The organism is Flavobacterium sp. NPDC079362 (assembly GCF_050267765.1).
Classification (GTDB): domain Bacteria; phylum Bacteroidota; class Bacteroidia; order Flavobacteriales; family Flavobacteriaceae; genus Flavobacterium; species Flavobacterium azizsancarii.
Genome location: NZ_JBNNFM010000012.1, coordinates 1 through 57,671 on the forward strand (window position 1 = coordinate 1; position 57,671 = coordinate 57,671).

49 protein-coding genes (1 of these 49 running past the window's edge) are annotated in these 57,671 nt (G+C 33.2%); 23 read left to right on the forward strand and 26 right to left on the reverse strand.

Going from position 1 to position 57,671, the window contains the following annotated elements; translation table 11 throughout:
* From ACQKCJ_RS12195 to rpsF, 5 genes are all read right to left on the reverse strand, one after another.
* The coding region (locus ACQKCJ_RS12195; RefSeq protein ID WP_427402094.1) for an immunoglobulin domain-containing protein at window positions 1–6,488 on the reverse strand (6,488 nt) is incomplete at its 3' end.
* A 1,268-nt stretch (window positions 6,489–7,756) separates the two neighbouring features.
* Complete coding sequence (locus ACQKCJ_RS12200; protein ID WP_271335396.1) at window positions 7,757–8,230, reverse strand: DUF6495 family protein; 474 nt, start codon at window positions 8,228–8,230, stop codon at window positions 7,757–7,759.
* Between the two features lie 144 nt (window positions 8,231–8,374).
* Window positions 8,375–8,815: a 50S ribosomal protein L9 gene (rplI, locus tag ACQKCJ_RS12205; RefSeq protein WP_271335395.1), complete on the reverse strand. Its 441-nt coding sequence runs from the start codon at window positions 8,813–8,815 to the stop codon at window positions 8,375–8,377.
* Window positions 8,816–8,881: 66 nt separating this feature from the next.
* Window positions 8,882–9,178, reverse strand: a complete 297-nt coding sequence (gene rpsR, locus ACQKCJ_RS12210; protein ID WP_002987043.1) for a 30S ribosomal protein S18 — start codon at window positions 9,176–9,178, stop codon at window positions 8,882–8,884.
* Between the two features lie 5 nt (window positions 9,179–9,183).
* Window positions 9,184–9,525 carry a 30S ribosomal protein S6 gene (gene rpsF, locus ACQKCJ_RS12215; protein WP_007810575.1) on the reverse strand — a complete coding sequence of 114 codons (342 nt, stop codon included), beginning with the start codon at window positions 9,523–9,525 and terminating at the stop codon, window positions 9,184–9,186.
* Window positions 9,526–9,702: 177 nt separating this feature from the next.
* Between rpsF and ACQKCJ_RS12220 the strand changes: the two genes are divergently transcribed.
* Window positions 9,703–10,401: a LytR/AlgR family response regulator transcription factor gene (locus ACQKCJ_RS12220; RefSeq protein WP_065449575.1), complete on the forward strand. Its 699-nt coding sequence runs from the start codon at window positions 9,703–9,705 to the stop codon at window positions 10,399–10,401.
* Window position 10,402: 1 nt separating this feature from the next.
* Here ACQKCJ_RS12220 and priA read toward each other — a convergent pair whose 3' ends face one another.
* The 7 genes from priA to nadC form a co-directional block, all read right to left on the reverse strand.
* Window positions 10,403–12,853 carry a replication restart helicase PriA gene (gene priA / locus ACQKCJ_RS12225; protein ID WP_427402095.1) on the reverse strand — a complete coding sequence of 817 codons (2,451 nt, stop codon included), beginning with the start codon at window positions 12,851–12,853 and terminating at the stop codon, window positions 10,403–10,405.
* Window positions 12,854–13,115: 262 nt separating this feature from the next.
* Entirely contained in the window at window positions 13,116–13,313 is a 198-nt protein-coding gene (locus ACQKCJ_RS12230) for a PIN domain-containing protein (RefSeq protein WP_427402096.1), read from the reverse strand.
* The gene (locus ACQKCJ_RS12235) at window positions 13,313–13,576 is read right to left on the reverse strand and encodes a hypothetical protein (RefSeq protein ID WP_427402097.1); all 264 of its coding nucleotides are present in this window, start codon (window positions 13,574–13,576) and stop codon (window positions 13,313–13,315) included. The genes ACQKCJ_RS12230 and ACQKCJ_RS12235 overlap by 1 nt, the downstream gene beginning before the upstream one ends.
* A gap of 58 nt (window positions 13,577–13,634) precedes the next feature.
* On the reverse strand, window positions 13,635–14,366 hold the full coding sequence (gene bla-B1-FLAV / locus ACQKCJ_RS12240) for a subclass B1 metallo-beta-lactamase (RefSeq protein WP_427402098.1): 732 nt from the start codon (window positions 14,364–14,366) through the stop codon (window positions 13,635–13,637).
* 15 nt (window positions 14,367–14,381) lie between these two features.
* Window positions 14,382–14,813, reverse strand: coding sequence for a DUF2147 domain-containing protein (locus ACQKCJ_RS12245; protein ID WP_271335390.1), 432 nt, complete (start codon window positions 14,811–14,813; stop codon window positions 14,382–14,384).
* 4 nt (window positions 14,814–14,817) lie between these two features.
* The gene (locus ACQKCJ_RS12250) at window positions 14,818–15,738 is read right to left on the reverse strand and encodes a YihY/virulence factor BrkB family protein (RefSeq protein WP_271335389.1); all 921 of its coding nucleotides are present in this window, start codon (window positions 15,736–15,738) and stop codon (window positions 14,818–14,820) included.
* Between the two features lie 87 nt (window positions 15,739–15,825).
* A complete protein-coding gene (gene nadC, locus ACQKCJ_RS12255; protein WP_427402099.1) occupies window positions 15,826–16,683 on the reverse strand; it encodes a carboxylating nicotinate-nucleotide diphosphorylase in 858 nt (285 codons plus the stop codon).
* A 349-nt stretch (window positions 16,684–17,032) separates the two neighbouring features.
* Between nadC and ACQKCJ_RS12260 the strand changes: the two genes are divergently transcribed.
* The 8 genes from ACQKCJ_RS12260 to rlmH all read left to right on the forward strand — a co-directional run bounded on the left by ACQKCJ_RS12260 (window position 17,033) and on the right by rlmH (window position 23,296).
* Window positions 17,033–18,133 (forward strand): DNA alkylation repair protein, encoded by a 1,101-nt coding sequence (locus tag ACQKCJ_RS12260; RefSeq protein ID WP_427402100.1) that lies wholly within the window; start codon window positions 17,033–17,035, stop codon window positions 18,131–18,133.
* 32 nt (window positions 18,134–18,165) lie between these two features.
* Window positions 18,166–18,921 carry a YwqG family protein gene (locus ACQKCJ_RS12265; protein WP_271335386.1) on the forward strand — a complete coding sequence of 252 codons (756 nt, stop codon included), beginning with the start codon at window positions 18,166–18,168 and terminating at the stop codon, window positions 18,919–18,921.
* A 241-nt stretch (window positions 18,922–19,162) separates the two neighbouring features.
* Window positions 19,163–20,044: a pirin family protein gene (locus ACQKCJ_RS12270; RefSeq protein WP_271335385.1), complete on the forward strand. Its 882-nt coding sequence runs from the start codon at window positions 19,163–19,165 to the stop codon at window positions 20,042–20,044.
* 3 nt (window positions 20,045–20,047) lie between these two features.
* The gene (locus ACQKCJ_RS12275) at window positions 20,048–20,443 is read left to right on the forward strand and encodes an OsmC family protein (RefSeq protein WP_271335384.1); all 396 of its coding nucleotides are present in this window, start codon (window positions 20,048–20,050) and stop codon (window positions 20,441–20,443) included.
* Between the two features lie 6 nt (window positions 20,444–20,449).
* The gene (locus tag ACQKCJ_RS12280; protein WP_271335383.1) at window positions 20,450–20,734 is read left to right on the forward strand and encodes a GNAT family N-acetyltransferase; all 285 of its coding nucleotides are present in this window, start codon (window positions 20,450–20,452) and stop codon (window positions 20,732–20,734) included.
* Window positions 20,735–20,962: 228 nt separating this feature from the next.
* Window positions 20,963–22,381 carry an adenosine deaminase gene (locus tag ACQKCJ_RS12285; RefSeq protein WP_271335382.1) on the forward strand — a complete coding sequence of 473 codons (1,419 nt, stop codon included), beginning with the start codon at window positions 20,963–20,965 and terminating at the stop codon, window positions 22,379–22,381.
* A gap of 51 nt (window positions 22,382–22,432) precedes the next feature.
* A complete protein-coding gene (locus ACQKCJ_RS12290) occupies window positions 22,433–22,735 on the forward strand; it encodes an antibiotic biosynthesis monooxygenase family protein (protein ID WP_271335381.1) in 303 nt (100 codons plus the stop codon).
* An 87-nt stretch (window positions 22,736–22,822) separates the two neighbouring features.
* Window positions 22,823–23,296 (forward strand): 23S rRNA (pseudouridine(1915)-N(3))-methyltransferase RlmH, encoded by a 474-nt coding sequence (gene rlmH, locus ACQKCJ_RS12295; RefSeq protein WP_035628752.1) that lies wholly within the window; start codon window positions 22,823–22,825, stop codon window positions 23,294–23,296.
* A 40-nt stretch (window positions 23,297–23,336) separates the two neighbouring features.
* Here the strand turns inward: rlmH and ACQKCJ_RS12300 are convergent, their stop codons facing one another.
* Window positions 23,337–23,960, reverse strand: a complete 624-nt coding sequence (locus ACQKCJ_RS12300; RefSeq protein ID WP_427402101.1) for a hypothetical protein — start codon at window positions 23,958–23,960, stop codon at window positions 23,337–23,339.
* A gap of 189 nt (window positions 23,961–24,149) precedes the next feature.
* On the reverse strand, window positions 24,150–24,974 hold the full coding sequence (gene folP, locus ACQKCJ_RS12305) for a dihydropteroate synthase (protein ID WP_271335379.1): 825 nt from the start codon (window positions 24,972–24,974) through the stop codon (window positions 24,150–24,152).
* A gap of 228 nt (window positions 24,975–25,202) precedes the next feature.
* On the opposite strand from folP, the gene ACQKCJ_RS12310 reads away from it, so the two are divergent.
* From ACQKCJ_RS12310 to tpiA, 4 genes are all read left to right on the forward strand, one after another.
* Complete coding sequence (locus ACQKCJ_RS12310) at window positions 25,203–25,742, forward strand: DUF1599 domain-containing protein (protein WP_271335378.1); 540 nt, start codon at window positions 25,203–25,205, stop codon at window positions 25,740–25,742.
* A 62-nt stretch (window positions 25,743–25,804) separates the two neighbouring features.
* Window positions 25,805–26,905, forward strand: a complete 1,101-nt coding sequence (locus ACQKCJ_RS12315; protein WP_427402102.1) for a BT_3928 family protein — start codon at window positions 25,805–25,807, stop codon at window positions 26,903–26,905.
* A gap of 525 nt (window positions 26,906–27,430) precedes the next feature.
* Complete coding sequence (locus ACQKCJ_RS12320) at window positions 27,431–27,925, forward strand: TlpA family protein disulfide reductase (protein WP_271335376.1); 495 nt, start codon at window positions 27,431–27,433, stop codon at window positions 27,923–27,925.
* Between the two features lie 112 nt (window positions 27,926–28,037).
* A complete protein-coding gene (tpiA, locus tag ACQKCJ_RS12325) occupies window positions 28,038–28,790 on the forward strand; it encodes a triose-phosphate isomerase (RefSeq protein ID WP_271335375.1) in 753 nt (250 codons plus the stop codon).
* A gap of 166 nt (window positions 28,791–28,956) precedes the next feature.
* On the opposite strand, the gene ACQKCJ_RS12330 is transcribed toward tpiA, so the two are convergent.
* Both ACQKCJ_RS12330 and ACQKCJ_RS12335 read right to left on the reverse strand, forming a co-directional pair.
* Window positions 28,957–31,296 (reverse strand): hypothetical protein, encoded by a 2,340-nt coding sequence (locus tag ACQKCJ_RS12330; RefSeq protein ID WP_427402103.1) that lies wholly within the window; start codon window positions 31,294–31,296, stop codon window positions 28,957–28,959.
* Window positions 31,256–32,392, reverse strand: coding sequence for a hypothetical protein (locus ACQKCJ_RS12335; protein ID WP_427402104.1), 1,137 nt, complete (start codon window positions 32,390–32,392; stop codon window positions 31,256–31,258). Before ACQKCJ_RS12335 ends, ACQKCJ_RS12330 begins: the two co-directional genes overlap by 41 nt.
* Before the next feature lie 113 nt (window positions 32,393–32,505).
* Between ACQKCJ_RS12335 and prmA the strand changes: the two genes are divergently transcribed.
* The 10 genes from prmA to ACQKCJ_RS12385 all read left to right on the forward strand — a co-directional run bounded on the left by prmA (window position 32,506) and on the right by ACQKCJ_RS12385 (window position 40,888).
* The gene (prmA, locus tag ACQKCJ_RS12340) at window positions 32,506–33,339 is read left to right on the forward strand and encodes a 50S ribosomal protein L11 methyltransferase (protein ID WP_271335372.1); all 834 of its coding nucleotides are present in this window, start codon (window positions 32,506–32,508) and stop codon (window positions 33,337–33,339) included.
* Between the two features lie 145 nt (window positions 33,340–33,484).
* Window positions 33,485–33,760 carry an ATP-dependent Clp protease adaptor ClpS gene (locus tag ACQKCJ_RS12345; RefSeq protein ID WP_041517785.1) on the forward strand — a complete coding sequence of 92 codons (276 nt, stop codon included), beginning with the start codon at window positions 33,485–33,487 and terminating at the stop codon, window positions 33,758–33,760.
* A 389-nt stretch (window positions 33,761–34,149) separates the two neighbouring features.
* Window positions 34,150–35,421 carry a sterol desaturase family protein gene (locus ACQKCJ_RS12350; protein ID WP_427402105.1) on the forward strand — a complete coding sequence of 424 codons (1,272 nt, stop codon included), beginning with the start codon at window positions 34,150–34,152 and terminating at the stop codon, window positions 35,419–35,421.
* Window positions 35,422–35,428: 7 nt separating this feature from the next.
* Window positions 35,429–36,118 carry a lysoplasmalogenase gene (locus ACQKCJ_RS12355; RefSeq protein WP_427402106.1) on the forward strand — a complete coding sequence of 230 codons (690 nt, stop codon included), beginning with the start codon at window positions 35,429–35,431 and terminating at the stop codon, window positions 36,116–36,118.
* A 104-nt stretch (window positions 36,119–36,222) separates the two neighbouring features.
* On the forward strand, window positions 36,223–36,675 hold the full coding sequence (locus tag ACQKCJ_RS12360) for a 2-dehydro-3-deoxyphosphooctonate aldolase (RefSeq protein ID WP_271335369.1): 453 nt from the start codon (window positions 36,223–36,225) through the stop codon (window positions 36,673–36,675).
* Between the two features lie 381 nt (window positions 36,676–37,056).
* The gene (locus ACQKCJ_RS12365; protein ID WP_271335368.1) at window positions 37,057–37,254 is read left to right on the forward strand and encodes a hypothetical protein; all 198 of its coding nucleotides are present in this window, start codon (window positions 37,057–37,059) and stop codon (window positions 37,252–37,254) included.
* 10 nt (window positions 37,255–37,264) lie between these two features.
* A complete protein-coding gene (locus tag ACQKCJ_RS12370; protein ID WP_271335367.1) occupies window positions 37,265–37,729 on the forward strand; it encodes a hypothetical protein in 465 nt (154 codons plus the stop codon).
* A gap of 512 nt (window positions 37,730–38,241) precedes the next feature.
* Window positions 38,242–39,060 (forward strand): 3-deoxy-8-phosphooctulonate synthase, encoded by an 819-nt coding sequence (kdsA, locus tag ACQKCJ_RS12375; protein ID WP_271335365.1) that lies wholly within the window; start codon window positions 38,242–38,244, stop codon window positions 39,058–39,060.
* Between the two features lie 19 nt (window positions 39,061–39,079).
* Complete coding sequence (locus ACQKCJ_RS12380) at window positions 39,080–39,985, forward strand: hypothetical protein (RefSeq protein WP_271335364.1); 906 nt, start codon at window positions 39,080–39,082, stop codon at window positions 39,983–39,985.
* A 219-nt stretch (window positions 39,986–40,204) separates the two neighbouring features.
* The gene (locus tag ACQKCJ_RS12385) at window positions 40,205–40,888 is read left to right on the forward strand and encodes a YiiX family permuted papain-like enzyme (RefSeq protein WP_271335363.1); all 684 of its coding nucleotides are present in this window, start codon (window positions 40,205–40,207) and stop codon (window positions 40,886–40,888) included.
* 110 nt (window positions 40,889–40,998) lie between these two features.
* On the opposite strand, the gene ACQKCJ_RS12390 is transcribed toward ACQKCJ_RS12385, so the two are convergent.
* The 10 genes from ACQKCJ_RS12390 to ACQKCJ_RS12435 form a co-directional block, all read right to left on the reverse strand.
* Window positions 40,999–41,523 carry a PsbP-related protein gene (locus ACQKCJ_RS12390; protein WP_271335362.1) on the reverse strand — a complete coding sequence of 175 codons (525 nt, stop codon included), beginning with the start codon at window positions 41,521–41,523 and terminating at the stop codon, window positions 40,999–41,001.
* Between the two features lie 7 nt (window positions 41,524–41,530).
* Entirely contained in the window at window positions 41,531–42,919 is a 1,389-nt protein-coding gene (locus ACQKCJ_RS12395) for a M20/M25/M40 family metallo-hydrolase (RefSeq protein ID WP_271335361.1), read from the reverse strand.
* 151 nt (window positions 42,920–43,070) lie between these two features.
* Window positions 43,071–44,993 (reverse strand): discoidin domain-containing protein, encoded by a 1,923-nt coding sequence (locus ACQKCJ_RS12400; protein ID WP_271335360.1) that lies wholly within the window; start codon window positions 44,991–44,993, stop codon window positions 43,071–43,073.
* Window positions 44,994–45,052: 59 nt separating this feature from the next.
* Window positions 45,053–45,838, reverse strand: coding sequence for a glycerophosphodiester phosphodiesterase family protein (locus ACQKCJ_RS12405; RefSeq protein WP_271335359.1), 786 nt, complete (start codon window positions 45,836–45,838; stop codon window positions 45,053–45,055).
* A 116-nt stretch (window positions 45,839–45,954) separates the two neighbouring features.
* The gene (gene bglX / locus ACQKCJ_RS12410; RefSeq protein WP_271335358.1) at window positions 45,955–48,255 is read right to left on the reverse strand and encodes a beta-glucosidase BglX; all 2,301 of its coding nucleotides are present in this window, start codon (window positions 48,253–48,255) and stop codon (window positions 45,955–45,957) included.
* A gap of 10 nt (window positions 48,256–48,265) precedes the next feature.
* Entirely contained in the window at window positions 48,266–48,979 is a 714-nt protein-coding gene (locus ACQKCJ_RS12415) for a prolyl oligopeptidase family serine peptidase (RefSeq protein WP_271335357.1), read from the reverse strand.
* Window positions 48,980–48,990: 11 nt separating this feature from the next.
* A complete protein-coding gene (locus tag ACQKCJ_RS12420) occupies window positions 48,991–50,364 on the reverse strand; it encodes a glucoamylase family protein (protein ID WP_271335356.1) in 1,374 nt (457 codons plus the stop codon).
* Between the two features lie 72 nt (window positions 50,365–50,436).
* Window positions 50,437–51,900 carry a RagB/SusD family nutrient uptake outer membrane protein gene (locus tag ACQKCJ_RS12425; protein WP_271335355.1) on the reverse strand — a complete coding sequence of 488 codons (1,464 nt, stop codon included), beginning with the start codon at window positions 51,898–51,900 and terminating at the stop codon, window positions 50,437–50,439.
* A gap of 4 nt (window positions 51,901–51,904) precedes the next feature.
* Window positions 51,905–54,904: a SusC/RagA family TonB-linked outer membrane protein gene (locus tag ACQKCJ_RS12430; RefSeq protein ID WP_271335354.1), complete on the reverse strand. Its 3,000-nt coding sequence runs from the start codon at window positions 54,902–54,904 to the stop codon at window positions 51,905–51,907.
* Between the two features lie 244 nt (window positions 54,905–55,148).
* Window positions 55,149–57,671: the 3' portion of a histidine kinase gene (locus tag ACQKCJ_RS12435; protein ID WP_271335353.1), read on the reverse strand. The gene runs 222 nt beyond the window's last position; 2,523 of the gene's 2,745 nt are visible here — the last part of the coding sequence; its start codon lies off the right edge, out of view; it ends in the stop codon at window positions 55,149–55,151.

Sequence of the window (57,671 nt, forward strand, 5' to 3'; positions counted from 1 at the left end):
CAGAAGTTTTGTGTTCCCGCAGTTACCAAACTTGGTGTTCCAGGATCTGTTACTATTACGGCAACTTCCAGTCTCAATGCACTCTCACAAAGTGAAGTTGCATCTTTTATCGCCGCATAATAAGTACCACTTGTTAAAGCTGTTGTACTTGGAATCAATGTTCCGCCATTTAAAGCAGTATACCAAACGATATTAGATTCGTTTAACTGAATACTTGCAAAAGTTGGCGCAGTGGACTGACAGAAATTCTGTGTTCCCGCAGTTACTAAACTTGGCGTTCCCGGATCGTTAATATTCACTGTTATTGCTGAACGAACAGAACTCTCACAACCTAATAAATCTTGTATGGCTCCGTGATAAATTGTTCCATTTATCAAAGCTGTTGTTGGATCTAGTGCAGTTCCCCCTGTAGAGGCAAGATACCAAACTACATTGGCTTCATTTGCCTGAAGATCTGCAACCGTTGGTACATTTATCAAACAGAAATCCTGAGGATTATTGGTCGATGTAGGAGTTGGCGGATCATTAACCATTACAGTAGCAACCTGAAGCTCTCCATTTTTATTCGGACATGTCGTATCGCTTGTAACAGCAACATAATAAGAAATAGGGCTCATAGCTGTTGTTATACCAGAAGCTTTTAAAACTCCTGTAACACTATCAACGGTATAAGTTATGCCATTAATTACTCCACTAAAAACAGGCTGAGTTTTATTGGAATCTAAATACCAAAGAAAAATTGGGCTTGTCAAAGTACTTGTTGGCGTTAACGTTGCAGTTGTACCAAGGCAAATAGAAGCATTATTTACCGTAATGTCTGTTGTCAGAGAAGCTGGTAAAATGGTAAATGTTACTTGTTTTCTATCTGCTGGCAAAGTTTCACAAAATTCATTAGAACTAACTCCAACATAATAAGTATAAGTTCCAGGAGCTAATCCTGGTATTATTAATGTAGCAGTTGTTGCACCAGCCACTAATTGGCTTGTAGTTCCGTCAAATTTATACCATTGATACACTGGATTAGTTAGTGCAGGTAATCCATTTAAAACTGCATTCAATGTTACAGTACCATCTTCAGTACAAACAATAGTTCCATTATTTCCGTTTATTGTTACGTTTTCGATTGCAGCTGCAGGAGTAGTTGCTCTAACAACAACCGTAACTTCTCCTCTTTCTAAGGCTGCACAACCGTAACGAATTGGCTGAACATAATATTTATAAGTACCCGCTGCCAAAGTAGCAGGAATTGTATAGGTTTGACCACTTACTAGTAGATTCCCTCCAATTGGCGAATCATACCAGGCGTAATTTGCACAAGATTTTGGCGGAACCGTGAGCGTAATAGGTGCTCCCGGACAAACCGTAACCTTATTATCAGTATCTTCTCCAATAACTGTAGTATTAGTTACACGATCGATAGTATGAACTCTAAGCTGATCCAAAAGAGTAACAGCACCGCCCAAAGTAATTACCACTCTATCATATGGCTGTGTCTGAGGTGAAACAATTGTCATAGCCACAGTGTCTCCGGAAAGCAGTTTCAAAGTCAACAAACCTGTATTATTATCGCCTTGTATTGGTCCTCCAACAGCAATATTTCCTGAATAAAGCTGAATACTTAATCTTGAAAGTAAACCAACGGTTAAAAGAGTTCCGGGCTTAGAAATTGTAATTCGTAAACTATCTCCCACCATAGATGGTGTTCTAAAAGTTGCTGTTAACTCGGCAGCTGCAAGCACTCCTACGCCATTAAACAGGGTAGCATAAGTAGCAACATCTCCGTCAGCTACATTCCATGGATTTGAAACACCTACAGTAGCTGTTAATGCCCCAAGACCAATAGCTTTTTTTACACCAGAGAAAATATCTTCGATATCTCCCTGTCCACAGGCAATTTGCGTCACTTCTTTTTTATAGTAAGCATCATAAACATTAATGTTTTGTGCCACACTTACAACAGATCCTAACTGCACTCTGATACCATCATAATCCTGAACTCCAGCTGTATTCGAAGGAACAAATGTATATTCGAACGAATTCTCACCTGGCAATAAATCTAATAATGATCCTGATACTGATTGCAATGTTCCAATATCAATTGGGTTTCCAAGTCCGTCACGTTTAGTTCCAATTACTGAAATACTTGCTCCTACCGCAAGTAAACTATTTTGTAAACCTAGTTTGACTGTTACCGGAGTTCCTTTAGTAATAGTAGTTGGCCACTGTAGATTTTGCCATGTAGTACCAATACCTAAAACCCCTAAGCCAATACTTATTGTTGAATATGTTGCCGGATCTTTATCTACTGCCAAAAGCTCGTTTGTTACCGTTCCGGTAATAACTGTTCCTTTTAATTGAGAATCAGCATACACTCTTTCTAGTAACGTATCGCAAGAAGCAGGGTCCAGAACACTAATTGTTACTGTCTGACTAGTGGTACAAGTTCCATTTGCATTGGTGGCGACCACTGTATAAGTAAAAATACCAACAGTGTTAAGTGGCCCAATACTACTTGAAGGTACAAAATTCCCTTGTGGATCATACCAGGTTATTGTTCCGTTTGATGATGCATTTAAAGTAACTGTAGCTCCTTTTAATACCGCTATCGAACTGCTTACACCTGTTAATGTTGGTAATGGATTTACGGTTACTGCTACCAGAAATTTTACAGATGGACAATCAACACCAGTTGTTTGAGCCTGAATAGAATAATTACCACTTACAGTAATATTTGCCGCAGCGACATCTGTAATTGTATTATCTGCCGAATCAAAGAAAGTATAAGTTGTATTTCCAGATGTGTCAAAATTTGTAATAGCATCACTTAAATTAGCTTTAGCACAACTAGCCAAATTAGGCATAACACTTAAAGCTGAGCCTGCAGGATAATTAACGACTACTGCTTTTAATGTCCCATTTACATTTTCGCAAGTTCCTCCGTTTAGAACAGATACGTAGTAAGTATAAGGTGCAGTAGCATTAAGTCCGCTAACTGTAAGTGCTCCCGTTGTAGCATTTTTAGAGAAAGTAACTCCAGGCTGAGAAACCACCGTAGATCCCGTTATAATTTCTTGCGTTTTATTTTGATCTGTATAATATTTAAAAGTCGCTCCCGATAAAGCAGATGTTGGAGTCAATACAATTCCTCCTGCACAAGAAGCTGTTAGAGGACTTGTAATTGCAATATCCGCAGCTGTTGGGATGGGCAATACATTTACTGTTACAGCTTGACGGTTACTATTTAAACATGGTGTACCACCACGACTTGCTTCCAAATAAAATATAGTAGTAGCATTTAATGCAGCAGTCGGACTAACCGCAACTATAGTTCCTCCAGTTGGGGCATCGTACCAGGTAAAATTTTGTGTTCCTATAGCAGATGCTGACAGTGTCGCAGTTTGTCCAGCACAAATTGGAGATGATACTCCATTTATTGTAGCATCTGGATATCTGTAAGAAGCTTCATAAATATTTAAGCCTGCCGCTAGAGAAACTAATCCGCTTAATCGAATCTGAACACTTGTAAATGGACCTGCCGCTGCAAAACTCGCTCTAAAGCGGTTTCCTCCTAATATCTGAACATTTAAAAGCGAACTAATAGCAATTTGGTCACTATTAGGAACACCTAAATTAAAACTTTGCAAAGTAATATTCGAAAGGGCACTAATATTAAGAAGCCCCACAGGAATTCCTAATTCGACATCTATAATATCACCTGTCTGACCTACTGTAGGAAAACTTAACGTTTGTTGCATATAATCCCCTAGTAACCCAATAGGTACCGAAAGATTAGCAGCAGTTGTATTGTTTCCATCTACTGAGGCTTCATCTGTAGTTGAACCACATAATAAACATCCCGTTGTTCCTCCTTTTGAAGTTACTTGCGAATTCGCCAATAAACAAGAATTAATAGAATTACTTATAGTAACATTTATCACAGTTCTTGTGTTACTGACACAATCCGTAGCAGTACTTCTGGCAGCTATATAAAAACTTGTATTCGCTATTAAAACTGGAGATGGCGTATATGAATTTGTACCAGATGACAGTAAGGCTCCATTAGTTGGAGCATCATACCAATCGTAAACTACGCCAACCACAGGATTTGAAACCTGTAGAGTAACATTTTGTCCAGATTGAATCGTTATATTTGACGATACCGGAACAGGAGCCAAAGGTCTAGGATTAACATTGACATCCACTCGTGTACGAGTTGTACTCACGCAAGTTCCAATTACAGCTTCTACATAATAAGGAGTAGTAACAATAAGGTTTGGCGTTGTGTAAGAAGTTCCCGTAAACAATAATGTCCCGCCATTAGCTAGGTCATACCAATTATAAGTTGTTCCTGCAACTGGCGAATTTACCGTTATCGTTGTCGATTGTCCACTACATAAATTTAAAGGAGTTGGGACAACCGTTGTTGGAGCTACAGGATTATTAACTGTAACCAAAACAGGAGTCCTTTCACTATTCACACAACCATTACGAGTAACCTCTACATAATAAGTTGTATTAGCAGTCAATGCAGGAGTTGTGTACGCCGCTGTACTAACCAATAAATTTCCTCCGGTTAATGCATCATACCATTTGATACTTTCCCCCAAAGCAGCATCCGACGTTAATGTTGTTGTTTGTCCACTACAAATTGTAGTATTACCGGTTATTGTTCTTGGTTTAAATGTATACGAGGCTCCATAAATGTTAAGACTAGTTAGTAATGTAGCCAATCCTCCCAGCCTAATCTCTACACGATCAAAAGCAGATCCTGCTTTAAGACTCGCTTTAAAACGATTACCAGTTAACAATTGGATATTTAAAAGAGAACTATTTACCGCTATTCGGTCATTATTATAAGTAGCACCGTTATAAGTAGCTAATGAAATATAACTTAAGGCGCTTATATCTAAAAGTCCGGTTGGAATTTCTAAATCAACCGTAATAACATCTCCGGCTTGACCTGGATTGTTAAATTGTAGTGTTTGCTGAATCCAACCGTTTATCAAACCAGCCGGAAGACTAAGTCTTGCTGCTGTACCACTATTTCCATCAACTGAATTATTCGGAGCTGTTACAGAACAAAGCAAACAAATTCCGTATTGCGTAGTTTGCTGACTATTAGCATCCAAACATCCTCCTGGTGAACTAGTTGAAACAGTTACCGTCACAGGAACTCTTGTTGCGCTTACACATCCTCCTGCAAGATTAACTGATTCAACATAATAAGTTTTTGTGGCTGTTAAAATAGGAGTCGTAAAAGTAGTAGAATTAGCTAATAATTTGGTTCCTCCTAAATCGGAATCATACCAATCTAAACTGACACCAGCTTCAGCTGTAGAAGCATTTAAAGTTGCATTTTGCCCGGAAAGTATGGTTACACTTGGCGTTAATATCGTCGCAAGCCCCGGAACCGGAGTAGAAGTAACCGTTACCGCAGTACGAGCAGACTTACAGGCTCCAATGGAAGCTTCTACATAAAAAGTAGAAATACCTACAGGCACAGTTGGCGAATAACTATCTCCCTTTCCCGTATTTAATGCTACTCCACCAATCGGCACATTATACCAGGAATAATTTGTTCCTAATACCGGATTTATCACTGATAATGCCGTTACCTGTGTTGGTCCTGCTGAACAGATTGAAGTTCCTGCAGCATTTACTGCGGGTTTTATAGGGTTCAATACATTAATTACAACTGGTACCCGCGCATCACTTTCGCAACCAGGGCTTCGTGAAGTGCTTACATAATAAGTAGTAGAAGCTGTTAAAGCTGGTGTCGTATAATTACCACTGGTAGAAAGTGCAGTAGTAGATGTTGGTGAATCATACCAGGCTACAGTTGTACCAGGAGCGGCAGTAGCCGAAAGTGCTATAGATTGCCCTGTACATACAGATTGCGTATTTCCTCCCGTAATTGTAGGGCTAGCAAATTGTAAGCGTACATCGTATATTCTTAAATTTGTTAACAAGCTAAGAAATCCACCAGTTTGTATTCTAATTTGGTCAGCATCGGTCGTAAGTGTGTACTTAAAAACACCCCTTGTATTTCCTGCCAATAATGCTACATTTAACAGTGGATTATTTAATCCAACCACGGGACCTTCAGTTACTGCAACTGAATTTTTTGCCTGAATACTAATGTTAGACAGTAAATCAACACTTAAAGGCGAATTGGAACCATAATAAACAACTATTTGATCCCCGGGTTTTGCCATTTGACCAAGAGTTAATGTTTCTTGTGCAATACAATTACCTACAGCAACCGCATTTGTTAATGAAGCATAAGTATCTAAATTTCCGTCAAATGCATCATTTGGATTAAGAACACTTGTTCCAAGACACAACAGACCGCCACCGGCGCTATTTGTCTGTCCAGTAGGTTTACAAAACGTCTGTGCATAATTTATATTGCAAAACAGCAATAGAACTAATAAAGCCAACAATCTCTTCTTAACGATGAGATCATAAAAAGTAAAATTTTTTTTCATAATTTGGAAGATTAGAAAATGGACAATAAAATACCTGTTGCGATAAGCACGTATGCTTAGGCAATGTTAAAAAACGTTAATAATCAACTAGTTAAAATGAAATTTAAATTCGTAGTATACTAAGAATCTAAACTGCATTTAAATAAAAAAATCATGTCGTATTGCGTATACCGAAGTATACAAAAGAGCAGTTTTTATTCCTGTAGAATAAAAAATGTCCAGAAAAATTTTGGGAATATTGATCTGAATCAATCTTCCAGAAGGAGTGATTTGTTTTAGGTTTAATTTTCATAAAAGAAAATTTAAGTTGAGTAGAACTGGGGAAATTCTTAATATATAAGATGATTCAATATTTAAAGAAAGTTGATTAGGCGATCTGTAAATTTTGCTGCATTAGAATTAATTCTAAAAATTGAATCATTAATTTTTTTATCAGGAGAATTATTGGTTTAAAAAAAATTAAACACGAAAATCCTCTTTATTAACAAAACCGCCGATTGGATTTTGAAAATAAAAAACTGTTTAAACTATTAAATTGTTGAAAAGGGCTTGCATTTGCAAAAAAATCAAATTTGGAAATAAACTTAATTACTTTCAAACAGATAAAAAATAAAGCTATAAGAATAGGACTAATTAATGCAAACTTAATAAAGAAAGTAAATGTCAATTCCATAAGCAACTAATTTTAGGTTATTATTCAAATTTTTAAAATTTCAATAAACACAAATACTATTATTTAATTTTGAAAAAATTAATAACTACAATTAGATTGCTTTTTAATGTGTGTTTTTGGAAACTATAATCTTAATTCCGAAAGCACAAAACTTACTTTGTTTAACTTTCGTATTCTAAAATTAAAAAAAAGCAAAATATAAAACAAACGTAAAATTCCTATTTTTTTAATTTTAAAAGAAATTTAAATTCATAAAAACAGTTAAAACATCAGAAAAACCAACGTTTTTTAAGTAAAAACAACTATTATAAATGTTTAAAAAAAATAATTCGTTTTATGTTAAATATTAAAAAAGTAATATTAAGATTACATATACAGTATAACAAGGGACTAAAACACAGTTTAAAAAGCTAATTTGAAAAGCAAAACCTACATTTAAAATTCAAAAGTAATTTTCTTTACGTTATTCTAAAAAAAGGAGTGGAAATACGGGGTAAAAAAAACAAAAAAGTTTAAACGAAAGTTAAAAAAATAAAAAAAAGGCAAATAATTAACAATCAATTATTTGCCCTTTTTTGAAGAGATCAAGAATAAATTACGACTCAATAATAGTATTAATCTGAGTGAATAATTGTCCATCACTTAAGAATGCCCCTTGTTGAATCAATTCAAAAATTGATGCATTTCTATCCTCAGTAAATACTTTTTTACCTACTTTCATTTCTATATTTTCGGTGAACATATTATCGCTCAACCATTGCAGACCTTCCTTAGTTAAAAAATCAGTTTCAGGCACCACAGATTTTAAAACAATAGATTGTACATCTTTTTCAAAACATTTAAATAAGAAGATATGATTTTTAGAAAAATGCTCTAAAAATTCTGCTCTTGACAAAACACCTTCCCAAATCAGATCTGAGAAAACATCAAGTTCCTGTTCTGCCACTTCCGGCTTATTAATTTTAAGAGAATCCCACTCTGCTTTATCAATTGTCTGTGTAGCTAAAAAATTAGCGAATTCTGCGTGCAATTCATCAAACTGCTCTTTTGTTAATCTTGCGTATTTCATTTTCTTTTCAGGCTTTATGCCTTACGCTATAAGCTTTTAAGCAAGATGCTTTGCGCAAATAACTTTAAGTCTAATTAATTATTATTTCTTTTAAACAAAAAAATCCCGATTCGCATCGGGATTTTTATATAGTATATAAAACGATTACTTTTCAGCAACAATTTCGTATGGTAATTCAATGATTACATCTCTGTGTAAACGCACATTTGCAGTGTATTTACCAGTACGTTTAACGATACCGCTAGTGATGAATTTTCTATCGATTACTTGTCCACCTTTAGCTAAAGCTTCAGCGATATCAATATTCGTGATTGAACCGAATAATTTTTCTCCACCTGCTTTTGCAAAAAGTTTAATTTCAATCGCTTTCAAAGTTTCAGCTAATGCTTTTGCATCACCAACAACTTTAGCTTCTTTGTGAGCTCTTTGTTTTAGGTTTTCAGCCAATACTTTTTTAGCAGAAGGAGTTGCTAATGCAGCAAAACCCTGAGGGATTAAAAAGTTACGACCGTAACCAGCTTTTACAGATACTACATCATCTTTAAATCCTAGATTCTGTACGTCTTGTTTTAAAATAAGTTCCATGTTGTTGTCCTTTATTTGAGAAGTTAGGTTCCATCTTACCGGAAACCAACAACTTTGTTTTTAATATTATTTTAATAAATCCGCCACGTATGGCATTAAAGCTAAGTGACGAGCTCTTTTTACAGCTACAGAAACTTTTCTTTGGTATTTTAATGAAGTTCCAGTTAAACGACGAGGAAGAATTTTTCCTTGCTCATTAACGAATTTCAATAAGAAATCAGCATCTTTATAATCGATATATTTGATTCCTGATTTTTTGAAACGACAGTACTTTTTAGTTTTGTTAGTTTCAATGTTTAAAGGCGTTAAATATCTGATATCTCCGTCTTTTTTTCCTTTTGCAGATTGCTCTATTGTAGACATAATAATTAAGCTTTAGTAGATTTTAATTTGGCTCTTCTTCTTTCAGCCCATGAAATAGCATGCTTGTCTAAACTTACAGTTAAGAAACGCATAACTCTTTCGTCACGTCTAAATTCAGTTTCAAAAGCAATTAGAACTTCTCCAGCTACTTTGAATTCGAATAAGTGATAAAAACCACTTTTTTTGTTTTGGATTTCGTAAGCCATTTTTTTCAGACCCCAATCCTCTTTTGACACCATTTCAGCTCCTCTACTAGTAAGAAATTCTTCAAATTTCGTTACTGTTTCCTTCACCTGAACCTCAGATAAAACGGGATTTAAAATGAAAACAGTTTCATAATGATTCATAAATACAATATTTATTTGTTAAAATTGGGTGCAAAAGTAACCATTAAATTTATATATACAACACTTTTTTGCTTTTATTCGTTATAAAGTAAAAAATGCAGGCTGATTTTAGTTTTTTTTACAAAATTATAATACATTTACTACTGCTATCCTGAATTTATTCTAAATCTTAATGTTATGAAACTAAACTGTGTTGTTGTAGATGATAGTTCTATACAAAGGACAATTATTGCAAAATTAGTTAATAATCACCCAGGTTTGCACTTAATCGGGGATTTTTCTAATGCAATCGAAGCAAAAAGCTGTATTTCTCTAAATAATATCGACTTAATATTTCTAGATATCGAAATGCCCGTTATTAATGGTTTTGACTTCCTTGACGGCTTAAAATCTAAGCCGCAAATTATTTTTATTACTTCTAAAGCTGAATATGCTTTAAAAGCTTTTGACTATGATGCTACTGATTATCTTCAGAAGCCCATTGCCGTAGATCGCTTTAATGCTTCTGTAAAAAGAGCAATTGATATGCATTTACTCAAAAAGGATGTCAAAGAAGAAGAAGGCGAACATATCTTCATCAAAAGCAACCTTAAGAAACTTAAAATCTTTACAGCAAAGATAAAATGGATTGAGGCTTTTGGGGATTATGTAAGAGTAGTAACTGAAGACGACAGTAATTTGGTGCTTTCGACAATGAAATCTTTTGAAAATGATTTATCAAAAGACAAGTTCATACGTGTACATAAATCGTATATTATTAATATCGATAAAGTAGAACGCTTTAATAGTAAATTTGCCGAAATTGGCATTACAAAGATTCCACTTAGTCGAAACAAAAAAGAAGACTTAGTAAAAGCATTGTCAACGTCGTCATAATTTAATAAAAATCGACATTGGCAATTACCTTTATGGCTCTGTACTGAGCAACAGCCTCAAAACTATTCAACATTTTCTGAATAGTTTTTTTTGTTGCTCCCAAAGGCATATTCTGTGGAATCTTAATGAGTATAGTTCTGATATACTCATTCCTGATTCTGCTAATTGCAGGTTCTTCAGGGCCTAAAACCGGAATACCTAAATTCTGACTCAAAACCTGATACAACCACATCGAACCTTCTTTTAATTTATCGAATTCACGATGTTTCAAAGTAAGCTTTATAATCCTGAAATAAGGAGGATATTTATAAATCATACGATCGTATAATTGCTCCTTATACATACCCATATAATTATGGGTTGTAACCTGCTGAATCGTATTGTGATTTGGATTATAGGTTTGAATAACTACTTTTCCCTGCTTTTCAGATCTTCCTGCTCTTCCCGCTACTTGTGTCATCATTTGAAAACTACGTTCAAAAGCCCTGAAATCAGGATGATGCAGCATATTATCCGCATTCATGATCCCAACTAGACTTACATTATCAAAATCTAAACCTTTGGCAAGCATTTGTGTTCCTACCAGAATATCAATTTCACGATTTTTAAAAGAATCGATTATCTTCTCAAAACCAAATTTTCCGCGAGTAGTATCCTGATCCATCCTGCCAGTTTTGGCCTTAGGAAAAAGTGACATTAATTCTTGTTCGATTTGTTCAGTTCCAAATCCTTTAGTCGTTAAATCAATACTTGAGCAGCTATGACAATGCGTAGGCTTTGCAATAGAGTAACCACAATAATGACAACGCAACTGATTTTTATGCTTATGAAAAGTCAGGCTCACATCGCACTGCTGGCAATGAGGCACGTGACCACAAGTAAGACATTCAATTATAGGCGAATATCCTCGTCTGTTTTGAAATAAAATCACCTGTTCGCCCAAAGACAAAGCTTCAGTAATTTCTTCGATTAAAAGATCACTAAAATGTCCCGTCATTCTTTTTCTAAAATGCTTGTCTTTTAAATCAACTAAAAGAATTTCAGGCATTCGAACATTATTATAACGTTCTGCGAGAGTCACTAAACCGTATTTATCACTTTGCGTATTAAAATAAGTCTCAATACTAGGCGTTGCAGATCCCAAAAGCACTTTGGCATTATGAAAATTAGCCAGAACAATAGCAGCGTCCCTGGCATGATAACGCGGTGCAGGATCCGTTTGCTTAAAGGTTTGCTCATGTTCCTCATCAACAATCAATAAACCTAGATTATTAAACGGTAAAAACAAAGCTGACCTCGCCCCTATCACAATTTGAGCTTTAGCTGAATTTTCGAGTGTTTGTTTCCAAACCTCCACCCTTTCATTATTACTGTATTTAGAATGAAAAACAGCCACCTTATCTCCAAAATGAAGTCGCAAGCGCGAAACTAATTGTGTGGTAAGTGCAATCTCCGGCAACAAATACAAAACCTGTTTTCCGGTAACTAAATATTCTTCAATTAATTTGATATAAATCTCTGTTTTTCCGCTTGACGTGACACCGTGCAATAAACAAACTTCTTTCTCTAAAAAACTTTCCTTAATCGCTGTAAAAGCCGTTTCCTGCGGTTCACTTAATAACAATTGTTTTTCAGTTGCCTGCCCTTCAAACGAAACCCTGTCCTGCTGTAAAAGATATTCTTCAAAAATTTCCTTATCAATCAAAGCCTTCACAATAGCCGAAGATGAATTTGAAACCTCAACAAGTTTTTTTACCGTAATAGGTTTCTTTTCAGAAGCCATCAATTGGAAATAAGACAAAACAATTTCCTTTTGTTTATTGGCACTTTTCAAAACTTCCAGCAATTCTCCTAAGCCATTATCTGATTCGTATTTAGCATGTAATTTTACATACCGAACCAATTTTGGTTTGTAACTTTCTTTTATTTCCTCTTCTAAAACAATAATATCTTTGGCTATCATTTTTTGAAGAATCGGAAAAATATTTTTCTTATTTAATATCGAAATAATCTCCTGAACTTTTAAAGCACTTTGTTGCTGCAATGCTTCATAAACCAAAAATTCATCATCAGAAAGTTCGTTCTCATTTACTTCAACATCTGCTTTATAAGAAATAATGGTTTCACTTTCCAGCAATAATCCACCTGGAAAAGCGCCACGATATACATCGCCAATACCACACATATAATAGGTCGCCACCCAAAGCCAGTGTTTGATCTGGATCTCGGTCGCAATAGGTTTTTCGTCTAATATTTGATGAATTTCCTTGGCATCATATAAGCTTGGCTCATTTTCATGAATATCAATTACCAGCGCCGTATATATTTTACTTTTACCAAAAGGCACTGCAACTCTCATTCCTTTTTTAATGAAATGAAATTCAGCCTCAGTAATACGATAAGTAAAGGTTTTAGCTAAGGAAAGCGGTAGAACAACTTCGACAAAAAACATGTAAATATTTTATAAGATTGAGAAAACTATCTGAAAAGGGATCAAAAAGGAAAAATTTAAACTCTTTCAAACCAATTCTCCATTTGAATTCCGTTTAGAAGTTTAAAATCTTTACTATTATCAGTAACGAGAATTAATTGATTTTCGATTGCAGTAACACCTATTAAAAGGTCAAATTCGTCATTTATTGGTTTTCCAATTTTCCTAAGCCGTACTTTTTCGGTTGCGTATCTTTTAATCGAACCGAAAATTGGAATAATAGTTAAACCTTTAAAAAAACATCTACTGCTTTATTAGACTTTATTGGATCATCACTATTTTCGGCACCAAAACGAAGTTCTGCAACTGTAATTTCAGAAATGTAACAATTCTCCAGTCCAACTTCTTTTACTATTTTATCAAGATTCAATCTTCCTCTTAAAAAGAAAACACAAATGCTTGTATCAAGTAAATATCCCATTAAAATTTAATTTCAGTTTTTTTAAATTTTCTGTTGGATTTAATTTCAGAAATAATTTCTTCTGCAGATTTTTCAGAAGCAAATCCCCCAAAAGACTTATAAAAATTATTCTCTTTGGATTTAGTAACTTTTAAAGATTTTGTAAGCCTTTCGATAAGTTCGAGTTTATTCGAAAAACTTAGCCCTTCAAATAAATCTGAATAACTTTCAAGTATATTTTTATCAGTTATAGTCATTTTCAATCCAATTAAATTAATTTTCAAATATAAGCAAAATTAAGCTATTTTAAATAATACGCATTAAAGAAACCATTCTCAATAATCAATGGACAGCATTATATTTCTGAACCAATTTTAAAGTATGATTTAAAGAATTTAGATCTTTCCAATCATCATGACCGGTAATAATGTATTTAGGATTTTTAAATTTCGCTTGTACTTTTTTAATAGATTTCTCCCATTCTTTTACATCAGCATCACCTAAATAGCCTAAATCTGTTGCTTCTGTACTTTTAATAAAACAACCTCCATAAAGTACTTTTTCTTTATTAAACCAAACCACAATATTGTCTTGCGCATGGCCTTTACCTGGATAATAAACCTCAAATGCATATTGTCCAACCTTAAATAAGGTATCATTTGGAATCACAAATTCAGCTCTTTTTTCCTTATTTTTTTCAAGGATCTCATCGGTTAATTTTATAGTATAAGTTTTAATTCCTTTTTGTCTGTAAAAATCTAAACCACCTGCCCTGTCTTCGTGAGAATGTGTGGCAAAATGCATCACAACTTCTTTATGATGCCTTGCTTTTATACTGTCTAATAAGGGCTGAAATTGCGTTTTATCCCAAGGCGCATCAAACAATACTACGCCTTTGTTAGTAACGAGATACATTGCATTTGCAGCAATCAGGTTTCCCTTATACTCATGAAACGTTTTATAAACATAAAAGTCACCTGTAAGATGACTTATTTGTAATGGCGAATTCTTAGATTGCCCAAAACTATTATATAGTATGGTTAAGAATAAAATTATCGATGCTAATTTTCGCATTTTATTTTTATGAAATTAATTCTTCACTCTTGTCCAGTATTGCGTTCTTCCCATGATAGAGATTCCTACATAACCGCGAAGTTTAAGTTTATCAGCAGATTCAAGGGTAATATAACATTTGTATTTTTTACCATTTGTAGGATCAAAAATAGTTCCTCCGCTATATTCATCGCCGTCTTTTTTAAGTCCGTTGATTATATTTAAACCTAAGATTGGTTTGTTTTTATCTGCACCTTCACATTTTACACAAACATCTTTTTTATGATCGGCGCGAAGTATCTCTACTACTTTACCATATACTTTTCCTGACTTTTCGTAAATCTCTACAATAGATTTTGCTTCGCCGGTTTCATCGTCAATTGTTTTCCATTTCCCAATAACACTTTGACTGTGAATTGTACCTAATGTTAGGAAGAAAACACCAATAGTTAATATCCAATTTTTCATAATATTATTTGTTTTTTTGTTTTAATTTTCTGATAGTGGCGTTCAATTCGAACCCCAAAAGCAGAATCATACAGTTTATCCAAATATAAAACATTAGAATTAATAATGTACCAATTGAACCATAAAGTTCGTTGTATTTTGAGAATTTTATAACCCAAATCCCAAAAAAGAACGAAGATATAACAATTAATATAGTTGTAAAAACAGATCCGATGCTAATAAAAGGCACTTTATTATACTGTTTCGTCCCATAACGCAATAATATTGAAGAAGTTATCAAAATCATTAAGATTACAAACAAATATCGTCCTAAAATAATCAGCGGAATACGATCACTCAAAACATCCTGAATGATTGTTTTTTGAATAAAGACCTCAAAAACTACAATTGTAGCCACTGTTACAAACAATATAATTGTCATAACAAGCGAAATTGCGAGTGCAACCAAATATTGACTAAAAAAGCCCCGTTTGTCAAAAACATGCTTAGAAGATTCGAAACCACTTAAAATTCCGTTAATACCATTTGCCATCAAAAAAATAGAAAGCAAAAATCCTGACGACAACAAACCTGAATGACTATTATTTAAGATATCACTGATGATTTTATTGATCGCGTCATAAGTATTAGGAGGAACACTTTGCTGTACGAACAGCAAAAAATCTGCCTGAAAATTTTCTATCGGTATAAAAGGAATTAAGTTTAAAATAAACAAGGCAAAAGGAAACAAGGCCATAAAAAAACTAAATGAAACAGCACTTGCATGATACGAAAATGCTCCTTCGATGATACCAATGGTATACATTTCGAGTAAATCATACAACGAAAGACCTTCTAACCAAGGCAATTTTATCCTCTTAAGAAATCGGGCAATATAGCGCACAACAGGAATCTTTTCAATCCGATCTTCTATCTCTTGAGACATATTTTTTTGATTTTAGTCCCGATGCCTCGGGATTGAGTTTAGATTTTTGATTCTCTAAAACTCATAAATTCACAACTTATAACTTCCTTAAAAAGCCTTTAAACTCAAATCCATATTATAAACTGAATGCGTTAAAGCACCTGATGAAATATAATTCACTCCACATAACCCATATTCACGAATCGTTTTTTCGTTGATATTTCCTGAAGATTCCGTCTGGCATTTTTTACCAATTAGCTTTACCGCCGTTTTAGTATCTTCATAGTTAAAGTTATCAATCAAAATTCTGTGAACTCCGTCACTTAATAAAATTTCACGGATTTCGTCAAGGTTTCTGGCTTCTACAATAATTTTCAAATCTAAATTATTCGCTTTCAAATATTCCTTTGTTTTTTTGATCGCTAAAGTAATTCCGCCTGCAAAATCAATGTGATTGTCTTTCAACATAACCATATCATATAGTGCAAAACGGTGATTTTCTCCACCTCCAATTTTTACGGCCCATTTTTCTGCAGCTCTGAAGTTTGGAGTTGTTTTACGGGTATCTAAAATTTTAGCTCCGGTTCCTTCTAAAAGCTGAACATATTGATCTGTTTTTGTAGCAATAGCAGACATACGCTGCATGGTATTCAAAACTACTCTTTCTGACTTTAAAATAGACTGGGAACTTCCTGAAACTTCAAAAACAACATCGCCGTATTCTACATGTGTTCCGTCTTCTATATATGTTTTGATTTTTAGTTTTGGATCTACATATTCAAAAATCTTTTTTGCAAGTGCAACACCCGCAATAATCCCCTGATCTTTTACCAATAATTTAGCCTGGCCATGTGCTGATTCAGGAATACACGCCAATGAACTGTAATCGCCTGTACCTACATCTTCTCGGATTGCGTTGCTAATCAATAGTTGTAATTCGGTTTGAAATTGTACTTCGCTAATCATTTTTCTTAAATTTTATAAGATGCTAAAGTAGGACATATTTTATGGATTTGAAAGTTTACTGTCTGTGAAAAATTTCTTAGGTCTAAAAACATTAATGTAAATTATAAGGAAAACGCTTATTTTTTCAACACATAGAAACATAAATCTTCGGTTCTGCAAAAATGTGTTTCACTTGTATTAATTCACATCGCTAAATACATTCAGCTATGTGTGAAAATTTAGATTTTTTAAAAATATCTTTTGTCTATAATTTTATTATCTATGTTTCTAATGTGTTTAAAATTTCAAACAGAATCTATAATTTTAATTGAAAACATTAAATATCTTTGAGGTTCATTCAAAAAAAATCATGGGCTTAATTAAAGATATTTACTCGGTTACTTTTTACGAAAAATTTGGTCAGGCTGTCGCCGACGTGCATCCGGCTTTCGATAAACAAAAATTTATTGAAGCCATTTACGAAGGCGATTTTACCCAAAAAGAATGGAAAGACCGCATGAAACACACCACAGTGGTTTTGCATCAATTTATGCCTGAAAATTTTCATGAAGCAGTTTTGTTGATTGATAAAATCATCGAAAACTTAAAGAAAAATAAATTTACAGAAGGTAATCTTGCTTTTATATTTTTTGCCGATTATATCGAAACCTATGGTTTAGATGATTTTAAAACCTCAGTAAAAGCCTTTGTTTCAATAACACAATTCATTAGCTGTGAATTTGCCGTTCGCCCTTTTGTTTTAAAATACAAACAAGAAATGATCGATGAAATGACAAAATGGTCGTTACATGAAAATCATCATGTTCGGAGATTATCCAGCGAAGGCAGCCGACCAAGATTACCGTGGGCAATGGCAATTCCGTTTCTCAAAAAAGATCCCGCTTCTATCCTGCCCATTTTAGAAAACCTTAAAAATGATCCTTCAGAATATGTACGTCGAAGTGTTGCCAATAACCTGAATGACATCGCCAAAGACAATCCGGAAGTTGTATTGGAAATTGCCGGAAAATGGTACGGAATAAGCCCGGAAACTGATGGTATCATCAAACACGGTTGTCGTACTTTATTAAAGCAGGGACATCCTGAAATTTTAAGCCATTATGGACTGGAAAGTACCAATATCGAACTTTCTGATTTTGAAATCAGAACACCAATTGTAAAAATTGGCGATCATCTGCAGTTTCAATTTCATTTAAATAATAAAAATGAAGAAGCCAAAACTGTTCGTTTAGAATATGCCGTACATTATAAAAAATCAAAAGGACATTTGGCTAAAAAAGTCTTCAAGATCAGCGAGAAAACCTATCAACCCAATCAATTGATAAAAGTCGATAGAAACCAGTCTTTCAAAATAATTACGACCCGGGTTTTTCATACGGGAGTTCATCAGTTATCTATTATTATTAACGGAACTGAAAGTGAGACTTTGGAATTTGAATTGACAGAATAAAAAATCAAAAACATACAATTAAAAAATAGACAATGATATTCCCTGAATACTTAAAAGAATTTGAAAATGATCTGGCAAAATACAAACTGGATTATATTCAAATAAATGCGAAACCTATAGAAAAAGAAACTGTTTTGTCTTTTACCCAAAGCAAATTTCTAGGAAAACCATACTTACCACTAAATGCAGAATATCCTAAAGACAAAACAGGAAAGCCGATGATTTTATTGGCTCAGCTTAATTTTTCAGAAATACCATCATTAGAAAATTATCCTGATAAAGGTATATTGCAATTTTATGTTTCCGGTGAAGAATGGCCTGACATGGAAGATTATAAGATATTGTATCATGCTGAAATAGAAGACCCTCAGACTAATTTCGAATTTCTGACTGAAGAATTATATTCAGATTCACCAATTAATTGCGAACATACTTTGACTTTTTCAAAAGAAGAAGAATATGGCGGTGTTCAGGATTTTCGATTTGACTTTAGTTTCAATGGTTTGGATTATTGGGAATTTGAAGAGAAATTAGAGGAATCTCAAAAAAAAGAAATCGAAAAACTATTTGATAATGAAGGTCATAAAATTGGAGGTTACGCTTATTTTACACAAGGTGATCCAAGAGAATATGACGAAAAAGCAAAAAACGACATTTTATTACTTCAAATCGATACTGATGAAGAAATAATGTTTGGCGACAGTGGCGTTGCTAATTTTTTCATTAATAAAGAAGATCTTATTAATCGAAAATTCGAGAAAGCTTATTTTACCTGGGATTGTTGCTAGACAAATCATAGATTACAAAACAAATCATTTTAACAAACTGATAATGAACATAAATTTCACTAATTACCAATAATTAATCTGAGGTAATTAGTGAAATTCGTGTTATATTTATAATCCTGTTAGAGTACTTATTATTCTATTTCTTACTTTTATAAATAATACCAAAAGTATATTTCTTAATCTAAATTAAGTTACTGATTGTAACTTCAACAGTAATTTTGCTTCAACTAAAACAAATACCATGTCAAATATTAGTTTAATTATCGAAGAACGTGCTGCCAATATTGGCAACTTTATGGTAGGCAGATTATTGCCTTTCCGTGAAAAAAGAGCTGTTGGACCATTTGTATTTATCGATCATATGGGACCTGCACATTTAAGTGATCATGAAAACATGGACGTTCCCCCTCATCCGCATATTGGTCTTTCTACCCTTACATTTTTGTTTGAAGGAAGCATCATGCACCGTGATAGTCTGGGAACCGAACTAGAGATAAAACCGGGAGCGGTAAACTGGATGACTGCCGGCAAGGGAATTGTACATTCTGAAAGAACACCTGAATATTTAAGACATTCTGACAAAATGCTTCATGGTTTGCAAATTTGGGTGGCATTGCCAAAAGAACTGGAACAAATGGATCCAAATTTTACGCATGTCGAAGCAAGTGATATCCCAAGTTGGGAAGAAGATGGCGTTTCATATAAATTAATAGCCGGAGAAGCATTTGGAAAAAAATCACCAGTTCCGGTCTACAGTCCGTTATATTTTATTGAAATTAAAAGTACCGGAGCTAAAAAAATAAATATCGGTAAGGATTTATTTGGAGAAAGCGGTTTATATATTCTTGAGGGAAGCATTAAAAGCGGCGAACATGTTTACGATCCTAAGCAAATTTTAATTACTACAGACAGTACTTTATGCGAGTTTGAGTTAGCCGAAAATTCTACGGTTTACATTTTTGGAGGAACACCGTTTCCTGAAGAACATTTTATCTTTTGGAATTTTGTTTCTTCGGATAAAAATACAATCGAAAAAGCAAAAAAAGACTGGATAGAACAAACTTTCCCTAAAGTTCCGGGTGAAACTGAATTTGTACCATTACCTGAACCAAGAATCAAATAATATATGGAAACTATCTCAGCACAAATAGATACGCGTTTGTATCGAACGGAAATAAAATCAGCCAGCGGAAATATCCTGATTGCTGATGAACCACAGGAAATGGGCGGCAAAAATTTAGGTTTTAGTCCGTCAGAACTTTTGGCTTCGTCTTTAGCATCCTGTACTTTGATCACGTTACGAATGTATATAAATAGAAAACAGTGGGATGTTTCTGAAATTAATATCAAAGTTGATTTTGAAAGAGATTCTGAGCAAAATGTTTCTTTATTTACACGCAAAATCGAAATTATAGGCGAAGTAGATCAAGCACAAAGGCATCGATTAGAAACAATAGCCAACAGTTGCCCAATACACAAAACATTAACACATTCAATCGAAATTAAAACTACATTAATATAACTTATCATGGAAATCAAACAAATAAACGATACAAGAAGAGGCTATTTTGAAGCTATTGAAGACGAAAAACAAGCTGGAAAAATGACGTATACCTGGGCTGGAGATTCTAAATTCATCATTGATCATACTGAAGTCAATGAGGAATTCAACGGAAAAGGTGTTGGTAAAAAACTTGTTATGGCCGCTGTAGAATATGCCAGAACCAATAATCTGAAAATTATTCCGCTTTGTCCTTTTGCAAAAAGTGTTTTTGATAAGGTAGAAGAAATTCATGATGTATTGTTTTCTTAAAGCTGCTGAGGCTCTAAGTTTCTAAGTTTTTTTTACCACAAAGGGCGCAGAGAATTACGCAAAGTTCGCAAAGTTTTTTAGACAAAGCTTTGCGAACTTTGTGTTTATAATAAAGTTTAGGTATAATAAAAATCTTGCGTCCTTTGCGGTAAAAAATCACTACAATGAAATTCAATTTTCAAATTTCCGCAGAAACTCGTATATTTGCATGTAATTTAAACTTAGAGTATGACGAGGATAATTACACTTTTCTGTTTTTTCATAGCACAAATCAGCTTTTCTCAAACAGCTGAAAATTATTTAGATAAAAACAGAAATAACGAAGCTCTCTTAACAGCTTTCTTTCAACAAATGCCAAAAGGCGGCGATTTACACCATCATTTTTCAGGATCAATTTATGCAGAACCTCTTTTGGAAAGAGCAATTGCACAAGATTTTTATTTGAATTTAGAAACCATGGACGTCTCTAAAACAAAACCTGCAAAAGGCAATTGGCAGACTTTCTCTTCTCTTAAAAACGAAGGTAAACTTGCTTTTTACGAGCAACAAGTAATGCAAACCTGGTCGGCTAAAGATTATAACGGCGTTTCTGTACCATCTGACGATTTATTTTTTGATTCTTTTCAAAAGTTTGAACCTACTATCCAGGGGCATTTTGCAGAAGGAATGCTCGAATTAAAAAAACGCGCCATTGTTGAAAACGTAAGTTATATCGAAACACAATTATCAACGATTCCGTGTGATATGAACGTTTCTGATTTAACAGATTTCAATACAAAATTACGTCAGGCAGCTTCTCAAAGAGATGAAAAAGCAGTTCTGAAACTTTTAGACGATTTGTATAAAGCAGTTCAAAAGAAAGATGCTAAAAAATATGCTACAGATTTCAATACCAATTTTATAGCAAAATTGCACAAAGACTTAAAAATTGATGATGATCGTTTTACTATGCGTTATCAAAATTTTGTACTTCGTTTTATGGATCCTGTCGATTTATTCAAGAATCTGACTATTGCCTTTATCTCTGCAAATGACAGCAAATTGGTTGCCGGTGTAAACATTGTTTCTCCGGAACATGGAGAAAATTCGATGAAAGATTATTGGCTGCATATGGTGATGTTCAAATATTGCCATTCTAAATTTCCTGATGTAAAATATACGCTTCACGCTGGCGAATTGACTCTTGGTTTAGTGCAACCTGAAGATTTGACATGGCATATTAATGATGCTATTTATGTCGCAGGAGCAAACAGAATTGGTCATGGAGTGGATATTGCTTACGAAGCAAATTCATATGATTTATTGCGCTATATGGCAAAAAATAATATTCCTATAGAGATCAATTTGACAAGTAATGAATTCATTTTGAAAGTAAAAGAAAGCAGACATCCGTTTGTACTTTATAAAGAATTTAATGTCCCAATCGTGATCAGTACTGATGATGCAGGGATTTTAAGAACAAATATGACGGAACAATACGTTTTACTGGCCAAAAGATATCCTGATGTTTCATATGCAACAATAAAACAATACGTTTACAATAGTATTAATTACAGTTTTATTCAGGATTCATCAGTTAAAAAACAATTATTGAAAGATTTAGACGCAAGATTTAAAACTTTTGAAGCTAAATTTCCTAAAAACTAACGAAACCTAACAGGTTTTTAAAACCTGTTAGGTTTGCCAATATTAAGCTATATGATTCTAGAAGCCGCATTTCTTTTTGTAAAACCTGAATTAGCAAATCAATTTGAAGCTGATTTTGCAATAGCAAGTCAATACATTTCATCCATCGATGGTTATCTTGGGCATCGATTAGAGAAATGTCTGGAAGTCGAAAATAAATATCTTTTATTGGTTGACTGGAATACGCTTGAAGATCACACCCAAGGTTTTAGAAACTCTGAGGCTTATCTGGAATGGAAGAAAATTTTACATCATTATTATGAACCGTTTCCCATTGTAGAGCATTTTGAAACTGTTTTTGAGAATAAAAAATAGCCCACAGATTATGCGGATTAAACAGATTGACACAGATTTTTTTTAATTCGTGCTGATTCGTGAAATTCGTGGCAAAAAAAAATTAAAATGAATATCAAACTTATCGCCATTGGCAAAACCGATAATAAATCGTTACAAACTTTAATAGACGATTACACCAAGCGTTTGTCGTTTTACATCAAATTTGATTTGGAGATTATTCCGGATATCAAAAACGTAAAGAATTTATCTGAAAGCCAGCAAAAAGAGAAAGAAGGCGAACTGATTCTTGCTAAATTAACACCAACGGATCAATTGATTTTATTAGATGAAAACGGAAAAAACTTCTCCAGCGTTGGTTTCTCTGAAGAACTGCAAAAGAAAATGAACTCCGGAATTAAAACTTTAGTTTTTGTAATTGGCGGTCCTTACGGATTCTCTGATACGGTTTACAGCAAAGCACAGGGGAAAATATCACTTTCGTTAATGACATTTTCACACCAAATGGTTCGCTTGTTTTTTATTGAACAATTGTATCGCGGGTTTACGATTTTAAGGAATGAACCTTATCATCATCAGTAAAAGAAATTTGTTTCAGGTTTTATTTGTTTCAACTTTTAAGTTAGAAAATAAATTCTTCTGTAATATTTGCGAATGATTCTAGTTTCTGAACCAAAATTTTGTCCTGAATATAGGCATCGAAACTCATATTTTTATCAAAACAGAATTGCATTTTTGGCTTAACAGCAAAGTCAAGACTTGCGATGTAATTTAGTAATTCTTCTTTTTTAATGATTTGGTTGTTAACCTCAACAGTTTTATTATTCTTAAAAAACACAACTAACCCCTCCGATTTTGGTTTTTCTAATTTATAATACACTTTCGTGAAAGGTAAAAAAGCCAGATTCATTCCGATAGAATCAGCATACGAATAATAGTTTTCTGCTTCTTCATTTTTGTGCGCGCTATCCGCACGCTTTTTATCCTGAAGTTTTATTACTTCGGGAATTACTAGTTTTAATGGCAAACGTTTGTCTATATTAAAAAGCCAGTTGGTAGAAATAATGCTGTTTTTTCGGTTTACATCTGCGATCGTATCTTTTCCTTCTGTTTTAAAGAAAATATAAATTGGCGAATGATCCTGAACATCTTTCACTATAGAAACATTTGCTTTTGGAAGCAGGACGTCTTCTTTTTTTTTACATGAAAATAAAAGCAAGGCAATGATTAAAGTAAAGTATTTCATAAAAATTAGTTTTATTTATTTTTTAACCTGTTAATGTATTTCACTTAATATTAATAAACTCAGAGTATTTCATTTCGATGCAGGAGAAATCGCATTGGTAATTTCGCAAACAAAATTGCCAATCTTTGTAGAGTTTCTCATGCGATTTCTCCCTTTGGTCGAAATGACAAACCAAATGAATTTTTCTAATTACCCATTTATTTTATTAAACAAAGTAATACATTCTACTGCCTCTTTTACATCATGAACACGAAGAATTTTAGCGCCTTTTGTCAAAGCAATCGTATTCAAAACCGTTGTACCGTTTAAGGCTTCCTGTGCAGAGTTATTTAATGTTTTATAAATCATCGATTTTCTCGAAACGCCTGCTAAAACTGGTAATTCTAAAAGATTAAAAACTTCCATTTTTTGTAAAACCTCATAATTCTGATCCGTTGTTTTCGCAAATCCAAAACCCGGATCAAGAATCAAATCATTAATACCTAAGCTTCTTGCCTTTTTTACTTTTTCAGAAAAATAGAAAAGCATTTCTTTTACGATGTCCTCATAATTCGTCAAACTTTGCATTGTTTGCGGATTCCCACGCATGTGCATCATAATATACGGAACATTATAATTTGCAATTATATCAAACATTTTATCGTCTAATTCGCCTGCAGCAATATCATTTATAATCGCTGCACCGGTTTCTATACTCGCTTTTGCAACGGCAGCCCTAAAGGTATCAATTGACAATAAAGCATCTGGAAAATGTTTTAAAATCACTTCGATTGCCGGAACAATACGCTCAATTTCTTCTTTTTCAGTAACAAATTCAGCACTTGGTTTACTTGAATATGCCCCAAGATCAATAAACGCAGCACCTTCAGACAACATTTTACCTGCTTGCGAGATAATATCATCTTCATTTTTATACTTTCCTCCGTCAAAAAAAGAGTTAGGCGTAACATTCAAAATCCCCATTACTTTAGGAATTGACAAATCAACAAGTTGCCCTTTGCAGTTAATCAGCATATGTTTTGTTATTTTTGTTTCAGGTTTCAAGTTTCAGGATAATCCAGATTGTGCAAGCTCGAACTTGAAACAAAGAAAACTTGAAACTTTTTATATTATTTTCAAGTTTCAAGTTCTTAGCATTAACACTTTGTTTAGAAAAAACTTGAAACAAAGAAAACCTGAAACTTGAAACTCTTTAATATTATACCTATTTTTGAATAAATTTTAGCAAATATACAGCAATAAATGAAGAATACTTCCCTTGAATATGATAATGTAATTACGGTTTGCCGCACTTTATTTATCAATAAAATGAAAGATTACGGCAGTGCGTGGCGAATTTTAAGATTGCCTTCACTAACGGATCAAATCTTTATAAAAGCGCAAAGAATCAGAAGCTTACAAGAAAACGAAGTTCGTAAAGTTGATGAAGATGAAAAAGGAGAATTCATAGCAATCATCAATTATTCGATCATGGCTTTGATTCAGTTAGAATTAGGAGTTGTTGACCAGCCTGATCTTGACGTAGAAAAAGCAACTGAATTATATGACGCTAAAGTTAAATTGACAAAAGAGTTAATGCTGGCTAAAAACCATGACTATGGTGAAGCCTGGCGTGATATGCGTGTGAGTTCCCTGACTGATTTGATTCTGCAAAAACTACTTCGAGTAAAACAAATTGAAGACAATAAAGGCAAAACTTTAGTTTCTGAAGGTATTGATGCCAATTATCAGGATATGATTAATTATTCTGTTTTTGCATTGATATTGGAACCATTAAAATAAAAAATTAGCCACAAGTTTTACGAATTAATTCGTGAAATTCGTGGCGAAAAAAACACAAAACCATGAAAAACATCATTACTCAATTTTCAAGATTATTTGTCGGCGTATTATTTATTATTTCGGGATTAATCAAACTAAATGATCCGGTTGGATTCTCTTATAAATTGGCTGAATATTTTAGTGAGCCGGTTTTCAATATGCCATTTCTAGAGCCATTGGCTTTAGGACTAGCCATCTTTTTAGTAATTTTAGAAGTTGTCCTGGGAGTTATGTTATTGGTAGGTTATAAATCGAAACTTACGATTTGGTTTTTATTGCTATTAATCGTTTTCTTTACCTTCCTAACCTTCTACTCTGCCTATTTTGATGTTGTAAAAGATTGCGGATGTTTTGGAGATGCTTTGCACTTAACGCCTTGGCAATCCTTTTCGAAAGATATCGTATTACTATTCTTTATTGTGATTTTGTTTGTCAATAAAAAATTAGTAAAACCTTTATTCTCCAATACTGTTACAAATATCAGTACTCTTGTAAGCATTATTTTATGCGTTTTTATGGCAGTTTGGGTTTTAAATCATAATCCTATCAAGGATTTCCGTCCTTATAAAGTAGGTACAAACATCGAGAAAGGAATGGAAATTCCGGAAGGTGCGCCAAAATCTGTCGTAGAAATGACTTTTATCTATAAAGTAAATGGTGTCGATAAAGAATTTACAGAAAAAGACCTGGCAAATATTCCGGAAGGCGCGGCTTTTGTCGACAGAAAAGACAAAGTAATTACTGAAGGTTATATTCCGCCAATTCACGATTTTACTATGGTAAAAGACGATTCTGACTATAAAGAAGAATTATTAAAAGAACCTAAATTATTAATTTTTGTAACTTATGACCTGAATTTATCTCATCCTGATGGAATGAAAAAATTAGAGGGTTTAAGTAAAGCTGCAAAAGCAAAAGGATATAAAGTAATTGCAATGACTGCTTCCGGAGCAGATGAAATTGCAAAAGCAAAAAAACAATATGGTTTAGATGTTGATTTCTATTTCTGTGATGCAACAGCATTAAAAACTGTAGAAAGAGCTAATCCGAGTATTGTTGTGGTACAAAACGGAACTATCATTCAAAAGGTACATTACAACGATACTGATGATTTGAAATTGTAATTTTTAAATAAGCATAAACGCTGATAACGCCAATTTTTCTATTAATTAGTTGAATTGGCGTTCGTGTTTGAAGTCCTGAATATTTCGTAAAGTAAATACAAAACCAGCTTATTTGTTTTTGTTTAATTTGTTAATACGATATCCAAAAAATCAACTTAACCCTGAAATAATTAAGAAAATTACTGATGACTTTTTTATACAGATCTGACGTTTTTTTGCTAGTAAAATCATTCCGTAAATAAAAAAAATGTTTGTTTTTCTGTCTATCCAAAAGTTTATTTCTAAAAAATCCTGTTTTCACGACCTACTATTACGATTTCATTTGGCTTTTTTTAACCTATAATTCTTGTTTTGTTATAAAATAAAGGAGTCTTCAAATTTTGTTAATCTCCATTTCTCATTCGATTTGTTTGTTTAACTTTGTTGGAACTCTTTTTTTATAAGAAATCGTTATGATTATAAATCATACTATTTGTTTAGATAAAGACAGTTAAATCCAAAATTAAAAACAAATTTTATCTACCTATGAAACAAATAGCACTGGTTGTAATTGCATTTATTACGTTTTCATGTTCACAAGCTCAGAAAACAAGTTTTTCTAAAGAGGCATTATCTGAGAAATTATTAGCGACTGATGATAGTCAGGTTACTTTTAAAAATATTTTAAAGAAATACAAAGGCAAAACCTTAGTTATTGAAGTTTGGGCTTCGTGGTGTGGTGATTGTGTAAAAGCTATGCCACAATTTAAAGAACTTCAGGCAAACAACCCTGATGTTTCATATCTATTCCTTTCTGCTGATAAAACAGCTGATAAATGGAAAGCCGGAATTGAAAAACACGAATTAAAAGGGGATCATTTTATGATGAATGATGGTATGAAAGGCGTTTTTGGAAAAGCAATTGATTTAGACTGGATTCCAAGATATATTATCATTGACAAATCCGGAAAAATTGTATTGTACCGTGCTATCGAAAAGGATTTTGATAAAATCAATGAAACTTTAAAAAGCCTGAAATAAAATTTTCAATTACAATTACAAAAAGCAATGACAACGACAATATCAAAATTTAATGTCATTGCTATTTTAAAAGAATAAAAACAAAAAAAAGAATAAAATAAAAACTACCAAAATGAGAAAAAAAATTGTTGCAGGAAACTGGAAAATGCATAAAAACGCAGAACAAACTGAAGAATTATTAAGCGAATTAATTGCTAAAATACCAGCAAAAACTACTGCACAAGTTATAGTTGCTCCAACATTTGTAAACTTACAAGCAGCTGTTTCTAAATTAAAAAATACAACTATCGCAGTTTCTGCACAAAACGTTCACCAAGCTGAAGGCGGTGCTTTTACCGGAGAAATTTCTGCAGATATGTTGACTAGTATTGGTGTAAATACAGTAATCCTTGGTCACTCTGAGCGTAGAGCTATTTTTCATGAAACTGATGCATTAATCGCTAATAAAGTAGATACTGCACTGAAACATGACATGACAGTTATTTTCTGTTTTGGAGAAGAATTAAAAGATCGTCAGTCAGGAAATCATTTCAATATTGTTGAAAATCAATTGCGCGACGGATTATTTCATATTGCAAAAGAATCATGGTCTAAAGTTGTTTTAGCTTACGAACCAGTTTGGGCTATTGGAACTGGAGAAACTGCTTCACCAGAACAAGCACAAGAAATGCATGAATTTATCAGAGAAACTGTTCGCAAAGCTTTTGGAGCTGATATCGCTGACGAAGTTTCTATTTTATACGGTGGTTCTGTTAAACCGGACAATGCTAAAGAAATTTTTGGTAAACCAGACGTAGACGGTGGTTTAATTGGTGGTGCTGCCTTAAAAGCAGACGATTTCTTAGCTATTGTAACTGCTATTTAGATTTTAGATTTTAGATTTTAGATTTTAGATTTTAGATTTTAGATTTTAGATTTTAGATTTACTATAAAAAAAGCGTTCGTTGTGCGAACGCTTTTTTTTATACCTCTTTGTTTTACCCAAAGCCAAGCTTAAATTTTCTGATATCCCTTATGGTTTAAAAAAAAATTTAGTTTATAAATGCTCTTAACAATGGGCAATCGTACTTTTTGAATGTTGGTGTTGTTTTATAAAGAGAATAGAAATTGTTGAGTTCCTGCCCTGTTTTAAACGGATTCTTTTGTTCTTCTTCGGCAGAAACAATATTAGTATAATGATTGTAGTAGTTACATTCGAAAATCATCAAACTGGCAAATGCTTTTTCATTATTATTTTTAGACATTTTCAAGGCTTTCTCATAATACAATTTTGCCATGGTTAAACCATAATAATTACCTTTCTGATATGTTTTTTCATAATCAGAATTGTCTCCGTAAACATAATCTATATACGATTCTCCAGATGTCCAATCGTACGCCACCATCATCCAGGAATTCCCCAGATAAGAAACATTAAAATAAGCATGTGCCAATTGCAAATTACTTGCCGCCGTATTTTGTTTCTTTAACTGAATCAATTTGGCAATAAACTCCGTTTTATTAAAACGATAATCAAATTTTCGTTCCTTCTCTTTTTGCAGGATTTTAGGCATAAACGGGTTTTCATTTAAATAATCCTTAAAGGAATAATTCTTCTCCCAGAAATCTTTTGGCATACTCGAAAAGGTTTCATAAGCCAATTCTAAATTGTTATTTCTAAAAGCAATTGTGCCTTTTAAGTCTTTGTAGTAATTTATATTTGGTGCTATAGTTCCGGAACAGATGTATTTTTCAAACGGTGTTTTTTCTTTTTTCTGCTGCAAAGCAATCAAACGATCTATATCTTCTGTAGTTGCGCTTCGATCAAAATAGCCTATATAACTGTAAAAATAAGGTCTGTCATAAGCTGAATATTCTCCTTCATTTTTGTGGTCAGATTTCATCATTAGTAATCCTGCTGTAATACGATCGCCTTGTTTATAGAAATCTGCACTTGCAATGCGATACAAACTGTATAAATTCTTGAACAATCCATAATCTGTTTCAACCAGACTTTCAACGGAATCAAAACACTTAAAAAGTTGGTTTTGAACTTTCTCACTTTTCAAATCATCTTGTTTTAGCGAAACTAAAGCCAATTGAATATTTTTTTGCATTTGTATTGATGCGTTTGCCTTGTCAGAAATCATATTGGTATATTTTTTACCCAAATCAATTTCATCATCCATAAAACAAAGCTGTGCAATTGCCGCCGTAATATAGTCTTTTTGCTCTCCCGAAGTTTGTTCACGAATAGAAATTAAGAAATATTCTAATTCTCTTAAATATAAAATATCCTTACTTAAGTTTTCGTCTTTTGCCTTAGCATAATCTCCATACCAGTCTGTTCCTTCAAATGTAACCGATGGACTTCCGTAATTGGTATATTGTGGTGTAAAAATCCAGTCTTCGAGTTTGTTGACTTCTCTTCCTATCAAAAAGCTCAAATTAATACTATTCGGGCTTAGTTTGTAAACTTCTTCTATTGTTTTTAAATCAGGCGCTGGATTACGAAAACTTTCTATAGATAGAATTACACTTCTTTCCTGGTCATTCTGGGCCAAAGCCAAAGTTTCTTCGGTTAATTTCCAATTATAATGTTGCAAAACGGCGAAGGATTTTTCTTCGCAAGAATCAAAAACTTTACTCAATAAATAGTTCTGCAATGGTAAATTGTCGATACCTAAAGCTTTATAATACAAAGCCCAAGGCTCTAAAATAGTATTTTTATTAGTGGTAAAATAAGTATCGTATAAACGAGTCACGTTATTTGGATTCTTATCATAAAAATTAAATCGTAAACTTAAAAACGCATATCGCTGTTTTAAGAACGGATCTTTGGCTGATTTTATCCTTTCATCAAAATCATTATAAACATCTGCCAATCTATTTATTTTACTATTATAACCAATTTGTTCCCATGATTCCCATTTTACATCTTCATTGCTATTATATTCCAGTTTTTTTGCAAACAAAATATATTTTAAAAATGCTTTATTTTTAGGCAGCAACAAAGCTTCAACAAATGTATTTTTTTCGAAGGCCCTCTTTAATGTTTTAGTTTCATAAGCCGTTTCAAATTGTTCCCCATCTGTTTCATACAAAATGGTATGCACATCTTTTGTGTCTATTTGATTTCCTAATTTTTTCTTCCATTCTACACAATTCAATTCCCTGTCAACACTAGAAAAAGTATTGGTCCAGTAGTAAGAATCTGCAGAATAATAAAACGGAGTCAGTTTAAAAAAACCTTCACGTTGTGCTTTGAACAAAACCAAACGACTGGTTTCAGCTGAAACGCTCCAGCCACAGGCAAAAGAAACCTGAAAGCATAAAACTAAAAGTAAACTGCTAAAAACGCGCATAATAGCTGGATATATTTTGGGTTCCATAATCTTCAATGTATTTTTTATCAAAAGAGAAAAAAGTTATTCTGGTTTGATTATCAATCTTAATTTTACTTTTTACAATCGAAATCATTTTCTCAAGTTCTTCTTCCGAAATCTTCTCGATCCTGATTTCATCACCATTCCGCAAATACGTTTGTTCTACTACAACATCATCTTGCAAAACATATTTGGTATCTGATACTTTTTTTAGTTTAATCGTATCATTTCTTAATTCATCATAGTCTGATAAAATTCCTTTAAACTGATTTCCCCTAAAAACAACAGCCCAACTATATAACGGCAATGCAATATCCAGTTTTAATTTATACTGATCGTGTGTAATGTATTGTGCCAGTTCCTGACTTGTCCCAATCGAATTTTTAGTTTTAAAATCTTCCGGTTTTGTCAAATTATAACACATTAACAAACCTTTGTCTACTGGCGGAATTCCTGCTTTTGATGCATATTTATATTGCCAGAGTCGGATTGTAGCCGAAACTTGTGCCGTTGGAAATCCTTTTTTAATTTGTTTTAGTAAATAAAAATAATTGTTCTTCGATTTTTCTGTCCAGTCACAATCGATCAGAACTTCTTTAAAATCAACTTTTAATTTCGCAAGTTCGATCGATTTTACAGAATCATAATTCATGCTTTTATAGTTTTCCTTTTTATAGTAATCTTTTGGATATACAATTCCATTGGCAATCTTATCGGCCTTGGTTCCATTCATTTTTTCACCAATTTTCTGAACACGCTGTGCAATTCTGGCTGCCAGGCTGTCCAATTGTTTTTTATCAGATCGCAAAACAACTTCATTGGTAATAAAAATACTTGGCGTAATATCAGGATTACTTTCACTCAGTCTGATATTCCTGATTGTAGCGACCGGCAAAGGTTCTTTGGCATACGGATTCCAGTCGACATCAAAAAAACGAACATACATATGTTTTACATCTAAATTCCTGATTAAAGAATCATCTTCTTTTTCAAAATTCAAATCCGTTTTCCAATAACAAAAAGATCGCACTACACCATGTTCTTTCTCACAAGTTGCTCCGTTTAGTACCACAAAGAGCAAAATAAAAATGATATTCTTCATATTCAAAAAATACTTACAAATTTGAATCAAAATTAACATTAATAATTATTAGAATATGATTTATTTATGAACAACTTCTGCTTTGGATTCTTACCTTTGCAAAAAATTTTTTTATGTCAAATATATATTTAGGATACCATTTTACGATTGAACCAAAAGAACCGGGTTCAGAAATTTTAATTGCTGAATTAGGAGAAAAAGCGTTTGAGACTTTTACAGAAACTGAAAACGGAATTTCGGCGTATGTGAAGAAAGATTTATGGGATGAAAATATCCTGGATGACATTTATATTTTAGAATCTGAAGAATTTAAAATTGAATATACTATTGAAGAAATCGATCAGGTAAACTGGAACGAAGAATGGGAAAAGAATTTTGAAGCAATTGATGTAGACGGAAAATGCCATGTTCGTGCTCCATTTCATCCAAAAACTGATGCGGAATTTGATATTGTTATCGAACCCAAAATGAGTTTTGGTACGGGTCATCATGAAACAACATACATGATGATTCAGCATTTATTAGAAATGGATGTTAAAGGTCTTAAAACTCTTGACATGGGTTGCGGAACTGCTATTTTAGCGATTCTTGCTGAAATGAAAGGTGCTGAGCCAATTGATGCTATCGACATTGACAACTGGTGTTATTTGAATTCTATCGAAAATGCAGAACGCAATAATTGTAAACATATTACCGTTTACGAAGGCGATGCAGCTTTGTTAGCCGGTAAAAAATACGATTTGATCATTGCAAACATCAATCGTAATATTTTGTTGAACGATATGCAGCATTATGTTGATTCTTTAAATAAAGACGGCATAATATTATTTAGCGGTTTCTATGAAGAAGACATTCCTTTTATTGATGCTTCCTGCACAGAAAAAGGGCTGACATATGTTAAAAAGTTTCAAAAAAATAACTGGGTTTCATTAAAATACGTAAATTAGATAGTTGATTATCTGAAATTTAAGTAGCTCACAGATTAAACTGATCAAACAGGTTAACAACTAATTTAGCTTTATTAAAAGCTGTTTAATTGTAAATCTTTGACAAAGAAAATTAGTAATTACAACAGTACAAAAACCTAAAAACATGAGTACTAAAGAAAAAGTAAGAGAAAGAGTCCGCGAAAAAGAAGCGACAAGTTTCAATAACGAAATCATTGTTTATAATGACGATGTAAACACTTTTGATCACGTAATTGACACTTTGATGCGTGTTTGCAGTCACACGCCTGAACAAGCAGAACAATGTTCCTTAATTGTACATTACAACGGGAAATGCACCGTAAAAACGGGGCCAATGGATAAGCTTAAACCTCAATGTACACAACTTCTGGAAGCTGGACTAAGCGCCGAAATTGTTTAATTGCAAATCATAAAAAACAAAGACATTCTATTTTATTCTGGTTGGGATAAAGTAGAATGTTTTTTTTATAGCTATATTAGAAAAGTCAATCCCTCTTTTTTTTATTAATAACTGCCTGCAATGCCAATAATCAGGTCATTTTAGAATTAAAATATAATTCTTTTAAGATAATTAAAAAGGTGGTTAAATTTGGAATTAAGAATCAAAAAACACCAAAATTCTATTCAGTCGTTTTTTCTAAAGAAAATAAATAACTGCTTTTTTTTAAAATACGAATTGCAACTTTCGACTCAGATTAAACCGAAAATTGTATTTAACTGTTTAATTTTTCAATAATTTAAAAAACATTCTATTTTATTCTATATTTGAATAAAATAGAATGTTTTTTTATGGAGGAATATGGAAAAATATTGATCATCGTTACGCCTATTTTTTTAGTATTAATTATAATCGAAAAAATATACGGCATTTACAAAAAGGACGATACCGCTCCTTTGATAGACAGCGTATCGAGTATAAGTTCCGGAATTACCAATTCTGTAAAAGATGTTCTGGGATTAAGCCTGACTTTTATTTCTTATGAATGGATGGTTTCTAAAATTGCAATCTATCATTTAGAAGCGAACGTTCTATCCTATTGTATTGCCTTTTTTGTCATTGATTTTTATGGTTACTGGAGCCATCGATGGGCTCACCAAATTAATCTTTTCTGGAACAAACATGCGATTCATCATAGCAGCGAAGAATTTAATCTTGCCTGTGCTTTGCGTCAGCCTATTGCAAGTTTAGCCAATCTATTTACTTTTTTATTGATTCCCGCAGCAATATTGGGTGTTCCTGCGACTGTAATTGCGATTACTTTACCATTGCACCTCTTTTTACAATTTTGGTATCATACCAAACACATCAAAAAAATGGGATTTCTGGAATATATTCTGGTTACTCCCTCTCATCATCGTGTACATCATGCCATCAATCCGGAATATTTAGATAAAAACCATTCGCAGATTTTTATCTTTTGGGACAAATTATTTGGTACTTTTCAAGCTGAATTAGAGAATGTTCCGCCCGTTTTTGGTATTACCAGACCAGCAAATACCTGGAACCCTATCCGAATTAATTTTCAACATTTAACCTTATTAATTAAAGATGCATGGAGAACTGAAAATTGGAAAGACAAATTTACCATATGGTTTAAACCAACTGGTTGGCGTCCTGAAAATTTTGACGAAAAATATCCGGTAACAAAAATTGATAACGTTTTTGATTTTCAAAAATATGGAACACAGAATTCTCAGAAATTAATTTACTGGTCAGTTATACAAGTTTTGGTTACATTGTTGTTTGTCACTTATTTATTTGATAATATTGCTACAATTGGTTTGCCAAATATTTTCATCTATGGCTTATTTATCCTGATGACAATTTATAGCTATACCGAATTAATGGATAAAAGCAGATTTGCTATTTTTTGGGAGGGTTTACGCTTTGTAGCTGCAATTGCAATTATGGTGTATTATGGCGATTGGTTTGGCTTAAATCATACTTTTTCTATGAGTAATTATATTATTTTAGGTTACTTAAGTATATCTTTTTTGATTACGATTTATTTTGTAACTACTGAATTCAAAAAACCAAACAACCAAATAATAAATTCATAAACCAGTTATGAGAAATACTATCTTTTTTAAAATCTATATTTTTTTGAGTGTTCTGTATCTCATTTTTTTGTTGACAGGGCATGAAAATTTAGATTTATTTTTAAAACCTGTTTTAATTCCGTTCTTGGGATTTGGGGTCTATTTTCATCGAAAATTTCCTTCAGGGAATATACTATTAACAGCTTTGATCTTTTCCTGGATTGGAGATGTTGTTTTACTTTTTGCTGATATTGCAGAGATCTATTTTATTCTGGGATTAGTTTCTTTTTTAATTGCTCATATTGCTTATTGTGTGCTTTTTAACAAGCAGATTACAGGAGAAATTCAGATTAATAAAGTACTGTTTGGAATTGGAAGTCTTCTAATTGCTTTCTACTTAATTGCAATGATCACTATTTTAATGCCAAAATTAGGTGAGTTAAAAATACCTGTAATTATTTATGCAGCGGTAATTTCTACAATGCTTTTATTTGCATTTAATGGTTATTTAATTTGGAAAAAACCTGCGGCTTTATATATTTTTCTTGGCGCTGCTGCATTTGTTATTTCTGATAGTATTCTGGCATTCAATAAATTTCATGCAACGATAGAAAGAAGTTCGTTTTTTATTATGTTAACTTATCTTGTGGCACAATATCTGATTGTAGTAGGTATTTTACAACTGAACAAGAAAAAAGCAGATGCGCCCACAATTTAGCTGATAAACAGATTTACATTGATTTTTTAATCACTAAAAATTCATGAAATCCGTAACAAAAAGAAAAAACGCTTTTACCTTTGCAAGACCAAATATTTTAAACCATGAAAAAAAATGCCCTTTTTATCATTCTGTTAATCACTGCTGCTTCTTGTGTGAGTACAAGATCTACTTTGAAAAATGTAGATAACAATGCGCCTGATTTAGTTCTAAAGAAAGACAATACATTTTTAATTACTCTTTTTAGCAGCGATAAAAAATACGGTTACAATCCGGATTATCCAATAAATATTTTTTATCAAAACACAAGAAACGAAGCCTTGAATGAAACTCGTTTTCTAAATGCTTTAGCCGGACCAAACGGAGAAAAAATCACCTATACCCGTCTAGAAACCTGTTGTCCTTTCCCTACCAAGCGAAGCGATATGGGTGCCGGATTCCTGAATGTCTATGAACTAAAATGGGAAGGTCAAAAGAAACCTGTTACTCTTTATTTGAATGTTTACGAAAAAGGAATTTTAATGGTTCCGATGGGATTGAGTTTGAAAAAGGAATAGTATAAAACTAAAATTATCTGCTTTTATAAATTCCAATCTTAATAGTCTATTGCTGCTATAAATTTGCTTTTTATTTTTTATCAAAATCTTGTCTTATTGTACTGCTATAATAACCTATTATGATACTTGAAAATGAAATTATGAATTACTTTTGCCATTGCTGGCACGAGAAATTCGTTCGTGTTAATAAACTGGATAAATTTATCTGTACAAAGAATAAGAACATGAAGTTTTTAGGAACAAAAATGAATTAAAAAAATAAATGCTATGCCTGGAATAACACCTTTACTTTTAATTCTTCTTCCAATATTATTTCAAATTATAATTGGCAGAAAAGCAATTGGCGAAACAATATCATTAAAATTTAGAACTGTTTGTTTTATGAATTTCATATTACAGATTATCTTTTCTATTCTCTCTTTTTATGCTGCTTCTTATAATATGCAAACCCTTAACGGGCAAAATTACAGATGCGGAATGTGGATTGTTGGGTTTATTGGACTTTTGCTAATTTCCTCTTTCTTATTGATTGCAACAATGATTATACAATACTTTATCAAGAGATCTTACCAAAATTAAGTAATAATATATGATTAAAACTAAAACGGCTTTTACCCTTTTTTCCATTTTAACTATTATCATATTCCCATATTATATAATCTATGTCAATTCAGATATCTTATCTTCTATAATTCCCGGCTGGAATACTACTATTCTTCCAGTAAGAGTTGCTTCACAATTAATTAAGTTTATTACCCTTTGCATTGTAAGCTTTTATTATTACAAGCTTTCCAGAAATAGTATAAAGATCGATTTAAAAAAAATTTTACTCCATTTATCACTGACACTTCCAGCTATTTTGGCTGCAAAACTAAATGTATATCATTTGGTCGAAATGAATTTATACAATCCGGAAAGTTTCTTGTCACAGATTCAAATGGTAATTTATATTAATGTAGTACTCAATATCCTATTTTTCACGGGTCAGATTTTATTTGGTGCCTACTATTTTAGACACAGAAAAAACAGCAATTATCTAGCTATAAAAAAGTAACTAAACAACCTATTTACAACATAATAGCAGCTACAAATCATGATGCGATTTATCGAACTAAAAGCTTTTTTTAGTTTAAGATCTTGCCCTTACAGGTTTTAAAACAACAATCGTTTTTTGATAACGCCATACTATTACCAAGACTCTTTCAGAATAATTTTCAAGCAATTGCTTTTCTAATAATATGATAAATATCATTTAGCAGTTTTTTGCAATATCTTAATATTGCTCCTAATTAAACATTTATGATTGTAGATAAACTTACACGGAAATCGTATAATTCTATTAAAGCTTCCAGCCCCCGATAGAAGCGGAAATCATTTTTTGAGAAAGCCTTTTTTTTTCTGGTTTTTGCAGAGCGACTAAAGGAAGCTCCCGCAAAGGCCAAGAAAAAAAAGGGTTTAGAGAAAAGCATTACAGCGGATAGCAGGATTGGCTTCTTAAAATAATCTTAAATCTTAATCTCGTATTCATAAATCATAACTACCTTTGCACTGTCAAAAAATCATATTATGAACATACAACATATTCCTCAAATTAAGCATACTGAAAGTGGTAACTTCTTTTTATTGGCGGGACCTTGCGCTATTGAAGGAGAAGAAATGGCTCTTAGAATTGCTGAAAAATTAGTTGGTATTACCGACAAACTTCAGATTCCTTATGTATTTAAAGGATCTTTTAAAAAAGCAAACCGTTCGAGAATTGATAGTTTTTCCGGAATTGGTGACGAAAAAGCATTAAAAATTTTAAGAAAAGTTTCTGAAACTTTTCACGTTCCAACGGTAACAGATATTCATACAAATGAAGATGCTGAAATGGCAGCGCAATACGTTGACGTTTTACAAATTCCTGCATTTCTTGTTCGCCAGACTGACCTTGTTGTTGCTGCGGCTAACACAGGAAAAGTGGTAAACTTGAAAAAAGGTCAATTTATGAGCCCTGAAAGCATGAAACATGCTGTACAAAAAGTATTGGATTGCCACAACGAAAATGTAATGGTTACGGATCGTGGTACTATGTTTGGCTACCAGGACATGATTGTTGATTTTAGAGGAATTCCTACTATGCAACAATATGCATCTACGGTTCTTGATGTAACGCACTCGTTGCAACAACCTAACCAAACTGCCGGTGTTACGGGCGGAAGACCTGATATGATTGAAACTGTTGCTAAAGCGGGTATTGCTGTGGGTGTTGATGGTATTTTTATCGAAACTCATTTTGACCCTGCTAACGCAAAAAGTGATGGTGCCAACATGTTACATTTAGATTATTTTGAAGGCTTAATGACCAAGTTAGTTGCCATTAGAAAAACAGTTAACTCATTTTAAATTTTTAATACTATTTTCATTGAAAACAAAAATTTTATTTTTCTTTCTGATGTGTGTTTCTTTAAACACTTTTGCTCAGGAAGAAATCACAGTACAAAGATATACAGCTCATAATAAAGGAAAATTTTTCGTTTCCTGGGGAGGTAACAGAGATAGTTATACTAAATCTGATGTAAACTTTAGAGGTAAAGATTACAACTTTACGGTTAATGACATGAAGGCTCATGATAAACCAAAAGGATGGCATCTTGACTATGTAAATCCTGCAAACATGACAATTCCTCAGACTAATTTTAGAATGGGATATTTCATTAGCGATCACTACAGTGTTTCTATTGGATGGGACCACATGAAATATGTAATGACTCAGAATCAAACAGCTAATGTTAATGGTTATATTAATTTACCTGCTGATCAGGCTGGATCTTATTATAACGGAGATTACAATAATAGACCTGTAGATATGTCTCTAAATGGTGCTCAGGAAGGCGGCTATGATAAAGGTACTGCTCAGGGAAATCCTCCTGCTTTTTTAATGTACGAACATACAGATGGTTTGAACTATATTAATACTGAGGTTTCAAGACATGATGATATTTCTAAATTGTTTGGCATTACTAATACTGACAAAGTACAAATTAATCTAACTGAGGGTTTAGGTGCAGGGCTTTTATATCCTAAAACCAATACCACTCTTTTAGGAAAGGAACGTCATGATGATTTTCATATTTCAGGATATGGTTTATCTGCAAAAGCGGGTATTAACTTTACTTTCTTCAAATATTTCTACTTGCAAGGTGAGCTAAAAGGCGGTTACATCAACATGCAGGACATTAGAACTACAACAAGCAGTGAAGATAAAGCTTCGCAGGACTTTTTCTTTTTCCAGAGAATTATTGCTGTAGGAGGGATTTTCAGAATCTAATATCTCATAAAACATATTTAAAAAATAGTTATCATTTTGGTAACTATTTTTTTTTGCCTTTTATTTGTTATCATTAATTAGTTGCCAACAGATTTTACGGATAAAACTGATTTACACAGCCTTTTTTGAATAACGATGTATTTTTAATCCAGCGAAACCCCTTATAACCCGTTAAATCTGTGCGCCATTTTTGACTTTAAAAGAACACTAAATATAAACATGAAAAAATCAAAATATCTATTTGTCGGAATTACATTTTTATTGAGTTTTAGCTGTGCTTTGTTTGTTGCGATGCAGGTTTTTCCCAATAATCCGTTTTCGGGAACAAAAACGAAGACAGCAACTACTTTGACAGATAAAGTTCAGGATGGTGATCTTATATTTCAAACTTCGGAATCAAGTCAATGTGAAGCGGTTCGAATTGCGACAAACTCAAAGTTTTCCCATTGTGGGCTTATCTATAACATCAACGGAAACTGGTTTGTTTTTGAAGCCGTACAGCCTGTAAAACTGACTCGCCTTGAGGATTGGATCAACCACGGAAAAGATCAAAAATATCTGGCAAAAAGATTAAAAAATGCGTCAACCCTATTAACTCCGGCCACACTGCAAAAAATGAAAGATTACAGCCAGCGTTTTATGGGCAAAGAATATGATGCCTATTTTGATTGGTCTGATACAAGGATTTATTGCTCTGAACTGATCTGGAAAATCTATAAAAATGGTGCTAATATCGAATTATCAAAACTAAAACAACTGAAAGATTTTAATCTGACTGATGCAAGAGTAAAAAAGGTATTAAAAGAAAGATATGGAAACGATATTCCGCTTGAAGAGAAAGTTGTTGCGCCTTCTGATTTAGTCGATTCTGATTTACTGAAAACTGTAATTGATACGTATTAAAATTAATTGCCCGCTGATTTAACTGATCTGACAGATTAACGCAGAAAATGTAATACAAAAAAAGCGATGAGAATAAACTCATCGCTTTTTTATTATACTTATTTTTTATACTATCTTATGTCAAAATTTCCATATATATATTGATAAACTGGCATATATGACAAATATTCATCGGGGTTAGAACAAAATGTCAGAAGAAATAAATCAGAACCTTTTACAAAATAATATTGAAGAATAGTGGCAAATCTTCCATCATCTAACATTGTTTTATAAACAATTTCCTGACCTGTTACATTATTTTTTATAACTTTTCTATTCGAAATAATTTCGTTAGTAACTCCAATTCTTCTGTCAATTATCTTTTTGAGCATTTTAGGTTTAATGTTAGAATAACCCATATCACTAATCCTTAAACTAATATTTTCAATAAAATTATCATTCGGAGAACTTTTTTCACTCAATAATATAAATGATTTTTGAAGTGAATCTGTTTTTTTAAGATACCAATTGGAAGGAAACAGTAGGGAATATTTTTTCTCACTAATGTATAACTTGTCATAAGCATTTTCAGCATTCTGCTGACTGTAACAAAATGTTACAAAAAACAAAAAACCAAGTTCAAAAAACCACTTCATAAACACCTTAGTTTGCCGTTGGCAAAACAATTCCGTTTTGATCCATTAGATATAGTAATGATGTCATTGTTGCAGCCCCAAGTTCTAGTTCTCTCTTATTTATTGCGTCAAATTTATCATTTGCTGCATGGTGATAATCGAAATAACGTTGTGAATCTGGTTTTAAACCTGCTTTAACAATCGCTTTAGACGTTAAATGACCAATATCTGAACCTGCGTGCCCAATTGTAAAACTGTGCACTAAATAAGGCTCAAAAAGAGGCGTATAGTCTTTTATCTTTTTATAATTCGTGTCATCAGCTTCTATAGAAAATCCTCTTGGGCTAAATCCTCCTGAATCACTTTCCAGAGCAAAAATATGATTTTCGTTATTTTGTTTAGAAACTTCTTCATATTTTGCTCCGCCTTTTCCGCCATTTTCTTCATTCATAAACAAAACTACACGAATCGTATTTTTAGGTTTGTAGTTTAAGTTTTTAAGAATACGAATTACTTCCATACTTTGCACTACTCCTGCTCCATCATCATGAGAACCATCGGCTAAGTCCCAGGAATCTAAATGTCCGCCAACAACCATAATATTTTGTGGATTAACTGTTCCAGTTAATTCTCCAATTACGTTATGAGATAAAACATCCGGCAAAGTCTCGCAGGATTGTTTGAAATAAAATTTTAAAGCAGGATTCGCTTTTAAAGACTTACTTAGCAATTCGGCTCCATTTGTACTAACAGCAGCAGTTGGAATATATTCTTCTTTTGGCAAATCGCCATAACTTTGAGCTCCCGCATGAGGAAAATCATCTAAACGTAAATTCATCGAACGAACAATAGATCCTACAGCACCAAGTTTAGCGGCTTCCTTTGCTCCTGCAAATCTTTGATCTACACAAGCTCCGTACGAAACAAAAGTTTCGATATTTTCAGGATTCATTGGTCTGTTAAAAAACACAATTTTACCTTTTACTTTAGATCCTAAAGTTTTTAATTCCTCAATACCTTGTACTTCTACAATTTCTGCTGTAAGCCCGGTTTTTGCAGTTGCAATCGAGCCTCCTAAAGCGCAGATTGGCACATTTGTTTTCACTTTTCCGTCTAAGATATAGGCGGTTTCTTTTTCGCCGCGAACCCAATGTGGTACCATAACTTCTTGTAAATACACTTTATCAAGTCCTAATGTTTCCAACTGTCTTTTTGTATATTGTACGCCTTCTTCAGCACCTTTAGAACCTGACAAACGGCTTCCGATATCGTTAGACAAATATTCTAACCAACTATAACATTTTGCCTCGGTCAGAGCTTTTTTATAGAATAATTTAATGTTCTTTTCTTCATTTGACTGTGCAAAAGAGGTCAATCCGCTTAAGACTAAAGCAGTTATAAGAATCGTTTTTTTCATTGGGTTTATGACGTTTTTTTGGGTTGTTACGCAAAGGAACAAAATTCTTTAGAACTGCCGGAGTTTCTCACTCAATATTCTCACAAAAAAAACTCTAATTACAAACCTGTTCGTTTATAATTAGAGTTTTTATCATTTTAATAAAATAAAGCTATTTTACTTCGATAATCTTATTCTCTGTTCCAATTCCATTTTCATTAAAAGCTTCGATAGTAAAGTAATACTTTGTTCCTTTGTCTAAACCTCTAAAATCATACGAATTATCTCCATACACCATAATGGCATTGTATAATTTATCAGGCGTGATACCGTAATAAATATTGTAACCAATGGCATCCGCTTGTTTTTTCCAGGAAATCATAGCATTTCTTGAATCTGTTTTATTTCGATCTACTTTAAGCGAGTTAACAGCTTTTGGTTTTTCTAATAATCCATTACCAAATACTCTGAAATCAGAGATCGCAAACAATCCAGATGCATTATGAATATTTTCCATTTTGATGTAACGTGCTTTAATTGCTTTCGTTAACTCTACATAATCATGAGGAACATCTTTGTCATTTTTAGATTTATCGACTACTAATGTCCAGTTCTGCGCATCATCAGACATATAGATTTTATATTGATAATAAATATCCATTGCTTTATTAAACTGAGTCGCTTTATGATCTGCATAATTAATCTGCAATGCCTTAATTTCCATTGGTCGGCCTAAATCCATCTGAAGCCATTCTCCGGCATCAGCTGTTTTAGCAGACCAATAGGTTTGAATATTTTCATCGGTTAAATTTTCAGCACCGTAGCAGAATTTCTCGTATACTTTTTTACCGCCATTATCCATTCTGTGTGTTTCCACTTCCATACATTCTTCAGAAGAAGAAACTGTTACCGGTTTTTTATACGAAAGTAACATCCATCCTGATGAAGCTCCTTTTGTCTGATCACGCTCTTGTGTTGGCAATACAATTGGAAAATCGCCGTAAGAAGTGATAGAATACATGACATCATCTTTATCAAATCCCGCAGGAAACATATCGATACGGCGCTCAAAACGATCTTTTATCGAAATTTTGCAAGTCCCGGTATTCCAGTAATTGCCAAAATTATCAGCAAAAGTATTTCCGTGTCCTGCTCCAATTACAAATCCTCCCGGTTTATATGACATTGGATTGTGTTTTTGATATTCAAAAGGCCCTAGCGGACTATTACCAACGTGAACTCCATTTGCATATCCTTTAAATTCAGTCGCCGGAGCACCATATTGCATATAATATTTTCCGTTGTGTTTGGTCATCCATGCACCTTCTATAAAATCACCCCAAGGTGCAGGTTCCATATCATTGTTAGGTCCAAAACGTTCCCAACCGTGGTTTTTAGGATCAAGTCCCACTACTTCTTTAATTTGTCCGTACGGACGCTGAATATCTTCTACTTCAGTTGCAGCGTATAGCTTTGCATAGTCTGCCTGATTACCTATTGGCAACCACGTTTTATAATCTACTTCGGTACCAACAAGAGGTAATTTTCCGCTTGAACCGTAATACATATATACTTTTTTATCATCATCCTGAAAAATAGCAGGATCCCATGTTGGCAGCATTGCTTTGTCTACGTGCCTTGTCCATCTTCCTGATTTAGGATCAGCTGTTTTCCAGATTGGGTGATCTTTCTTCCAGGTTGAACCTACATAAAATAAGGTATCATTTACAACCCATGCCGCAGGTGCGCACTGATCATCATCGCCCGGCTGTCTTTGAAAACTTCCATAAACGAAATTCCAATCTGACATATCCTTGCTCCAAAAGAAACCTGCCTGATTGGTAGCAAATAAATAATACTCGCCCTTGTAAGTAATAATTACCGGATCTGCACTTGAACGGCGCGATTCCGGAATTCCGTTATGATTATGAGTGGTATAATTGTACCCAATATTAATTGGATTACAGTAGGTTGTAGCTGTTTTGTTAGGATCAAACCATTCTGTTTTACCCGGAATACTGGATTTTTGTGCCGAGATATTGGTATTAAATCCTATCAAAAGCAACAAAAGCGATAGAGACGATAGTTTATACATTTCTTTTATTTTTTGTTTTTAAAATTAGATCTCATAGTTTAAAATCTAATTCTCACTCTTTATTCTTTAATCTTTAATCTTTCGTTTAATAATTCAGGTTCATTGGTGGTGATATAATCGAATTTGTTTTCGATAATCCAATCCATAACATCAGCATCATTAACGGTCCAGACATTCAGGGTAATATTGTTGTCTTTTGCTTCTTTGATCCATTCAGGATGTTTTTGAAAAAAAGAATAATGATAATCAACACCTGAAATATGGTCTGAATTTACTTCTTTTGGAGATTTATTACCTTCAAGATATTGCAAAGAAGTTCTTTGATCTACTTGTCTGATTTGCTTCAGTATATCATAATCAAAACTAATGTATCCGGTAATTTTTTCGGCCTGAAGCTTTTTGATCACTTCAACCGTTTTTAGCGCCGTCGTTTTTCCTCTTTCTTTACTTATTTCCGAAGGTTTTATTTCGCAGACCAAAAGAGTGTGTTTATTGTTTCTTTTACCTTCTGTAATATATTCGTGTAAGGTTGGCAATTTCTCCCCATTCGAAAGTTTAAATTTTATTAAGTCTGCATAATTTGTTTCTTCAATAAGCAGTTTATTATAATGGGCATCATGATTGATTACAAGAGAATCATCAGCCGTTCTCCAGACGTCAAATTCTGAACCGGCAAGTTTTAGATCAATAGCATGCCTAAGGGAAGCTATTGAATTTTCTGGCAGGTTATTTTTTTTCCAGGCTCCGCGATGCGCTACAACAACATCTTTTTTTGCACTGCAAGAGGAGAAAAGAGCTATTGTCAGTATTAAAAAAAATGCACCGGATATTTTAATTGTGTTCATTTTATAAAAATTAAAATTTATGATCTATAGAATTTACTTACAAAAGACAGACTAAAAAGCTAAAAAAAGGCCCTCCGAACTAACTACGGAGGGCCAATCAATAATAAATAAACCAACTATTTAGTTAACTCAAAACTAACTTTCTTATCGGCATTTGAATTTCCTCCAACGAAAACATCAAAATGTCCAGGTTCTGCTACGAATTGTAAATCAGAATTATAAAATTTTAAATCTTCAACTGTGATATCAAAAGTCACGGTTTGTTTCTCCCCTTTTTTAAGTGTAATTTTTTGGAAATTTTTCAATTCTCTAACTGGTCTTGTTACTGAACCTACTAAATCTCTGATGTATAACTGAACAACTTCTTTTCCGTCATAGTTTCCTGTATTTGCAACATCAACTGTCACTTTTAATTTTCCTGCAGGATTCATTTTATCAGATGAAATTTTCACATTTGAATACTCAAAAGAAGTATAACTTAAACCGAAACCAAATGGGAATAATGGCTCATTTCTCTCATCGATATAGTTAGATCTGAATTTTTCGAATTTACCTTCTGTGTTAGAAAGTGGTCTTCCTGTATTTTTATGAGCATAGTAAATTGGCAATTGACCAACACTTCTTGGGAAAGTTGATGTTAATTTTCCTGAAGGATTTACATCTCCAAATAAAACATCAGCAATAGCATAACCTGCTTCGCTACCTGCGAACCAAACATTTAAAATTGCAGGAACAGTTTCGTTTTCTTCTTTAATCACTAATGGGCGACCATCAAATAAAACTAAAACAACTGGTTTTCCTGTTTTCAATAATGCGTTTAATAAATCTTTTTGTGCTTGTGGAATTTCTAAATTCGTACGGCTGCTTGATTCTCCACTTAATTCAGCAGATTCTCCAAGTGCAGCAACAATTACATCTGATTGATTAGCCACTTGTAAAGCTTCAGCTAATAATTCTTCTTTTGAACGGGCATCACGGTGTAACGTTTTACCAAACATGGTTGCGTTTGTCTCAAAAGTTTCATCATAATCTAAATTACTTCCTTTTGCATATAATACTTTCGTAGATTTTCCTGCTACTTCTTTGATTCCTGCTAAAAGTGAAATAGCATTTTCCATTTTTGTAGCTACACTCCATGTTCCGGGCATATTTTCTTTAGCATCAGCCAATGGCCCGATTAAAGCAATAGTTCCTGATTTTTTAAGTGGTAAAACCTGCCCTTGATTTTTTAATAAAACCAATGATTGTGCTGAAATTGATCTTGCTTCTTTTCTGCTGCTTGCAGTAAAGATCTCCGTTTTTGCTCTGTTAGCATCACAATATTTATAAGGATCCTGGAACAATCCAAGGTCATATTTAGCCTCCAAAATAAGTTTAACAGCATTATCGATTGTTTCGATAGTTACTTTCTTCTCATCTAATGATTTTTTCAAAGTAGTTAAGAAACCTTCTCCAACCATATCCATTTCAACACCAGCATTTAAAGACTGCGCAGATACCGCTTGTAAATCTCCCATTCCGTGTTCGATCATTTCAGGAATTCCTGTAAAATCTGTTACTACGAATCCTTTAAAGCCCCATTCTTTTCTTAAAATATCTGTCATTAACCATTTGTTTCCTGTTGCGGGAATTCCGTCTACTTCATTAAAAGAAGCCATAACAGAACCTACACCAGCGTCAACAGCTGCTTTGTAAGGAGGGAAATAATCGTTGAACATTCTGATACGACTCATATCAACTGTATTGTAATCACGACCACCTTCTGGAGCACCGTATAAAGCGAAATGTTTTACACACGCCATGATCGAATTATTTTTTGTAAGATCATGTTGTTGGTATCCGTTTACCATCGCAGTTGCAATTCGGCTTCCTAAGTAAGGATCTTCTCCTGAACCTTCAGAAACTCTTCCCCAACGAGGATCACGAGAAACATCAACCATTGGAGAGAATGTCCAGTTGATACCATCAGCACTTGCTTCCTGCGCTGCAATTTGAGCACTTCTTTCGATCAATCCCATATCCCAAGTACAAGATAATCCTAACGGAATTGGGAATGTTGTTTCGTAACCGTGAATAACATCCATTCCAAAAATCAATGGAATTTTCAATCGGCTCTTTTCAACAGCTATTTTTTGTACTTCTCTAATTTTTTGAACAGATTTTATATTGAATAAACCTCCTACTTTTCCTTCAGCAATTTTCGTAGCCACATCAGAACTGTTTGCTTGTCCTGTAGTAATATCTCCAGAAGTTGGTAAATTAAGCTGACCTAATTTTTCATCTAATGTCATTTTCGACAATAACTCAGCTACAAACTCTGACCTTGGTTTAATTTTTACTGCGTTTTTAGTATTCTTTTTCTGGGCATAACCCAAAACAGCACATCCTAAAAATAGTAAGACTAATTTGTTTTTCATTCTATTGTATTTATTTGTTTGTATTCATTTTTCTTTGTTTAAACATCCAGTCATAAATCTCCTGATTGTCATAAACTCTTGTCCAGCTATCGTGACCTGCATCATCAAAAATGGTTAATTGGACATCCTTTGCATTGCATTTTTTCAATTCTTTGTAGATTGTAATTGCATAATCTACTTTTACCACATCGTCTAATAATCCGTGGAAAATTCGGGTTGGGATAGCAGCTATTTTACAAGCATTTTCCAGCTCAATAAAATCAACAAAACCTGAAATAGGCACTATTGCGGCAAACTTATCCGGATATGAAAGTGCGAGATTCCATGCTGCCCAGCCTCCTGAACTTAGACCTGTAACATATATTCTATCAGCGTCTATTTCGTTTTCTTTTTGAACCTTTAAAATCAATTCATTAATCGATTCAATATCCCAATTTTCATCTTCTTTGCATTGCGGTGCTAATACATAAGCATCTAACTGATGTGTTTTAAGATATTTTAAAGGGCCATTGATCTTTACTTTTTCAATGTCTGTACCTTTTTCTCCATCTCCAGAAATAAATACTATTAATGGCTTTTTTTCCTTTGTATTTGCCGGTTTGTGTAAAGCATAACCTAATTCATGTTTTACGACTATAACCGTATTTATTTTTCCGGTAGTTTCAGTCTGAGCAAAACTCATTACTGAAAAAAGAACCATCAATAACGCTAAACTGTTTTTCATTTTAAACGTTATTAAAAACCGTATTTCCCGGATTTAAATCCAAGTTTTACCAAACCTTGTTTTACTTCAGGAGCATTCATGAATAATTTCCATAATAAACCTGTGCGGTAATTTTCGATCATCACTACTTCAGGTCCCTGATCGATTGCCAAATAACGTTTTGCTACCCAATTATTTCCTAAACTAAGGGCATCATAGAAACCTGCATCTCCCCAGGTTTGATCTTTATGATTTTCATAAAGATTACGTATCACGGCCATTGATTCTTTTGGAGTATACACAATTGAACTTATTGCTCCTGTTGGTGATATAACCCCAACATCATTTGTTGGAAAATGTGCATTATACCCAATTGATCCATCAGGATTTCTTGAATAAGATGCTGTTAATCCCCAATAATCAGCGCCATAACCTGCAAATTTCTTTGGATTTTCAACACAATATTCATAATCTATTTTAACCTGATTTACATTCAGATCCCAATAGTTGGCATATTTATCTGTTAATTGATTTGGATCAAGTCCTACATAAGAATAATGTGCCCAAAATAATGGTCCGCCAAATTCCTCTGCTCCATTATGCTTTAAAATCAATGGAATATTATATTTTGTTTTAGAAGTCACTATTCCGCCACTTCTCGCCCAGCCTTCATGGTATGCTTTTGCATCTATTGCATGTGTTGGCGAAGACGCTCCAAGAACATATGTAATCAAACATTCGTTATATCCCTCAAGCGGAAAATTCATTTGCCAGTCGTAATTTGGCGACCAGTGCCAGTACAATACATTTTTATTGTTTGTATACCATTGCCAGTCTACGCCTTTCCAAAGTGCATCATATTTTTGAGCTACAGCTTTGTCTTTTTCAGAACCGTCTTTTAGATATTCGCGAACAGTAATAATCCCTGCAACCAAAAATGATGTTTCGACTAAGTCTCCACCATTATCCTTGGTTCCAAAAGGTTTTACTTTTCCGGTATTTCCGTCTATCCAATGCGACCACGCTCCGTGAAAACGATCTGCTTTGCCTAAAAAGTCAGCAATTTTGTTTAGTCTTTCAACTCCTTGTGCTTTGGTAATATAACCTTGTGATATTCCGGAAACAATTGCCATAAGTCCAAAACCTGAACCTCCGGTTGTTACAATGTTTGGGTCATTATCAGGATAAAATCCATCCGGATGATAGCGTTCTCTTGCTAATCCAGAATTTGGTTCTGCATAATCCCAGAAATATTTGAAAGTTTGTTTTTGAACAATAGCTAAAAGTTCATCATCTGTTAATTTAACCACAGAAGTCTTTTCGGCAACTTTATCTTTCGACTTTTCACCAATTGACCCACAACCAAAAAAACTCAATGCTAATAATAAAACTGAAATTCTAACCATTATAATAAAATTTGAAAACAATTAATAAAAATCACTCCTTTCACAAGAAAGGAGTGATTTAAAAAAATTTAATTAGTAACCACCAGGGTTTTGTTGAGAAAGTCCACCTGCTTCTCTTAAGAATGTAGTTGGAACTGGCCATAACTCATGTTTTCCAACAATAAAAGTTTTTCCATCTGCTGCCATAGCTGACTGAGCTTGTCCTGTTCTCACAAGATCAAACCATCTGTCATGCTCAAAAGCAAATTCTAATCTTCTTTCTTTATAGATTGCTTTTCTAATATCTGATTGAGAAGTAAAAGGAGTATCTCCTAAACCTGCTCTTTTACGAATTTGATTTACTAAAGGAATAGCTTCAGAAGTTTGTCCTAATTCATTCAAAGCTTCAGCTTTCATTAAGATTACTTCTGCATATCTTAAATATCTAAGATTTGTATCTGTAAATTCTACATTATAAAAAGATGATGAATACGCTTTATAATTATACATTGCATTTGCTACAGTAGAAGGAACTTCTCTACCATCATACAAAAATGATCCTCTGAAAATAATAGTAGCTGCACGTCTTACATCACCTGGCTCATAAGCATCTGCTAAACCTTTAGTTGGTGTATTGAATCCCCAACCCCATCCTCCAGCACCACGTGGTGCCTGAGAAACAGTGTAGTTTCCAATTCCGAAACCTGGAGTGGCCGTTGTACCAACTCCATCAATTTCAAAAATAGATTCATCACCAAATTCACCTTCTTTTTTATATTGAAGAGAATAATCTGAAACTAAGCTATATCCGGTTACTTTATCACAATTGTCAATTACTTTTTGCCAATTTTTTTGATATAAGTTTACTTTTGCTAACAAAGCATAAGCTGAACCTTTAGAAACTCTTTTTTTATCATTTCCTACGTAAGCGCCTTTTTCTGGTAAAGCTTCAATAGCATCTGCCAAATCTTTTTCGATAAAAGTATAAACTTCTGCAACTGACTTGCGGGTTAACTGCATTTGTTTATCAGCATCTGAAATTGGAACACCTGATAAGTGATCTACAATAGGAACTCCGCCATATCCTTTTACTAAAGTAAAATACATGAAAGCTCTCATAAATTTAGCTTCACCTGTTAATCTGGTTTTTAATTCAGGAGTAACTTTATCAAGTTTAGGAAACATCTCTAAGGCTTGATTACATCTGTTTATTCCCGCATAATTAGCATTCCATGTAGATTCAAATGATGGTGTTGAAGCATTATAAGTTAAAGCATCAATGATATCTTTATCTCCACCTGCATCACCAGGATCAGAACCTTTATCTGCATCATCTGTAATGATACTTGAAACTGCATTCCAGCCAAACGAAGACATTTCCCATCCTAAAAACTGATTGTAAATTGCTGTTACAAAACCAGTAGCACCTTCATCACTGTTTACCAACGCCGGATCTACCGGAATTGATTCTGTCGGACTTACATCCAAAAAGTCATCTGCGCATCCTGCAAAGAGCAATCCGGAAAGCACAAACATTGATATATATATTTTTTTCATGATATTAAAATTTTAAATTAGCACCTATAACAAATGATCTCAATGATGGATAAGCATCTAACTCAACTCCTTGAGTACCTTCAACCAATTTACCATCGCCTGTAACGTCAGGAGAGAATCCTGAGAATTTTTGCGTAATAAACGGATTGATTGCATTTACATATATTCTACAGTAGCTAAAAAACTGATCATCTTTTAAAGGAAGTTTATATCCTACAGTAATGTTATTGATTCTAAAGAAATCTGCTGATTCTAAGTAATATGTTGAAGCAACAGGAGTCACGTTAGAAGGTGCAGGATTAGAAGATGTTGTATTTGTTGGTGACCAGAAATCACGTGCTGTTGAAGCTTCGATATTCTCACCTCCAAAACGTTGTGCTTTTTTACCATTATACACTTTAGCTCCTCCTGTTCCGTATCCATCAACAGAAAAATCAATATTTTTATACGTTAACCCCATTGTAACTCCGTAAGTAGAAGTTGGTAAAAGTGATCCTACGTATTTTTTATCAGTTCTCTCGTTTAATGCTGTCTGAACTACTTTTTCTCCGTTTGCGTTATAGTATAACATGTTACCATTAGCCTGATCAATTCCGGCAAATTCATACATATAGAAACTACCTAAAGGCTGTCCTACAGAAGTATTATCAAGAATTTTTGTGTTTTGACCATTTCCTAAACTTCCTCCGATGATAGGAGATAACTGAACGTTTTTAAGATTAGTAAGCTCATTATTATTATGGGAGAAGTTACCTCCAACCCAGTAGCTTAAATTATCATTTATTTTGTCATCCCAACGTAATGCAATTTCATAACCTTTGTTAGATACTTCTCCAATATGTGAAGGTGCAGCTACTGTAATTCCTGAAGCTGAATATGGTTTAACATTCAAAATTGTGTTTGTTGTTTTTTTCTCATATAAATCAAAAGATCCTTTTAATCTACTTTTAAACAATTCAAAATCAACACCACCTGAAAGTTCTTCTACAATTTCCCAAGATAAGTTAGGGTCAACTTGTGAGTTGATTGTTGTTCCTGAACCAAAAGGATAATCTAATCCAGAAGTAAAAGTTTGAGTATTCAATGGTACATTTTGATTACCTAATCTACCCCAAGAACCTCTTAATTTTAATAAATCAATTGTTTCTACTTTACTTAAGAAACTTTCTTTAGATACAATCCATCCCAAACCAACTGATGGGAATGTTCCCCAACGCTTGTCATCAGCAAATTGTGATGATCCGTCACGTCTTACAGTACCTGTAAGTAAATATCTGTCCATCAATTTGTATTGAAAACGCGCAAAATAAGATTGTAATCTTCTTTGGTTCAAAGCTTCATCTTTATATCCTGTTACTGAACTTGCAACATTCACATCTTTTAATGACCAATAGTCCGCATTTGGATTAACATTCTTTCTGTCGATAGTCAATTTCTCTCTTGTACCTTGAACATTCGCCTCGATACCAGCAGTAACTTCAACATCATGAATATTAGCAAAAACTTTATTATATGTAAAGTAGTTAGACAAATTCCAATTAAAATATTGGTCTCTGCTTCTTGTCAATGTGTTAACATTCAAATCTCCAGGGTACTTTGATTGTACACGCGTAGGATCTGCAGATAACCAAAGTGCTACGTTATCAACATAATTGTACTGTTTGTAAGTATAAAACTCTCCATTAAATTGTGAAGTGAATTTTAATGATTTGATAATTTCATAATCTAATTTCAAACCACCTTGCAAAGTAAGAGTTTGTTGTCTCTCATTTGTATAATCTAATTGAGCTACCGGATTTCCAACATTATTGAATGATTCACCAGTTTCTCCTACAACTCCATTTGAAATAAATGGCACACCATATTTTCCATCAGCATAACGCACAGGAACTAGTGGAGATTGTCTGTAAGCATTCGTAAATGCACTTAATGGCATTGGAGTATTTTTGATTGTACTCACACTCATATTTTGAGTAAGTTTCACTTTATCAGAAAGTTTGAACTCATTGTTGTTTCTGATTGTTGTACGTCCGTAATCAGATCCGTTTAGAATTCCTTTTTCTTCATAATTTCCAACACTAAAAAAGTATTTTACGTTTTCTGAAGACCCTGAAATTGCGATATTGTTTTGAGTATAAGATCCCGTTCTTGTGATCTCATCAAGCCAATTAGTATTATAAGGCTGATTTGCAGAGAATCTGCCTGCTGGGAAAGCTCCACTGAAAGCAGCATTACTATAACGAACATATTCGTCAGCATTTGCCATTTTTACAGTTTTTAGAGGAGTTCTAAAACCTGCAAAACTTTCAACTTCTACATTCATTTTTCCTTTTCCTGCTTTTGTTGTAATCATAATTACACCATTTGCCCCTCTTGTACCATAAATAGCTAATGAAGATGCATCTTTCAAAATTTCATAAGATGTAATGTCATTAGTATTAATGTTGTTGATATTGTCAGTTGGCATACCATCTACAACATATAAAGGATTTCTTCCTCCTAATGCTGTACCTGCTCCCCTGATCACAACAGAAGGTGTACTTCCTGGCACATCAGAGCTAGATACCTGAACACCGGCAGCTTTACCTTGAATAGCCTGAGAAGCATTCAATACTTTCATTTTTGTAATTTCTTCAGATTTAATTGAACTTACAGCAGATGTATTATCAATTTTCTTTCTGGTACCGTAACCAATAACTACAACTTCTTTTAAAGCAGTGTCACCTGCTTCTTTTAATGTGATTGTCATTGGAGCGGTCGTTGCTGCAATAGAAACAGCATCAAAACCTAACATTGAGATTTTAAGAATCTCCCCCTCTTTGGCATTAATTGTAAAATTTCCGTCGAAATCAGCATCTGTAGAAGTTCTGGAATTAGAAGCACTAATAACTGCTCCCGGAACTCCCATTCCACTACTGTCTACTACTTTTCCTTTAATTGCTTGTCCAGACATATATGCCGGCAATAGCAAAAGCGCTAAAAAGCTAAAAATAAAATTTTTCATACAGTTCGTAATCGTTTAAGTTAGTAGAGCCAAATTAAACAATTACAACGTTGTAGTACATCATACAACACTACAACATAGCTACATCATTATGTTAAAACATTAATATACACTAGTGAAAATCAGCACTCTAAATGTTAATTTATTATTATTAACATAACGTTATGATGTAGTAATGATGTATTGTAATTATATAAAAAAAGATACTTAAAAATATAATATCCTTAAAAAACAAATACAAATCTTACACACTTAATAAAAATTTTGAGAGATTATCTTCCTGAGAGAGGTTTAGCTTCTTTCTTAAACGATATCGGTGCAGTTCTACACCTCTAAATGAGATATTCATCATAGGAGCAATCTCCTTTGAAGAAAGATTCATTTTAAGGTAAATACATAATTTAATATCCTTTGGAGTAAGGTTAGGAAACTTCTTTGAAAGGTTTATTATAAACTCATTGTGAATTTGATTTAGATTCGTTTCAAAAGTTTCCCACTCGTGCTTATTTACTTCATTTATTTTGATAGCTTTTTTGATTTCACTTTTGAGTTTATTAAAATCTTTCTCTGAATCTAAAATGCTTTGTATATTTTCGATCATTTCACTTTGCTTTGCAATAGACAAAGATTTACCTGCAACTTCAGATGATTTAGTTTGCAGCTCGAGTTCCAGAATATGTTTTTCATACTCCTGAACATTCAATTCATTTTCCGCCTTTAGCTCCATTTCAAGAATTTCGCGCTGATGTTTTAATTCTTCGGCCTGCAATTTTAATTTTTGCATATAACGAAGCTTATTCCATTTATAATAGAAAAACAACACTGCTCCCACTATTAGTAAATAAAGCATCACCATCCAAATAGAAAAATACCAGGGTTCAGCAACTTTAAAATCAAAAGTGGACACTTTTTCATAGTTGGCGCCGTCATGTTTGTAAACAACAACAGAATGGTAACCACTGCTCAAATTATTCAGCTCAATTAATCCATTTGAAATTTGAATAAAATCTTTACTTTTGTTAATCTTATAAAATAAATTAGGCTTACTGGCACCATAAATCCCCGAGATCACATTTATTTTTAGTTCTGTATTGTATTTAATCTTTGAATCATTAGAAATTAGATTTTCTTCATTAAACGCTTCTATCTTAACATTTGAATTCTGTTTGTTAACATACTTTAATTGAAGAGAAATAAATCCGTCATCAAGATTGAGCAAATAATGATTTTGAGTTTTAAAAATTCTCAAGTTATCATTGATTAAAGTTCCTTTATAATACTTCTCCTGAATGATGTTCCATATAAATTTGTTTCCATTTGCGTGAATATGATATAAAATTCCATTTTGCAGTACCACAAAATGATCTTCGTCAATAGAGACTACATCGGTAATATTCTTGAAATTAGAATTAAACTGTTCATTCTCTTCAAGATTATTAGTAATCGAATTATAAGTGTACCATAGATTGTTGATTAGAAAAAGGATTTCTTTTCTAAATTCAAAAATCTTAACTCCAAAATCATTCTTTATTTTACTTTGCTGCGTGATATTCTCAACTTTTTTTGTTTTGTAATTATCATCAAAGACAACGCGATACAATCCACGGTAATTATCAGCAGCCCAAATTTCATTCTTTTTATTCTGAGCAACGTATTTAATAGGTTTCGAAAGATCATTAATAATCTTGTATTGCGTTAGGTCTGCAGGATTATCATAAACCAGGACTCCGCTATAGGTCGATTGAAAATAAGTATTATTGATACTGCTTTTAGATAAGTTCCATCCTCCGTTTATATTATTAATCTTAACCAAAGAGCCATTTTCATAACAAAAGTTTCCATCATTATGTCCAATGATAAACTTATTATTAATTTTAGTAATATTCCATGCCTGCCCTTGTGTATTAGGCATCATTTTAAACTTTCCTGAAACAAACTCGAAAATACCGTGATTTGATGCAATTAAATAGCCTTTGTCTATTGCAGCCACAGAATAAACAGAACCTAAAAGTCCCGAGTTATCATAAAAGAAAGATATTGGAGAGTTTATTTCTACATGGGTAATCCCATTATCCAAGCCAAGCCACAAATCATTTTCTTTATCAAAACCAATGCTCAAAACTGAATTGTTCTTTAACACATTGTTGCGATCAATGTTTTTATAGGTATCTGTATTGAAATCATAAATAAAAAGACCTCTGTTACCTGTTCCTATAACCAATTTATTGTTTTTAATAAATTTGGCTACATTAATCGTTGCTGCTTTTAAGGTCTCGTTTAATGGGTTATTCCAAGGTACTAAACGATCTTTTTCGACTATAAAAATTCCTTTTTTCTGAGTAAAAATATAATTCTTATTTTGGTACTTTTCGACAGCATGAACGACTGTATTTTTTAAGATATTCCAGCCTTTTGGGTTTGCAATCTTTGCCCCACTCATTTTAAAAAGACCTTTTTCGACCGAGGCTACGTAAACATCATTATCAACTACGAAACAATAGGATATTAGAAAAGGAAATCTGATTTTTTGAATGTGTTTTCCATTATAAATAAAAACATCATTAAATGATTGAAAATAAATAGACCCGTTGAATTTGAAAATTTTCCAGATTTCCTCATTGTCTTTTTCATCAAATAAGCGCAGATTTTTGGTGATCGAAACATAATGCATCTTTCCCTCTTTCCTATACCAATACCCAAACTCTTTATAGGAACCGGAATAGATTTTATCGCCTTCGATCATAATCGAACGGATAATGGTTTTATT

Excerpts from the sequence above, each read along its gene's own strand:
- ACQKCJ_RS12430 (WP_271335354.1), bottom strand. The coding sequence starts at position 54,904 with ATGAAAAATTTTATTTTTAGCTTTTTAGCGCTTTTGCTATTGCCGGCA.
- ACQKCJ_RS12220 (WP_065449575.1), top strand. The coding sequence starts at position 9,703 with ATGAAACTAAACTGTGTTGTTGTAGATGATAGTTCTATACAAAGGACA.
- ACQKCJ_RS12390 (WP_271335362.1), bottom strand. The coding sequence starts at position 41,523 with ATGAAGTGGTTTTTTGAACTTGGTTTTTTGTTTTTTGTAACATTTTGT.
- ACQKCJ_RS12300 (WP_427402101.1), bottom strand. The coding sequence starts at position 23,960 with ATGAAATACTTTACTTTAATCATTGCCTTGCTTTTATTTTCATGTAAA.
- ACQKCJ_RS12400 (WP_271335360.1), bottom strand. The coding sequence starts at position 44,993 with ATGTATAAACTATCGTCTCTATCGCTTTTGTTGCTTTTGATAGGATTT.
- ACQKCJ_RS12360 (WP_271335369.1), top strand. The coding sequence starts at position 36,223 with ATGAAAAAAAATGCCCTTTTTATCATTCTGTTAATCACTGCTGCTTCT.
- prmA (WP_271335372.1), top strand. The coding sequence starts at position 32,506 with ATGTCAAATATATATTTAGGATACCATTTTACGATTGAACCAAAAGAA.
- rpsF (WP_007810575.1), bottom strand. The coding sequence starts at position 9,525 with ATGAATCATTATGAAACTGTTTTCATTTTAAATCCCGTTTTATCTGAG.
- folP (WP_271335379.1), bottom strand. The coding sequence starts at position 24,974 with ATGCTGATTAACTGCAAAGGGCAACTTGTTGATTTGTCAATTCCTAAA.
- ACQKCJ_RS12335 (WP_427402104.1), bottom strand. The coding sequence starts at position 32,392 with ATGAAGAATATCATTTTTATTTTGCTCTTTGTGGTACTAAACGGAGCA.
- tpiA (WP_271335375.1), top strand. The coding sequence starts at position 28,038 with ATGAGAAAAAAAATTGTTGCAGGAAACTGGAAAATGCATAAAAACGCA.
- ACQKCJ_RS12345 (WP_041517785.1), top strand. The coding sequence starts at position 33,485 with ATGAGTACTAAAGAAAAAGTAAGAGAAAGAGTCCGCGAAAAAGAAGCG.
- ACQKCJ_RS12230 (WP_427402096.1), bottom strand. The coding sequence starts at position 13,313 with ATGGGATATTTACTTGATACAAGCATTTGTGTTTTCTTTTTAAGAGGA.
- ACQKCJ_RS12245 (WP_271335390.1), bottom strand. The coding sequence starts at position 14,813 with ATGAAAAATTGGATATTAACTATTGGTGTTTTCTTCCTAACATTAGGT.
- ACQKCJ_RS12275 (WP_271335384.1), top strand. The coding sequence starts at position 20,048 with ATGGAAACTATCTCAGCACAAATAGATACGCGTTTGTATCGAACGGAA.
- ACQKCJ_RS12420 (WP_271335356.1), bottom strand. The coding sequence starts at position 50,364 with ATGGTTAGAATTTCAGTTTTATTATTAGCATTGAGTTTTTTTGGTTGT.
- ACQKCJ_RS12405 (WP_271335359.1), bottom strand. The coding sequence starts at position 45,838 with ATGAACACAATTAAAATATCCGGTGCATTTTTTTTAATACTGACAATA.
- ACQKCJ_RS12370 (WP_271335367.1), top strand. The coding sequence starts at position 37,265 with ATGATTAAAACTAAAACGGCTTTTACCCTTTTTTCCATTTTAACTATT.
- ACQKCJ_RS12310 (WP_271335378.1), top strand. The coding sequence starts at position 25,203 with ATGAAGAATACTTCCCTTGAATATGATAATGTAATTACGGTTTGCCGC.
- ACQKCJ_RS12285 (WP_271335382.1), top strand. The coding sequence starts at position 20,963 with ATGACGAGGATAATTACACTTTTCTGTTTTTTCATAGCACAAATCAGC.
- nadC (WP_427402099.1), bottom strand. The coding sequence starts at position 16,683 with ATGATTAGCGAAGTACAATTTCAAACCGAATTACAACTATTGATTAGC.
- ACQKCJ_RS12270 (WP_271335385.1), top strand. The coding sequence starts at position 19,163 with ATGTCAAATATTAGTTTAATTATCGAAGAACGTGCTGCCAATATTGGC.
- ACQKCJ_RS12355 (WP_427402106.1), top strand. The coding sequence starts at position 35,429 with ATGAGAAATACTATCTTTTTTAAAATCTATATTTTTTTGAGTGTTCTG.
- ACQKCJ_RS12260 (WP_427402100.1), top strand. The coding sequence starts at position 17,033 with ATGGGCTTAATTAAAGATATTTACTCGGTTACTTTTTACGAAAAATTT.
- ACQKCJ_RS12385 (WP_271335363.1), top strand. The coding sequence starts at position 40,205 with ATGAAAAAATCAAAATATCTATTTGTCGGAATTACATTTTTATTGAGT.
- ACQKCJ_RS12330 (WP_427402103.1), bottom strand. The coding sequence starts at position 31,296 with ATGGAACCCAAAATATATCCAGCTATTATGCGCGTTTTTAGCAGTTTA.
- ACQKCJ_RS12200 (WP_271335396.1), bottom strand. The coding sequence starts at position 8,230 with ATGAAATACGCAAGATTAACAAAAGAGCAGTTTGATGAATTGCACGCA.
- priA (WP_427402095.1), bottom strand. The coding sequence starts at position 12,853 with ATGTTTTTTGTCGAAGTTGTTCTACCGCTTTCCTTAGCTAAAACCTTT.
- ACQKCJ_RS12395 (WP_271335361.1), bottom strand. The coding sequence starts at position 42,919 with ATGAAAAAAACGATTCTTATAACTGCTTTAGTCTTAAGCGGATTGACC.
- ACQKCJ_RS12365 (WP_271335368.1), top strand. The coding sequence starts at position 37,057 with ATGAATTTCATATTACAGATTATCTTTTCTATTCTCTCTTTTTATGCT.
- rplI (WP_271335395.1), bottom strand. The coding sequence starts at position 8,815 with ATGGAACTTATTTTAAAACAAGACGTACAGAATCTAGGATTTAAAGAT.
- ACQKCJ_RS12320 (WP_271335376.1), top strand. The coding sequence starts at position 27,431 with ATGAAACAAATAGCACTGGTTGTAATTGCATTTATTACGTTTTCATGT.
- ACQKCJ_RS12290 (WP_271335381.1), top strand. The coding sequence starts at position 22,433 with ATGATTCTAGAAGCCGCATTTCTTTTTGTAAAACCTGAATTAGCAAAT.
- ACQKCJ_RS12415 (WP_271335357.1), bottom strand. The coding sequence starts at position 48,979 with ATGAAAAACAGTTTAGCGTTATTGATGGTTCTTTTTTCAGTAATGAGT.
- bglX (WP_271335358.1), bottom strand. The coding sequence starts at position 48,255 with ATGAAAAACAAATTAGTCTTACTATTTTTAGGATGTGCTGTTTTGGGT.
- ACQKCJ_RS12265 (WP_271335386.1), top strand. The coding sequence starts at position 18,166 with ATGATATTCCCTGAATACTTAAAAGAATTTGAAAATGATCTGGCAAAA.
- kdsA (WP_271335365.1), top strand. The coding sequence starts at position 38,242 with ATGAACATACAACATATTCCTCAAATTAAGCATACTGAAAGTGGTAAC.
- rlmH (WP_035628752.1), top strand. The coding sequence starts at position 22,823 with ATGAATATCAAACTTATCGCCATTGGCAAAACCGATAATAAATCGTTA.
- ACQKCJ_RS12280 (WP_271335383.1), top strand. The coding sequence starts at position 20,450 with ATGGAAATCAAACAAATAAACGATACAAGAAGAGGCTATTTTGAAGCT.
- ACQKCJ_RS12350 (WP_427402105.1), top strand. The coding sequence starts at position 34,150 with ATGGAGGAATATGGAAAAATATTGATCATCGTTACGCCTATTTTTTTA.
- ACQKCJ_RS12425 (WP_271335355.1), bottom strand. The coding sequence starts at position 51,900 with ATGAAAAAAATATATATATCAATGTTTGTGCTTTCCGGATTGCTCTTT.
- bla-B1-FLAV (WP_427402098.1), bottom strand. The coding sequence starts at position 14,366 with ATGCGAAAATTAGCATCGATAATTTTATTCTTAACCATACTATATAAT.
- ACQKCJ_RS12315 (WP_427402102.1), top strand. The coding sequence starts at position 25,805 with ATGAAAAACATCATTACTCAATTTTCAAGATTATTTGTCGGCGTATTA.
- rpsR (WP_002987043.1), bottom strand. The coding sequence starts at position 9,178 with ATGTCTACAATAGAGCAATCTGCAAAAGGAAAAAAAGACGGAGATATC.
- ACQKCJ_RS12250 (WP_271335389.1), bottom strand. The coding sequence starts at position 15,738 with ATGTCTCAAGAGATAGAAGATCGGATTGAAAAGATTCCTGTTGTGCGC.